Source organism: Anaerosporobacter faecicola, from assembly GCF_012070565.1.
Taxonomy (GTDB): domain Bacteria; phylum Bacillota; class Clostridia; order Lachnospirales; family Lachnospiraceae; genus Anaerosporobacter; species Anaerosporobacter faecicola.
In genome coordinates this window covers 57,672-111,038 of record NZ_JAAQRO010000044.1, presented here as the reverse complement: position 1 = coordinate 111,038, position 53,367 = coordinate 57,672, and the positions used below count along the sequence as shown (strand labels likewise).

40 protein-coding genes (1 of these 40 cut by a window edge) are annotated in these 53,367 nt (G+C 36.1%); 30 read left to right on the top strand and 10 right to left on the bottom strand.

The annotated features are described in order from the left end of the window. The first annotated feature begins 150 nt into the window (after positions 1 to 150). On the top strand, positions 151 to 1,185 hold the full coding sequence (locus tag HBB17_RS18060) for a threonine aldolase family protein (RefSeq protein WP_167958896.1): 1,035 nt from the start codon (positions 151 to 153) through the stop codon (positions 1,183 to 1,185). 159 nt (positions 1,186 to 1,344) lie between these two features. On the opposite strand, the gene HBB17_RS18055 is transcribed toward HBB17_RS18060, so the two are convergent. Then, positions 1,345 to 3,039, bottom strand: a complete 1,695-nt coding sequence (locus HBB17_RS18055; RefSeq protein WP_167958895.1) for a GH3 auxin-responsive promoter family protein — start codon at positions 3,037 to 3,039, stop codon at positions 1,345 to 1,347. Between the two features lie 599 nt (positions 3,040 to 3,638). Here HBB17_RS18055 and HBB17_RS18050 point away from each other — a divergent pair. The 3 genes from HBB17_RS18050 (at position 3,639) to fliB (ending at position 7,726) form a co-directional block, all read left to right on the top strand. Next, entirely contained in the window at positions 3,639 to 5,339 is a 1,701-nt protein-coding gene (locus HBB17_RS18050) for a methyl-accepting chemotaxis protein (RefSeq protein ID WP_167958894.1), read from the top strand. A gap of 196 nt (positions 5,340 to 5,535) precedes the next feature. After that, positions 5,536 to 6,432, top strand: a complete 897-nt coding sequence (locus HBB17_RS18045; protein WP_167958893.1) for an EamA family transporter — start codon at positions 5,536 to 5,538, stop codon at positions 6,430 to 6,432. A gap of 121 nt (positions 6,433 to 6,553) precedes the next feature. Next, on the top strand, positions 6,554 to 7,726 hold the full coding sequence (gene fliB / locus HBB17_RS18040) for a flagellin lysine-N-methylase (protein ID WP_167958892.1): 1,173 nt from the start codon (positions 6,554 to 6,556) through the stop codon (positions 7,724 to 7,726). Between the two features lie 168 nt (positions 7,727 to 7,894). On the opposite strand, the gene HBB17_RS18035 is transcribed toward fliB, so the two are convergent. Next, positions 7,895 to 10,213: a leucine-rich repeat domain-containing protein gene (locus HBB17_RS18035; RefSeq protein ID WP_167958891.1), complete on the bottom strand. Its 2,319-nt coding sequence runs from the start codon at positions 10,211 to 10,213 to the stop codon at positions 7,895 to 7,897. A gap of 270 nt (positions 10,214 to 10,483) precedes the next feature. Between HBB17_RS18035 and HBB17_RS18030 the strand changes: the two genes are divergently transcribed. From HBB17_RS18030 to HBB17_RS18015, 4 genes are all read left to right on the top strand, one after another. Then, a complete protein-coding gene (locus HBB17_RS18030; RefSeq protein WP_167958890.1) occupies positions 10,484 to 11,776 on the top strand; it encodes a C40 family peptidase in 1,293 nt (430 codons plus the stop codon). 186 nt (positions 11,777 to 11,962) lie between these two features. Further along, positions 11,963 to 12,649, top strand: coding sequence for a response regulator transcription factor (locus HBB17_RS18025; protein ID WP_167958889.1), 687 nt, complete (start codon positions 11,963 to 11,965; stop codon positions 12,647 to 12,649). A gap of 176 nt (positions 12,650 to 12,825) precedes the next feature. Then, positions 12,826 to 13,638 (top strand): lytic transglycosylase domain-containing protein, encoded by an 813-nt coding sequence (locus HBB17_RS18020; protein ID WP_167958888.1) that lies wholly within the window; start codon positions 12,826 to 12,828, stop codon positions 13,636 to 13,638. 217 nt (positions 13,639 to 13,855) lie between these two features. Continuing rightward, positions 13,856 to 14,728: a YitT family protein gene (locus HBB17_RS18015; protein ID WP_207717376.1), complete on the top strand. Its 873-nt coding sequence runs from the start codon at positions 13,856 to 13,858 to the stop codon at positions 14,726 to 14,728. A 181-nt stretch (positions 14,729 to 14,909) separates the two neighbouring features. Here HBB17_RS18015 and asnB read toward each other — a convergent pair whose 3' ends face one another. Both asnB and HBB17_RS18005 read right to left on the bottom strand, forming a co-directional pair. Further along, positions 14,910 to 16,763: an asparagine synthase (glutamine-hydrolyzing) gene (gene asnB, locus HBB17_RS18010; RefSeq protein WP_167958886.1), complete on the bottom strand. Its 1,854-nt coding sequence runs from the start codon at positions 16,761 to 16,763 to the stop codon at positions 14,910 to 14,912. Positions 16,764 to 16,906: 143 nt separating this feature from the next. Beyond that, on the bottom strand, positions 16,907 to 17,149 hold the full coding sequence (locus HBB17_RS18005) for a hypothetical protein (protein WP_167958885.1): 243 nt from the start codon (positions 17,147 to 17,149) through the stop codon (positions 16,907 to 16,909). Positions 17,150 to 17,568: 419 nt separating this feature from the next. Between HBB17_RS18005 and HBB17_RS18000 the strand changes: the two genes are divergently transcribed. The 6 genes from HBB17_RS18000 to HBB17_RS17975 are packed head-to-tail and all read left to right on the top strand — an operon-like array spanning position 17,569 to position 23,298. After that, a complete protein-coding gene (locus tag HBB17_RS18000) occupies positions 17,569 to 18,468 on the top strand; it encodes a DUF2156 domain-containing protein (protein WP_167958884.1) in 900 nt (299 codons plus the stop codon). Next, positions 18,465 to 19,352 carry a GNAT family N-acetyltransferase gene (locus HBB17_RS17995; RefSeq protein WP_167958883.1) on the top strand — a complete coding sequence of 296 codons (888 nt, stop codon included), beginning with the start codon at positions 18,465 to 18,467 and terminating at the stop codon, positions 19,350 to 19,352. Before HBB17_RS18000 ends, HBB17_RS17995 begins: the two co-directional genes overlap by 4 nt. A 59-nt stretch (positions 19,353 to 19,411) precedes the next feature. Further along, positions 19,412 to 20,866, top strand: a complete 1,455-nt coding sequence (locus HBB17_RS17990; RefSeq protein ID WP_167958882.1) for a spore germination protein — start codon at positions 19,412 to 19,414, stop codon at positions 20,864 to 20,866. 9 nt (positions 20,867 to 20,875) lie between these two features. Continuing rightward, complete coding sequence (locus HBB17_RS17985) at positions 20,876 to 21,973, top strand: Ger(x)C family spore germination protein (protein ID WP_167958881.1); 1,098 nt, start codon at positions 20,876 to 20,878, stop codon at positions 21,971 to 21,973. 3 nt (positions 21,974 to 21,976) lie between these two features. Then, positions 21,977 to 22,189, top strand: coding sequence for a hypothetical protein (locus HBB17_RS17980; RefSeq protein WP_167958880.1), 213 nt, complete (start codon positions 21,977 to 21,979; stop codon positions 22,187 to 22,189). Further along, the gene (locus HBB17_RS17975; protein ID WP_167958879.1) at positions 22,186 to 23,298 is read left to right on the top strand and encodes a GerAB/ArcD/ProY family transporter; all 1,113 of its coding nucleotides are present in this window, start codon (positions 22,186 to 22,188) and stop codon (positions 23,296 to 23,298) included. Before HBB17_RS17980 ends, HBB17_RS17975 begins: the two co-directional genes overlap by 4 nt. Before the next feature lie 58 nt (positions 23,299 to 23,356). On the opposite strand, the gene HBB17_RS17970 is transcribed toward HBB17_RS17975, so the two are convergent. Continuing rightward, entirely contained in the window at positions 23,357 to 23,548 is a 192-nt protein-coding gene (locus HBB17_RS17970; protein ID WP_167958878.1) for a ferredoxin, read from the bottom strand. Between the two features lie 183 nt (positions 23,549 to 23,731). Here HBB17_RS17970 and HBB17_RS17965 point away from each other — a divergent pair, with 183 nt between their 5' ends. Then, complete coding sequence (locus HBB17_RS17965) at positions 23,732 to 24,916, top strand: amidohydrolase (protein WP_167958877.1); 1,185 nt, start codon at positions 23,732 to 23,734, stop codon at positions 24,914 to 24,916. On the opposite strand, the gene HBB17_RS17960 is transcribed toward HBB17_RS17965, so the two are convergent. Continuing rightward, entirely contained in the window at positions 24,913 to 25,977 is a 1,065-nt protein-coding gene (locus HBB17_RS17960; RefSeq protein ID WP_167958876.1) for a DUF4474 domain-containing protein, read from the bottom strand. The genes HBB17_RS17965 and HBB17_RS17960 overlap by 4 nt on opposite strands. Positions 25,978 to 26,225: 248 nt before the next feature. Here HBB17_RS17960 and HBB17_RS17955 point away from each other — a divergent pair, with 248 nt between their 5' ends. Beyond that, a complete protein-coding gene (locus tag HBB17_RS17955; protein WP_167958875.1) occupies positions 26,226 to 29,111 on the top strand; it encodes a sugar-binding domain-containing protein in 2,886 nt (961 codons plus the stop codon). A 51-nt stretch (positions 29,112 to 29,162) separates the two neighbouring features. On the opposite strand, the gene HBB17_RS17950 is transcribed toward HBB17_RS17955, so the two are convergent. Further along, positions 29,163 to 31,307 (bottom strand): serine hydrolase domain-containing protein, encoded by a 2,145-nt coding sequence (locus HBB17_RS17950; RefSeq protein WP_167958874.1) that lies wholly within the window; start codon positions 31,305 to 31,307, stop codon positions 29,163 to 29,165. Positions 31,308 to 31,627: 320 nt separating this feature from the next. Here HBB17_RS17950 and HBB17_RS17945 point away from each other — a divergent pair, with 320 nt between their 5' ends. Together HBB17_RS17945 and HBB17_RS17940 are read left to right on the top strand one after the other, a co-directional pair. Further along, on the top strand, positions 31,628 to 33,355 hold the full coding sequence (locus tag HBB17_RS17945; RefSeq protein WP_167958873.1) for a methyl-accepting chemotaxis protein: 1,728 nt from the start codon (positions 31,628 to 31,630) through the stop codon (positions 33,353 to 33,355). 210 nt (positions 33,356 to 33,565) lie between these two features. Continuing rightward, the gene (locus HBB17_RS17940; protein ID WP_167958872.1) at positions 33,566 to 35,413 is read left to right on the top strand and encodes a glycerophosphodiester phosphodiesterase; all 1,848 of its coding nucleotides are present in this window, start codon (positions 33,566 to 33,568) and stop codon (positions 35,411 to 35,413) included. Positions 35,414 to 35,634: 221 nt separating this feature from the next. Here the strand turns inward: HBB17_RS17940 and HBB17_RS17935 are convergent, their stop codons facing one another. Beyond that, positions 35,635 to 36,513 (bottom strand): YitT family protein, encoded by an 879-nt coding sequence (locus HBB17_RS17935; RefSeq protein WP_167958871.1) that lies wholly within the window; start codon positions 36,511 to 36,513, stop codon positions 35,635 to 35,637. A 450-nt stretch (positions 36,514 to 36,963) separates the two neighbouring features. On the opposite strand from HBB17_RS17935, the gene gdhA reads away from it, so the two are divergent. Continuing rightward, positions 36,964 to 38,298 carry an NADP-specific glutamate dehydrogenase gene (gdhA, locus tag HBB17_RS17930; RefSeq protein ID WP_167958870.1) on the top strand — a complete coding sequence of 445 codons (1,335 nt, stop codon included), beginning with the start codon at positions 36,964 to 36,966 and terminating at the stop codon, positions 38,296 to 38,298. 194 nt (positions 38,299 to 38,492) lie between these two features. On the opposite strand, the gene HBB17_RS17925 is transcribed toward gdhA, so the two are convergent. Beyond that, the gene (locus HBB17_RS17925) at positions 38,493 to 38,669 is read right to left on the bottom strand and encodes a helix-turn-helix domain-containing protein (RefSeq protein ID WP_167958869.1); all 177 of its coding nucleotides are present in this window, start codon (positions 38,667 to 38,669) and stop codon (positions 38,493 to 38,495) included. A gap of 651 nt (positions 38,670 to 39,320) precedes the next feature. On the opposite strand from HBB17_RS17925, the gene HBB17_RS17920 reads away from it, so the two are divergent. The 9 genes from HBB17_RS17920 to araD all read left to right on the top strand — a co-directional run bounded on the left by HBB17_RS17920 (position 39,321) and on the right by araD (position 50,503). Continuing rightward, a complete protein-coding gene (locus HBB17_RS17920; RefSeq protein WP_167958868.1) occupies positions 39,321 to 40,130 on the top strand; it encodes a hypothetical protein in 810 nt (269 codons plus the stop codon). A gap of 104 nt (positions 40,131 to 40,234) precedes the next feature. Further along, positions 40,235 to 40,723: an amidase domain-containing protein gene (locus tag HBB17_RS17915; RefSeq protein WP_167958867.1), complete on the top strand. Its 489-nt coding sequence runs from the start codon at positions 40,235 to 40,237 to the stop codon at positions 40,721 to 40,723. 256 nt (positions 40,724 to 40,979) lie between these two features. After that, positions 40,980 to 41,537, top strand: coding sequence for a TetR/AcrR family transcriptional regulator (locus tag HBB17_RS17910; RefSeq protein WP_167958866.1), 558 nt, complete (start codon positions 40,980 to 40,982; stop codon positions 41,535 to 41,537). 299 nt (positions 41,538 to 41,836) lie between these two features. Then, positions 41,837 to 44,182: an alpha-galactosidase gene (locus HBB17_RS17905; protein ID WP_167958865.1), complete on the top strand. Its 2,346-nt coding sequence runs from the start codon at positions 41,837 to 41,839 to the stop codon at positions 44,180 to 44,182. A gap of 98 nt (positions 44,183 to 44,280) precedes the next feature. Beyond that, on the top strand, positions 44,281 to 45,750 hold the full coding sequence (locus tag HBB17_RS17900) for a DUF6937 domain-containing protein (protein WP_238483795.1): 1,470 nt from the start codon (positions 44,281 to 44,283) through the stop codon (positions 45,748 to 45,750). Between the two features lie 91 nt (positions 45,751 to 45,841). Beyond that, entirely contained in the window at positions 45,842 to 47,200 is a 1,359-nt protein-coding gene (locus HBB17_RS17895) for an MFS transporter (RefSeq protein WP_167958864.1), read from the top strand. A gap of 148 nt (positions 47,201 to 47,348) precedes the next feature. Next, the gene (locus HBB17_RS17890) at positions 47,349 to 48,290 is read left to right on the top strand and encodes an alpha/beta hydrolase (RefSeq protein ID WP_167958863.1); all 942 of its coding nucleotides are present in this window, start codon (positions 47,349 to 47,351) and stop codon (positions 48,288 to 48,290) included. Between the two features lie 241 nt (positions 48,291 to 48,531). After that, complete coding sequence (locus HBB17_RS17885) at positions 48,532 to 49,626, top strand: GntR family transcriptional regulator (RefSeq protein ID WP_167958862.1); 1,095 nt, start codon at positions 48,532 to 48,534, stop codon at positions 49,624 to 49,626. 184 nt (positions 49,627 to 49,810) lie between these two features. Continuing rightward, entirely contained in the window at positions 49,811 to 50,503 is a 693-nt protein-coding gene (gene araD, locus HBB17_RS17880) for an L-ribulose-5-phosphate 4-epimerase (protein WP_167958861.1), read from the top strand. 260 nt (positions 50,504 to 50,763) lie between these two features. Here the strand turns inward: araD and HBB17_RS17875 are convergent, their stop codons facing one another. Beyond that, positions 50,764 to 50,940 (bottom strand): YjfB family protein, encoded by a 177-nt coding sequence (locus tag HBB17_RS17875; RefSeq protein ID WP_167958860.1) that lies wholly within the window; start codon positions 50,938 to 50,940, stop codon positions 50,764 to 50,766. A gap of 244 nt (positions 50,941 to 51,184) precedes the next feature. Between HBB17_RS17875 and HBB17_RS17870 the strand changes: the two genes are divergently transcribed. Together HBB17_RS17870 and HBB17_RS17865 are read left to right on the top strand one after the other, a co-directional pair. Further along, positions 51,185 to 52,105: an ArsR/SmtB family transcription factor gene (locus HBB17_RS17870; RefSeq protein ID WP_238483794.1), complete on the top strand. Its 921-nt coding sequence runs from the start codon at positions 51,185 to 51,187 to the stop codon at positions 52,103 to 52,105. A gap of 139 nt (positions 52,106 to 52,244) precedes the next feature. Next, positions 52,245 to 53,367 carry the 5' portion of a galactokinase gene (locus tag HBB17_RS17865; RefSeq protein ID WP_167958900.1) on the top strand. The gene runs 41 nt beyond the window's last position, so the window shows 1,123 of its 1,164 coding nt (coding positions 1-1,123); it begins with the start codon at positions 52,245 to 52,247; its stop codon lies off the right edge, out of view.

Sequence of the window (53,367 nt, the reverse complement as noted above, 5' to 3'; positions counted from 1 at the left end):
TTTCGTATTTTGTTTGTTGTGGTGACTACATTATACTTCAAAAAGGGAGGTCATTGCTCTTTTTATTGCAAACTCCCATAAAATCGAGGTTTATACAATAAAAAAGGTAGTAAAATTTGACACTACCGTACAATAAAAGGAGACAGGAAAATGATACGATTTGAATGTGATTATGCAGAAGGCGCACACCCATTGATCTTGGAACGTTTCATAGCGACGAATGAGGAGCAAACCCCGGGGTATGGAATGGATGAACATTGTGAACGAGCAAGAAAATTAATTAAAGATAAATGTGAACATGAAGATATCGATGTACATTTTTTAGTTGGAGGTACACAAACCAATATGACGGTAATTGCAAGTGCCCTTCGTTCTTATCAGGGGGTTATTGCAGCTGAAAGCGGACATATCAACGGTCATGAAACAGGAGCAATAGAAGCTACAGGTCATAAAGTATTAACGATCCCTAGTACAGATGGGAAGATTCATGCAGAGCAAGTGGAACAAATTTGTGTTGCACATAAAGAAGATTCTTCCAGAGAACATGTTGTACAGCCTGCGATGGTTTATCTATCGTTTCCAACAGAAACAGGAATGATCTATAGCAAAGAGGAGTTATATGCAATCAAGAAAGTAGCGAAGGAACACGGAATCTATGTATTCATTGATGGGGCTAGACTTGGTTATGGGTTAGTTTCTTGTGAGAATGATGTTACACTAAAGGATATCACCGAATGTAGTGATGTGTTCTATATTGGTGGAACGAAAGTTGGTGCATTATTTGGGGAAGCAATTGTAATTCGCAATGATGTATTAAAGAAAGATTTTCGGTATCATATGAAACAACGAGGTGGATTATTAGCAAAAGGACGACTTCTTGGCATTCAATTTGAGACGTTGTTTGAAGAAGATTTATACATGGAAATCTCGAAAAAAGCAGTGGAATACGCAATGCAGGTAAAAGATGCTTTTCGAAAGAAAGGCGTATCTTTTCTCTATGATTCTACCACAAATCAGCAATTTCCAATCCTATCCCATGAAGCATTAGAACAATTAGGAAAGAAGTATTCCTTCACGGATTGGTGTAAAATATCGGAACATACAAGTGCTGTTCGTTTCTGTACGAGTTGGGCAACAAAAGAAGAGAATGTGAAACAATTGTTAGAAGATATTGCAATGCTTTAAGATACCTTAATGGTAGGAAGTTTGCATGTAATTGCAAGATAAATTAATATTTTCTAAAATATACTTCCCCTAGTGATATATCAATTGATCGACGATCAAGGAAAGGATATATTATTAGGGGAAGCTTTTTATAGAAGTACGCGTGCTTAATTACGATTACTACAGAGCAAAATCTTCATAGTGTGGATCAATATGGTGGTAAAAGAAATCTTTGATCTTACTACTGGATATGATGCGTACAGGTTTAATTTGTGAAATGTTCTTTCCTTCCTGTAGTAAACTTTGCTTGTAGTTTACATAAGAACCTTTCAAGAGAATATGTAATTTCAATGCACCGAGTTTTCCAGAATCTGAGAAAAATGCATAGAGAAAATTTGCTTTTCGTAAATTTTCTTCTAGTGTTTGTTCTATGGTTTCTTTTGATACAGGAAGTGTTTTTTCTGTAAATTCAATAAAAAAAACATAACGCATAGGAGCATTGGTTGTATCTGGATAAACACTAAAGTTATGAATCGAAAGGTGGTAGGAATCAGCAGTATCATAAGCTATTTTTCGTAACAAAAGTTCGGAAGTTTTTTCGCCAAAGATATTGATTGTTTGATCAATTCGATGGGAAAACAGAATCTTCGGCGTATTTTTGTAGTATCCGGTTACGGTAATCGCATCACGCATTTGGTAGCGATAGAGACCGGAGATAGTTGTAACAAGAATCTCGTAGCTTTTTCCCACTTCCAAGTCTTCTAAAGTACATGTTTTAGAATAATCCTCTTCCCCTAATGGGAGAAATTCGTAGAACCCAGTATGTGGAAGAAGAACAGCATCATTATCATTCATTGTAACAGGCATGGAGAACACACATTCAGAAGCACCAAATCCAAGCCCCATAATATTCACGGTAGGCCCTATATAGTGGCGAACAACTTTTGTACATTCAAGAAAACTGCCACTCCCAGTACTAATGATTAATTCTAATTTCGGCCACACCTTACTAGGCCAATTTTTCGGATATTGCTCGAAGATGGCACGTAGTTCATCCGCTCTTGCTTTGTTTGGTTTTATCTGTTCTGCTAATAAGGCATAATCTGCTTCAGATAATTGCAGAGAAGGATCAATCACACCTTCTTCTATTGCTTTCAGTAAATCCTCTTTATGAGCATCTACATAATGAAAGAACTCAAGGATGAAAGACATAAATGGAGAGAAGATGGAACACATATCTGGATTAGAGAGAGAGTAGAAGGCATGAAGGTACTGCGTATCTGTTAGCTTTCCCTTCTCATATGCGACCATAGGAGAAACAACGAATTGTTCGATATGTTCTTCAAAAATTCCAATAAACATCTCTGTAGAGAGAGAATTACGGTCTGCATGAGCAGAGAGTGTTCGTTCAGCCGGAACAATTAAAAGAAGTAATTTGTTGTATGTCCAATTATCACCAATGAGATCACAGATTCGAGAAAAGAGCTGTTTGGACAAGGTGTGAATGATTTCTTTTGCACCATCAGTAAGTGGAAGATATTTTGCCTTCCCTTGGGTACCAGAAGATTCCATAAAATGATGGATGGGCTCACTTGTTATTAGATTTGTTGTGCCCTCTTGAATCATTTTCGTTAGATCTGGTTCATAATCAACATAATGGGTAATAGGAACTTGTTTTTTATACTGTTCAAAATTAGAGATCGAATCAAAATTGTATCGCTTACCAAATTCTGTATCTTTGTTTTGGGTGAGGATTCGAGAGAGGAGATTCTTGTTATATTCTCCTGGATTATTTGCAATTTCATCAAAAGCATTCTTGTGAATGGTTCCTTCAGAAATAATCTGTAAATAAAGATCATGTAAAGATTCTGTCATAATATCGCACCTTTCCTAATTTATGATACATAGGTCGTAATGTTTTGGGACCCTAACATCCTTGTAATAAAAACTGAGCTGATATTCAGATCTGAATGCGAACTTGTACTTGTATCTAGTGCAAGTACATCATTAATCAATAATTTAGATTACATGGAAAATAGAGAATATTCTTCTTGCTCGCTGGCTGATGAATCAACTCCGTTTAATCGAGTAAGTCTTAATAATAGAAAAAAATGAATAAAAAGTAGTGACAAAAACTACAAAATATAATAAATTTTAACAAATTTTTGGGGAATAGTCAATCAACTTATGATAAATATGGAATAATATTTCTAAATCATCTAATTAAAGTTATTATTGCAACTATATTTACAATTTGATAAGAAAAGTATCTATAGTTCTATTAAATAAAAATATATTATAAAATGACAAAAATAATGAATAAATTACAAATAATACTTGTATAACTATTTGAGTTGAAATATAATTTACTATTATAGGATTTGTGCGTACTATAATAACTGTTCGTGTTATGTATTCCAGTTACAGATCTAAGAAACATATGAAACATTGTGAATTACAAAGGGGGTACTTATTTGAAGAAACAAAATGGTAAGAAAAGTATGAAACAATCCATACGTTTAAAGCGTAAAAAAAGAGGTATTCAGGTTGTTATTGTTGTTGGTCTATTCATGATGCTCTTGCTGATTTTACAGAGTAATGCTTTGCAGAAAAATTTTAAAAATCAGTATAAAACGGGGGAAACAATTAAGGAGTATCAAGTTGCAGTTGAAAAGATGCTGTACCAAGTTAGATGCTATGCATCTAGCCCAGATCAATCATTTTTAGATGCATATACATCGATCAATGGTGATAAAGGAGCAATTGAAACTGCTAAAAGCAAGTTGTTAAATCTAGGATTACATAAGAATGAAAAGAATATATTTGAAGAAATAGAGAATACATATGCAGTAATAGTGACAAAAAATGAGGAAATCATTCAACTTGCTGGATCAGGTGATATAGCAGGTGCAATAGCGAAGAGCAGTGATGGAGATTATACCTCCATGTGTACGAGCCTGGAAGAAAATCTTAATAAATTAGCGGATACAGTTGATCAACGCTTTTCTTCTAGAATTAAAGTATCAAACTTTTTAAATATCTGGTCAATCGCAGATGTAGTAATTGTTTTATGCATCTTGTCAATTTTAAGCAGTAAATTTGTCCGTTTCTCTGAAGAAGAATTGCTGATGCCAATTGTACAAGTAAAGACACAGATGGAGCATATTGCGGTTGGAAACTTTTCTGAGAATTTTGATATGGCAGAAGACGAAACAGAGGTCGGAGAAATGGTTGTATCAATTAATTTAATGAAGAAAAATCTTAACAATATGATCAGTGAAGTAAATGATGTTTTGAATAAAATAGCAAATCAAGATTTATCAGTTAATCTTGAAAATGACTATGTTGGTCAACTAGCTACCATAAAAGATTCAATAGAGAATATTCTAAACAATCTGAACCAGTTTATGAAACAAACCAATCTGTCAGCGGACCTTGTTGCAGGCGGTTCACAGCAAGTGGCTTCGACAGCACAAGTCATTGCAGAAGGTACAGCAGATCAAGCAAGTTCTATTGAAGAATTACAAGCCACGATTGAGAATATTTTTGAAGAAGTAGATAAAACAGCAAGTAATGCAAGCGTCGCAGAACGTTTAGCAATCGTTATGACTGAAGAACTAAATCATTCCAATCAACAGATGCAGGCAGTGGTTGCAGCTATGAATGATATCTCAGAATCTTCAAAACAGATTTCTCAGATTATACAGACCATTGAAGGGATTGCAGATGAAACAAATCTCTTGGCATTGAATGCATCAATTGAAGCAGCACGTGCTGGAGAAGCAGGAAAAGGATTTGCTGTTGTAGCTGACCAGGTAAGCAAACTTGCGGCGGAGAGTGCAACGGCAGCCAATAATTCCACAATATTTATTGATGCATCGTTAAAGGCAGTGGAATTAGGAAATATAGAAGTGGATAAGACCGCTACGAAATTGCTTGAAACCGTGCAAAAAGCAAAAGAACTTGGACAAAACATAGAAGGAATATCAGAAGCATCATCTACGCAGGCAACTGCATTAGAGGAGGTTTCAAAAGGTATTGAACAAATTTCTAAAGTAATTGAAGTACAGTCCAAAGTGTCGGAACAAAGTGCAGGTGCTTCAGAAGAGTTAACTGCACAAGCGGAAGCACTTCGCGAAATGGTAGCAAAATTCAAACTTTCTCTAAATGATTAGGAATCTGTATTTTATAATAAACAAGTAAAAACAGGAAAAGCTATTGCATATATCAATGAAAATATGATATACGCAGTAGCTTTTTTATCAGTAAGCTTTCTTTTGGTTTGGGGTTCTTTTTTACAACAATATCTTGTATAATTGGTTTTAGATTTTTTGAATCCTTGGATTCAAATATAGAAAAGAGGATAAGAACATGTGGTTTTGGTTAGCTATTATTGCATTATTATGTTGGAGTGGATCGGATCTATTCAGTAAGATTGGATCGAAACCGGATGATAAGCATAGTCATTTAAAGATGGTTATGGCAGTCGGAATTGTTATGGGTTTACATGCAATGTATGAAATCTTCATTCAAGGTACCGCTATAACAATAGGAGATTTTATTACGTATTTGCCAGTGTCCCTTTTATATATTGTTTCAATGACCATGGGGTATATTGGATTGCGGTATATTGAATTATCAATATCATCACCAATTTGTAACTCGTCGGGAGCATTGGCAGCACTGGGGTGTTTTCTATTCTTGGGACAAAGAATGAATACCCTGCAGACAATTGCAGTGCTTTTGGTATGTATCGGTGTAGTCGGTCTTGGAATTGTTGAGATGAAAGAAGATGAAGATTTACGTGCGAAGAGACAAAGCGTTGCCAATGTAAGATATACAAAGAGTTTGCTGGCTATATTACTCCCTGTATTATATTGTATTATTGATGCAGCGGGAACATTAGCAGATAGTATTGTTCTCGAAAAATTAAATGAGAATACAGCAAATGTTGCATACGAATTAACATTTTTATTCTTGGGAATCCTGTCAGGTATCTATGTGATAGGAATTAAGAAAGAACGCTTAACCATTAAACGAGAGGCTCCAAAGTTTACAGCAGCAATTTTTGAAACAGCGGGACAGTTCGCCTATATCTTCGCTGTTAGTGCCAATGCAATTGCTGCTGCACCAGTGATCTCGGCTTATTGTGTAGCATCAGTGTTATGGAGCCGTATCTTCCTAAAAGAAAAATTATCCGTAAAACATTATGCAATGATCATAATCTGTGTAATTGGTATCGTTATCCTTGGAACGATGGACGAATAATATTTTGGTAAATGCATATGGACTACTAGAAGTATGCAAATGTATATTCAGAAAATAATTGATAAATCGTGAAAAGAAGCGTATGATAGTTGCTAGTAAATTGTAAGTGGAGGAAATCAGTATGCTTTATACAGTACCAGACTATTATGAGCAATTTCAATGTATTGCTGGGAAATGTGAAGATTCTTGTTGTGCTGGTTGGGAAATTGTAATCGACCCAAAAACACTTCAAAAATATAGAGCGGTAAAAGGTGGTTTTGGAAATTGCCTTCATAATTCTATACAGTTTCATCAAAGTTGTTTTAAGCAATATGAAGGTCGTTGTGCTTTCTTAAATGATCAGAATTTGTGTGAAATCTATTCTGAACTAGGTCCAGAACTGCTATGTGAGACTTGTAAGAAATATCCCCGACATGAGGAGGAATACGAAGGTGTGAGAGATCTCTCATTGGCGTTATCTTGCCCTGAAGTGGCTAGAATCCTCTTGGGACATAAAGAACGGGTTCGTTTTATAGAAAAAGAGAACCACAAAGAGGTGGATGAGGAAGATTTTGATGAGTTTAACTTCCTTCTTTATACGAAGCTTGTAGATGCAAGAAGTTGTATGATTGGAACGATGCAAAATCGGATGCTGCCAGTTCATGTACGTGCTGCAATCTGTTTTGCGTTTAGTCATGACTTACAGAATCGAATTAAGAAGCAAGAATATGATACAATGGATCGACTGATCAATCGCTATAAGTCAGAGCGGATTGTAGCTTATCTAGTTAATAAACTCAATGCTTATAAAGGCCAGGATAAAGAGCGATTTGCTGTAATTAAAAAACAGATGGGCTTGTTGTTTCATCTGGAGGTATTGCGTGAAGACTGGAAGGATTGGATTAAGGATGCGTACCGTGAACTTTATGGGAATGGGTTGACAGCTTATGTTAGAAAACGAAAGAAGTTCTTATCCTATATGGAAAAGAATAAAGAGTTGAACAATGCATTTGAAATCCAATGGGAACAACTCTATATCTATTTTCTGTATACATATTTTTGTGGTGCAGTCTATGATGAGAATGTATATAGTAAGATGAAATTAGCAATAATGAGTCCAATCTATATACAGGAGTTGTGTCAAGCTAGATGGCAGATGAGAGGTAAAGTAACATTTGCTGATATAGTAGAGATTGCCCATCATTATGCAAGGGAAGTCGAACATTCGGATTCAAATCTAAAGAAAATGGAACGGGCTTTTCAGAAGAAACGAGAGTATTATTTTGAAAAGATGATTACCGTACTATTATCCTAAACGAGCAATCATGAAAAAGGTGCTGTTACAAAATAGGGAATCGTTAATGATTCACACTGTTTTGTACAGCACCTTTTATTAATAGAGCGGATTGCCATACGCCTTTAGCGGATGCAATGGATCTATGTTTAGGACATACCATTCGTTGTATTGGTATTGAATGTTTCTTTATTTGTCGATTAATGTGATTTTAAGATTATTATTCACAGCAAATTCGTATCCAGCAGAATCTTTTACGCAACAAATTGTTGGTGACATAAAGGAGAGTGACATACATCGTGCATCAATTGAAGTAACAGTTGCTGGTATCGTAAGTTTCTTTAGGGAGTCACAGTAACTGAATACATTGGCATTCAAACGTGTTAATTTGTTTGGTAGTGTTACTTCTTGTAATTTTTCACAAGAGCTAAATGCACCATTTCCAATGGTAGTAATGGAATTTGGAAGAGTAATCGTCTTCATAACATTACAAGATTGGAAAGCATATGAACCAATTGATTTTAATCCGGATGGAAGTTTTACAGTTGTAAGACTGGTACAGTATTGGAAGGCACGATTTCCAATGCTCTCTAAAATGGATGAAAGCTTAATGGAAGTTAAATTGGTACAATTGCGAAATGCAGATTTTCCAATTTGAGTCACGGAATCAGGAACAACAACTTTTGTTAAGTATGTATTATTATCAAATACATAAGCGGAAATTGATTTAACGCTGTCTGGAATCGTAAGGGATGATTTTGTACCAGTGTATTTGATTAGGATTCCATTATCTGTAATTACCATATTATCTTCTTCAGCAAGTTGAATCCATTTGGTGCCAGTGAATGCGCTTGAACCAATGGTTTCTACAGAATCAGCAACCGTTAATTCTGTTAATGAAGCACAATAGTAGAAGGCACGATCATCAATCTGTGTGATGCCATCTGGAATTTCAACACTTGTTAATGAACGGCAATGGTCATAGGTCCCTTCTTGGATCACTTTGATTGAAGCGGGTATCTTAATCGAAGCCAAACTTGTGCAGTTTGAAAAAGCATAAGTCCCTAGACTCTTTAACGTATTTGGTAATGTAATCTTAGTAATTCCTGTACATGAATAGAAAGCATTATCACCAATCGTTTTAACGGAATTTGGAATCGTAAGTGTTTTTAGTTGATAACAATTATAAAATGCACTTGAACCGATCGATGTAACAGAGCTAGGAATTGTCAACTCAGTAAGTGAAGTACAATTGTCTAGTAAAGCATTTGGAATGCTCTTCATATTCTCAGGAAGATTGATTGTAGTTAATTTGGAACAACCAGAAAATGCTCCAGCACCAATAGTAGTAACAGTACTAGGAATTTCTAGTGTAGGTAAAGAGGAAAGTCCAGAAAGTGAATAATCCTCTAAGGTCTTTAATTTTCCAGGTAACGTAAACTCTTTTAATTTATTACAATCGCTGAATGCATAGGCTTTAATCGTCGTAACAGTTTCTGGAAGAGCAACTGTTGTTAAAGATGTACAACCAGTGAATACATTACGATTAATCTTTGTAATTCCAGATGGAACGGTAATTTTCTTTAATGAAGAACAATAAGAAAATGCACTGTCACTAATCCCCTTCAATGTGGTAGGTAATGTGATTGATGTCAGCTTATTGTTATTATAAAAAGCACTGTCCTCAATATATTGTAATCCTTCTGGAAGATTGATGGACGTTAACTTATTACAATAAGAGAAGGCATTCGAGCCAATTCTTGTTACTGTCCCTAGGATTTTTACAGTTTTTAAACGATAGCAACTATTAAATGTAGATTTTTGAATATAGGTAACTTTGCTTGGTATTGTAATTTTACTTAGGTTAGAGCAGTACTCGAAAGAAGATTTTCCAAGAGATTCTAAGGAAGCAGGTAAAGTGATCGTTTTTAAGCTTTCGCAGAAGCGGAACGTATAACGAGAAATGGTCTTTAATTTGCTATTACTTGGAATGCTTACTGTTTGAAGCCCATAACATTCTGAAAATGCACCGATTCCTATTGTAGTAACATTGGAAGGTATCGTAATCTTCTTTAAATTCCTACAGTAATAAAAAGCATTTTCTCCTATGTAAGTTAAATTTGCAGGTAATGTAATGGAAGATAAAGAATAGCAATTATAGAACGTACGGTATGGAATTTTCTTTACATTGCTACTCATTTTAACAGTAGTAAGTTTCGTACAACCTGAAAATGCTTCTTCATCAATACTTTTTACTGTGGATGGAATAATGATCTTCTTTAATTTTGTGTTATCATAGAAGGCGCGTTTTCCGATTGATGTAACATTAGAAGGAATGGTTACTGTTGAAGCGGTTCCATTGTAATGAAGTAGAACACCATCTTCAATTGTGAAGTTTGAATTGGTTGCGGCATTGCTATGTTTCATTGGATAGATACAGGTAAACAAACATAGTGAAAGCAGCAGCAAACCAACCAAAAAGCGGTTTCGTTTTAGCATTGTTTTCATATAATATACCCCTTTCTTTAACGACATAATACGCGATAGTATTACTAGTTTATTTATAGAACAATGTATAGGTGCTGTCAAGAAGGAAAAAGGAAAAAGTAACCAAAAAGGTAAAATATAAGAATTTCGTAAGATTTACAAGGGGGAGCGCCTGTTGGTAATATCTTCATCTAGTAGCAATCACCACAATTATCCCACATTTCTGTAATACAATGTAACAAAATTGTAACATTTAAAAAGTTATTACAGTAAGTTTAATAGGAGTTAAGTATGAAAATGATTATTAAGAAAATATGGATCATTTCTGCAGCAGGTATTATTTTGAGCAATACTGCTACATATGCCAATATAGCGAAAGCTGAAGAAAATAAAACGAAATCGGTAACAGATTATTCTATAGAAGATATGGAAAAGATTGTAGAACAAGAGATTCGAGTTCAGGATATCAGTCTTACTTTTAATAATGCTACATTAGTTGAGGAAGCATTAATGTTAGAAGAAGAAGCGGATCAGGAATTAGCAGTGAGGGAAGCAAAAGTACGTGAGTTAGAGAAAAAAGAAGAAATCGTTCTAGCAAATGTGAATTACTATCTGAACGTCCGAAGCAAACCCGATGAGAATAGCAAGATTCTTGGAAAGTTATATAAAAATGGAGTTGGAACCATTCTAAAAGAAAAAAATGGCTGGTATAAAATTACTTCAGGATCAGTTACAGGTTACGTGAAAGGGGATTATGTTCTCACAGGAGAAAAAGCACGAAAAAAGGCTGATGAGGTAGGAAAACGTCTAGCGATTGTTACGACCACAACATTAAAATTGCGTGAAAAAGCTAAAGCAGATGCAGTAATACTTACATTAGTAGGAGAAGGAGAAGTCCTTTCAGTTAAGAAAGAATCTGAAAAATGGATCAAAGTTAAGACCGATGATCATACGGGTTACGTATCAGCCGACTATGTAAATGTCTATACGGAAAATGAAGAAGCAGAATCTATAGAAGAAGAACAGGCAAGATTACAAAGAGAAGAAGAGGAAAGACGTGCAGAGCAGGAAAGACAAGAAGCATTAGCGAATCAACAAGCAGCGCAGAACCAAACTACAGGACGACGCCCTTCTTCAAATGGAGCAACGTCAAGTGGAACGGCTTCAAGTGGTAGTACATCAACCAATAGCAGCAATACCACAAGTAATTCAAGTGGAACAACAGCAACGGGGAATAAATCCTTAGGGCAAAAGATTGCAAATTATGCTACACAATTCCGTGGAAATCCTTATGTATATGGAGGAACGAGCTTAACAAATGGAGCAGACTGTTCGGGTTTCGTGTTAAGTGTGTATCGAAAATTTGGAATTTCTTTACCAAGAACATCAGGAGCACAAGCTTCTGCTGGAAGAAGAGTAGCAAGCATCTCACAGGCGCAGCCAGGAGATTTGATTGCCTATTCTGGACATATAGGAATCTATATTGGGAATGGAAAACTTGTTCATGCAAGTTCACCACGGACCGGTATAATTATATCGAATGTTAATTATCGTCCAATTAAAGCCATTCGACGAATTGTATAAAATGTATAGAAAGAAGGGAAGCCTTAATACATGTAAGTGCATGTATCAAGGCTTCTTTTTTGGTGAATACGAATAGCAAAAATGGTTAGGATCATGGGCGTGTGAAAGAGTTCTCTTTTTATACAGCAATTGGCGCAATGCGTAAAGTTATCATACTTATGAAAGGACATGGGACAATAAAGAGGAATGGATAGGAAAAGGAATGAAGTTGTTTTAATTGTGGATGAATCGGGTGAGGATCGTGATAAATTACGTGTCTATTTGGAAGAAAAGGAATATAAGGTACTAGAAGCATGTGATGGGACAAGTGCATGGGAAGCACTGTGTAGAGAGAAGGTGGATCTTGTAATCTTAGAGATGGATTTACCCGATCAATCAGGAATCCTACTTTGTAAAAGAATCTATGAAAAATATTGTGTAGCCATCGTATTTTTGGCAAAGAGATGGGAGGAAGAGCAGATCATCGAGGTACTGCGAAGTGGTGCTGATGATTATATTCAAAAGCCATTTCATTGTGATTATGTAGAAGCCAAGATAGAAAGTGTATTACGAAGGACGAAACAAAGAGATAAAGGGAAAGTTTTTCTGAATGATCTAGTCTATGATGCAGAGGAGCGCAAAGTATTGGTACGAGGAAAGGAGGTACATCTCACCCCGACAGAATATAAGCTTTTTGAAACATTCGTATCTGCACCCAATCGTGTCTTTACCAGAGAACAATTGATTCATTATGCATTACAGGGAGAATTTGATGGGTTCGATCGAAGCATTGATACGTATATCAAAGGACTGCGACAGAAGATTGAAGCAGATCGCAGTAAACCAAAGCATATTATTACGGTCTATGGGGTTGGTTATCGATTTGTACCGTAATAAACAAGAGATAACGGTTCAGACCCAAAACACAGAGAGTGCTTGATTCTGAACCGTTATAAATAAGACATATTACATATTGCATTGAATTGGTGCAGTTGTTATAATGAAGTTAGCTATGAGATAAAGGAAAAAAGGTACGTAATCTTGTTAATAAATCTTACCGGAGGTATATAATGCAGGTAAATAACGTTACAACAACCAATCAAGTTGTGAATCAGTCTAGTAAAGTAAAAGCAACAAGTAAAGCTACGAAAACATCATTCGATAGCTATTTGAATTCTGAAAAAGAAGTTACACTTGAAGATATATTTCAAAAGGCAGCGGACAAGTATAATGTAAGCATTGACCTTCTTAAAGCGATTGCTAAGCAAGAATCGAATTTTAATCCCAATGCAGTATCCAAAAGTGGTGCTCAAGGGGTTATGCAGCTGATGCCTGCTACTGCAAAAGAATTAGGTGTAACGGATTCTTTTGATGCGGAGCAAAACATTATGGGTGGTGCCAAATACATATCCAAGTTATTGGATCAATACGACGGGAATACCAAGTTAGCATTGGCAGCATATAATGCAGGTAGTGGAAATGTTAGAAAATATGGTGGAATTCCGCCATTCAAAGAGACGCAGAATTATGTAGTGAAGGTAATGCAGTATTATAAGCAGAATCTAGATGCTTCGGATGTAACGGTTACAACATCAGATACAACTAGTAAGTCTACGAATGGAACACAGCCACAAACCGCTATCAATTCTACAACGGTACCAGTGAACACTACGAAACCAGTGGAGATACAGGAAAGTATCACAACTCTTGCTCAACTGGAAGAAAAGCTTGATGAGTTATTTTCAATGGACGATTATTTGAAGATGATTGAGATCATGTTTGGCGATGAGAACGATGGTACAGAACAAGAAGATGCCTCACAAAAGGCATATAGTCAATTGAGTATGTCTACTCCAGTGATGAACATGTTGAAAAGCATTTAGTTTCTGTGTGGTGGTATAAGGAATGCGTACAATTTGCAATTATTTTGTATTAGAACAGTAGGAATAAGACTACATTTCATATGAATAAAGGAAAAGAACGATTGTTTAAAGATCGTTCTTTTTTTGTGTACGAAGTACACTTTTTTCTATCCCTCGCATATTTTTCAGGCTTAGAGGGAATAGTATGTTGAGAAGTGTAGAAAATGAGGTGATTAGAATGGAGAAAAGAAAACGTGATTTGGTGATAAGCTATATCCTCGCCATTACGGGAACAGCTTTATTAACCATAGGAATCAATGTTTTTATTGTACCTCTCGGACTATATACAGGAGGATTTATTGGGATTGGTCAGATTCTTAGAACTATTTTAGTGGATTACGTAGGTATGAACTTTGGCAATTTTGATATAGCAGGTGCATTCTATTATATCCTTAATATTCCGCTTTTTATTCTTGCATATCGAAGTCTCGGGAAAGACTTCTTTATCAAAACGGTAGTCTGCGTTACGTTTCAATCTTTGTTTCTTGTCGTAATCACAGCGCCTTCCAAACCGATCATAACCGATATTATCGGTGCTTGTCTGATTGGAGGAATCATTGGTGGTTTTGGAGTGGGACTAACATTACGAGCAGGCGGTTCAGGTGGTGGACAAGATATCCTTGGTGTCTATATGGCGAAGAAATATGATGATTTTAGTGTAGGAAAACTATCCATCATTGTTAATATATTTGTATTTGGCGTATGTGCATTACTATTTGATATCAGTATTGTAATTTATTCTGTTATATTCATGGCGGTGATGTCGATTGTAATTGACAAGAGTCATTATCAGAATATCAAGACAACTGCGTTGATTATTACAAAATCTTCAAAGATTCGAACAATAATTACGAGTGAAATTGTTCGTGGAGCTACTTGTTGGAAAGGAGAAGGTGCATTTACAGGAGAAGAAACCAATATCATCTATACAGCCGTATCAAAATATGAAGTTTCAAAGCTTGTAAAACGGGTGAAAGAGATCGATGAGAATGCATTTATTGTAATTCAGGAGGATTTATCCATAGCAGGAAATTTTGAAAAACGATTATAATGCTCTACGTGGCCTTCATATCCAGTGGTGGAGTGTCTCATTTTCATAGGTAAGTTTGGAGAGATATATTATAGGAAAGTGGAAATTCTTAAGTTGGAAAAGGCTAGGAAGGAAGACCTAGCCATGAAAATTTTCCATAATATATCGTTTGCTTGTATGGAGCAGGGGGAACCCGTATTAACTAGGATAGAATCTGTATATGATATTTCTTTAGCCAATAGTTGATCTGAAGAAGATAAGCAATCATCTGTGGGCCAGCCATCAATTGCCCATACCATGGCTGTTCATAATGAAAAGGACTATTTAGAAAAATATAAACTTTGGTTTTATCAAGAAACTGCATAATCGGTGAAGTGGAATCTTCAATTACCTCAATAATTCGATGGCGAAGAAGCTGTTCATATGCAGGGTCATAGGTTTTAGGATAAGGACTTTTTTTACGAAATAGGATTTCATCTGGAAGTAATCCACGTCCTGCTTCACGGAGAAGGTTTTTCGCAATACCGTTACGGTATTTCATTGACCAAGGTACATTCCAGACGTATTCGATAATCCGGTGATCAGCAAATGGGACACGAGCCTCTAGTCCGGAATACATACTTGTACGGTCCATGCGATCCAACAGTGTTTGCATAAACCAACGAAGATTGAGGTAAGCAATTTCTCGACGTCTTGCCTCTTCTTTGGTATCTTCTGCAAGACGTGGGGTTTGTGCCAGTGAAGTTTGGTAAGCATGATTCACGTAATCATCCATATTTAATTCGGATAGGAAGGAATCGGATAGGACGGATTTTCGAATGGTGAGATCCATGGACCATGGAAATGTGTTTGCGTCAAAGCATTCCTGTTTATGGAACCATGGATATCCACCAAAAATCTCGTCTGCGCATTCCCCGGTTAAGGTGACTTTATTATGTTCTTTTACTTGGTGACAAAAGTGAAGCATAGAGGAATCAATATCAGCCATTGCAGGTAAATCTCTAGCATCTACAGAATCGTAGAGACAATCAGCCATGGTGTAGTTATCACATTCCAAATAAGTATGGTTACTTCCAAGATAATGAACCATTTGGGTAACATAAGGTTTATCACTGGCAGGCTGGTAAGGATTCGACTGAAAATACTGCTCATTATTAACAAAATCAAAGGAATATGTCTGTAGCACTTTACCTTGTTTCTGTAATTCCTTGTTACATACGGCTGATACCAGACTTGAATCAACGCCACCAGAGAGAAATGTGCAGATTGGAACATCGGAAACCATCTGTCGTTTTATAGAATCAATCACCAGACTGCGTGTCTTTTCAATGGTATCTTCGTAGCAATCGGTATGGGGAAGACTGTTTAATTTCCAATAACAGGTTTGCTTACAAGTCCCTTCTGTATAATATAAGTAATGTCCAGGAAGTAGTTCGTTCATATCCTTGAAGATACCTGAACCACTTGTCTTGGCTGGACCAATACTGAAGATTTCATTCAGTCCCTTAGAATCCAAGCAAGGAACATAACCAGGATATTGAAAAATCGCTTTCATTTCAGAACCAAAAAGAAGAACGCCTTGAAATATTGTATAGAATAAAGGTTTTACTCCACATCGATCACGATAAAGAGTAATTGACTGTTCCTTTTCGTTAACGAAGGCATAGGCAAAGATTCCATTCATCTTTTCTACAAAGGCCGGTCCATATTGAATATGACCGATCAAGATGACTTCTGTATCAGAATGGGTATAGAAATGCCAACCTTTCATAGACAATTCTCTTCTCAATTCTTCTGTATTGTATAGTTCTCCATTATAGCTGATGGCATAGGTGTATCCATCAACTGTTCGATACATTGGTTGTGTTCCTGCAGCTAGGTCAATAATGGAAAGCCTTGCATGGGCCAACCCAAAATGTTTGGATAGATAATGTCCTCTTGCATCAGGACCACGTCGGTGTAATTGGGTCGCCATTTTTTTTAAGATTTTGATGTATTTATTTTGACTGCAACTATAATTTTCATCAAAATTACAAAAACCTGCAATACCACACATGGAATTACCTCCAATAGTTTATTATAAATCATTATATGATTAGTAACAAAATTTGATTGTAATTCCGATTACTGGAGAAAAAGACTTTATAATCGAAAGTAATATAGCCAACAGTGGTAAAGAATACCCACTGTTGGCTTATATTATACAAAAAAGTGATTAATTATCGCAATCGCATCTTGAGCAGCCATTCCAATTGCGACCCCAACCCCAATCAGAACAAGAAGATCTGCCACAGCCATTCCAGAATTCATCGTCGCGACCTCTTCCACAACGACCAAAGTCATCGCAGTCAAAATTGCGACCAGAACCACACCGAGAATTTCTATTGCATCCACAGCCAAAAGAACATCCGAAACGGTTACAGGAACCACTACGACGACCACGGCAATTTGTATTATTTAATCCAAAAAAATTACTTTCATCCCAAGAGTTGCATCTGTTACATCTACACATGTTATATTCATTCCTTTATAATTGTTTACATTATATATATATGAAAATAAATGGAAAAGGTGTCATAAAAAATGAATACTTGCAATATCTTGTTTTTTGTGGGGATAAACCATAGAATTACATAAGATGGAATGAAATAAATGAAGAAAAACAAGAAATTGCAATAGAATAGTGTTGACAAAACATATGGATACTACGTATACTATGCATAGATAACTATCAATGTATAAATGAAATAGTAAACGGATATGGAAAAATTATTTTGATAAAAGTGGAAGTTTCATTATAGAATGATTCTACATTAGTTGGGAAATATATTGGATAGATAAAACAAAAGAAGGAGCACATTATGGTCGAATTTAAAAAAATAACCCTTGAGGATCGGGAATGGATTAATAAAAGAATCCAACAAGCACAGATTAGAAGCTGTGATTATTCCTTTGTTAATAATTATATATGGAGACATCCAAATCACATTGAATTTGCTGACGTAAACGGGTTTTATTGTCTGAAAAGCGGTTTAGATAAGCAACTACGTTATACGTACCCATTAGGGGAAGGGGATATTAAACCTGTTATAGAAGCATTGATGCAGGATGCAAAAGAGAGAGAGATTCCATTTCATTTACGTGGAATACCAGAACAAGAAATTGCAAGAATAGAAGAAGCTTTACCTGGTGTATTTACATTTACAGCGCCAAGGGAAGAGAGCGACTACATCTATAAGACAGAGCGACTTACTACTTTATCAGGAAAGAAGTTACATGGGAAGAGAAACCATATTGCTCGATTTAAGGATAATCCAAATTGGGTTTATGAAGACATTACAAAAGAAAACATTGCTGATTGCATGGCGATGAATGAACAGTGGTGTGCAATGTATGGTTGTGATAGTGATGAAAGTTTGCAGTTGGAAGCGTGTGCTGTATCAAGTGCCTTTCGGAATTTCTTCACACTCAATTTAATAGGTGGTTTATTGCGAAGAGATGGGAAGGTAATTGCCTATACCATTGGAGAACCATTAACCAATGATACGATGGTTGTTCATATTGAGAAAGCATTTCCAGACATTCAAGGTGCCTACCCTATGATTAACCAACAATTCGTCTTGAATAATTGTCAAGACTATGAATATGTAAATCGAGAAGAAGATATGGGAGAAGAAGGATTGCGAAAAGCAAAGTTATCCTACTATCCAGATCTATTGTTTGATAAATATACAGCAACCATAAAAGAGGGAAACGAATGATTCAATTTGCAACGAAGGCAATGATTGGACAATTAAAAAAGATATGGAGCATCTGCTTTGGAGATGAAGATTCTTATATTAATTTTTTTTTCCAGGAATATTTTTCGGAACAAACAACCCTTGTTTATCTTGAAGAGGAACAACCAGTTTCCATGCTTACGCTAATGCCTGCGTATGTATGGGAACTTATGGGGAAGAAAAAGAAAAGCTATTATGTGTATGCAGTTGCTACATTACCAGAATATCGTGGAAAACAGTATAGCTCGAAATTACTGGAATATGCAAATAGTTGGTCTGATTTTGCTACTTTTTTAGAACCGGCTACGGAGGAACTCATTTTATTCTATAAAAAAAATGGCTATGAACCATGCCTGTATAAGCAATCTTATCGAATGACAAGGGAAGAGGTTACACGTTCTATCCAAGTACAAGAAGAGTTGCAGGTAGCGCAGGTCTCTAGGAAGCAGAGCTTACAGCTAGTAGCAGATTTGTCAATTCAAGAATTAACAGAACAAGATGCAGCTTGCTATAAACGAATTCGTGACCAGGCATTGGGGCGTCCTGGCTATGTTGAATGGGGAACAGAGCTTCTTGCCTATGCCATAAAAGAAAATGCATTTACTGGGGGTAAGACATATCTTATTGATAACATGTATATTGCAATGGTAAGAGAATATGAGGGAGTTCTTTATGTTCGTGAACACACCATGCCAAGAGAACGCTTATTTGCTTGCATAGAGCAGATTTCAAAATCTCGATCTTGGGATTTTTGTCAAATTACAGAACCATTTTCTTATGAAAAAGAGGACTTACAAAAACAAGTAATCCTGTCTAATTTTAAAATTCCATATAAAGAAGGATATTTTTCCTTAGCATTTGAATAAAAAAACCGTTTTTCTGGCAAAATGAATGAAGAATAATTCATTGGAAAGGAAGAACGGTTTTGCCACAATTAATTGAATCGAAATATCTATCAGATTTATTTGCAAAAAGTGGTGATGTATTAGTTCGTGAGATAAAAACAGCGACATATCAAGTGCCTGTTCACATATTTTGCGTAGATGGTTTGGTGAATGATACCATCTTCGACCAGACGATATTACGTCCCTTTGCAGAAAACGCAACAATAAGAGAAAGTAAAAATCAACAAGAAGTGATGGAAGCCATGCTGTCTGGTATGGCTTATCATGACTTTGCGACAAAAGTAACCGATATGTCTGTGCTCATACAAGGGGTAATGAGTGGTATGGCTGGTGTGATCTTTGATGATCTGCATGTAGCCATTCTTTTTGATGCTCGTGGATTTGATAAACGTTCCATAGCAGAACCATCAGATGAGGGCGTAGTGAAAGGGGCGAAGGATTGTTTTATCGAAGTACTTCGGACCAATACAGCAATGATTCGCAGAAGGATTCGGTCCCGTTATCTTGTAATCGAACAAATGACAGTTGGACGGGTGAATCGTGCAGACATAGCCATTGCTTATCTGAGTAACATTGCTGATCTTGAGAATGTGGAACGCTTGAAGAAAGCCATTAATAAAATTGACATTGACAATACCCCAACTCCTGCTTTTATAGAAGAGTTCATTGTACAAAATAGAAGCAGCATCTTTCCACAGATCATGTATACACAACGACCCGATCGTTGTTCTTCAAACCTAACAGATGGAAGAATTGCCTTGATCATAGATGGAATGCCATTTGTCTATATCTTGCCTTGTCAGTTACCAATGTTAATGCAGTCACCTGAAGATTATGCAGAAAATTGCATTGTTGGAAGCTGTTTACGAACCATTCGTTATTTTGCTTTAATCCTTACGTTATTACTGCCAGGACTCTATATAGCCATAACGACCTTTCAACAAGAGATGTTGCCAGTGGAGTTAGCACTATCCTTGCAGAATGCCAAGCAGAATGTCCCCTTCTCCTCTGCGGTGGAAGTGTTCGGACTTCTTCTATCATTTGAAATTATAATAGAAGCGGGACTTCGATTACCGAAGACGGTAGGACAAGCAATGTCCATCGTTGGTGGACTGGTTGTAGGCCAGGCAGCAGTAGCTGCTAATCTAATCTCTCCTGGCGTTGTAATTGTAATTGCATTTACAGGAATCGCAGGGTTTACCTTACCCAATCAGGATTTGGCGAATGCAGTAAGAGTTCTACGTTTCCTCATTGCCATTGTTGCAACGTTTACAGGGTTCCTTGGAATTATGTTTTCTGTAGCTGTCCTTATACTACATTTGTGTAGTTTGGATAACTATGGCGTGGCATATCTTTCACCGTTCGTGGCTGCAGAATCAAAATCCCACAAGGATACCCTGTTTCGATATCCTGTTCGATTTTTCAAGTATCGCCCAGAAGGAATCGCGAAGAAGAATCATAGAAAGCAGAAGTAGGAGGAAGTTATGAAGAGATATTTATTAATAACCGCCCTTTTACTAATGTGTGGTATGCTTGGCGGTTGCACCCAGGACTTTAACAAGAAAGAAGTCAATGAGATTGATATGATCCGAGTCCTTGGAATTGATTATGAAGAAGAGCAATATGTATTGACTGCACTATATGGAATTGGTGGAGCTGATACGATTAATGAAGGAATAGAGACGATGGAAGCCCGTGGAAATACGTTATTTGAAGCATTCGATCAACTAAAGAAAGATGACAAAAAAGAGGTTACTTTTGCTTACACCAATTACTATCTTTTAGGGGAAGGTGCAGCGAAAAAGGGCATTGAAAATATCGTCAATTACTTGATGAATGATGAAACCATTAAGGTAAATGCTCTTTTATATGTAATTAAGGAAGATCAGGCAAAACTTGTAATGGAAGATGCCAAGGAAGCAGAGATTATGATCCAAGATGATCTAAAGGCACTAGTAGAGAAACAATTGGACCGTATTACACGAAACGAAAATACACTTCTTTGGCTTTTTGAAGAAATTGAAAATGGAAGAGAAAGTACCATTATACCTTATTTGCTATATAAAGAACAGAAATTCACTGTTGGAGGCTATACCGCATTTTTGAAAAATCGGCTCATTGCTTATCTTGATGAGGATACGAGTCTTGGAATTGATCTGATAAAAGGAATCGTAAAAAATTGTAGCATTGCTTTACCAGATGGAACGGGTATCATGATTCATGGTGTAAAGACGGAAGTAAGCCCTAGCCTTCAATCAAATTGTATTCAGGTAAGAGTAAAGCTACAATTTGATAGTGTTTTACGAAGTATTCCTTATGAACAACAAACGGTTGATGAGTCTTTGCGGCAGAAGATAAAAAAAGAACAGACCAAGTATATGCTAGAACTATTAAATCAAACGGTATTGGCAGTACAAACGATTCATGTGGATGCTTTTCGTTTGGGTGAAAAGTTGGAAAAAAATCGAACTATATGGTCAGCTCTTTCAAATCACCAGGATGATTATTTTGAATATACAAAATTTGATTTTACCATTGAATCACGTATAACAAAATCAAATATTTTGGAAGGGTGGAGATAAGGTATGTTGTATGTTTTTGTAATTATTATCATTGCTACGTTAATAACAACGGGGAAAGAGTTATTGGAAGATAAGAAGAAACTCTATCTTTTTTTGGTATTTAGTTTGGCGGCAATCATTCTAGGAATCTTATATACCGGAAATCCTTATGGAAATAGTGTGATGGAGTCCTATGTTGGTGCAGAATCCTGTTTGAAAGGTAAGGTGTGTTTATGAAAAAAGTAATCACATTTCGCCAATTGTTTTATCTGTTTTTGGTTGTGTCAATTACACCCATGTTAACCGTTATTCCCTCTGAACTTGCAGTTGGAAATGGAAGCAGTGCAATTATAAGTATTGGTTTATCTTTAATTGCGATAATTATGTTGGCGGTTTTAGTTGGAATATTCCTTTATGAATGCCCCAACAAGAATTTCTATGAGATTTTAATTGATTTGTTTGGTCGTCCTGTTGCAAAAGGAATTATACTATTCTATGGAATCTGGGCAATGACCTTATTAACTACAAAACTATGGCAGTATACGTGGAATCTACAAAACTCCATTTTAGCAAATACAAGAGTACAATTGTTGTTTATCGTTATGGGACTTTTGGTACTCTATGCATTTCAAAAAGGAATTCGAACCATATTTCGTTTTGCGGAGTTTGTGTTGGTACCAATTCTGATCATTATCCTGATTTATGTTGTCAGTTCTTTTCCTAATGTACGGTTGGATTATGTACTAGAACCAAATCAGATGAGTTTTTCTGAATTATGCATACAGGCAGGTTATGTACTTGCTGTTTCAGGTAATTTATTCTTACTTTTGTTATATGGTGATAATATTAAAGATCATAGTAAGAGTAAGAAGTTGTTTGCTCGATTTTTAGGGGCTACGGTACTTGCTTTTATCCTTGTTGTTTTATTGGTTACGATCGTGACCTTTGGATTAGTGGGAAGTCATGCAGCTGGTTCCCTAGCTACTCCATTTTATATTGCAATGAAAGGAATCTCGGTATTGAATGTTGTGGAACATTTTGAACCAATTTTGATCGTATTGATGTTTTTATCCGACTTTCTTGGTATCTGTCTCTATGCAAGTGTTTCCTTACGTTGTGTGAAATGGCTATGTTCTCTTAGAAAGATTCGATTTTTGTATGTACCGTTTGGAGTATTCATCTATTATCTGTCTTTGACTTTATGTCGTTCCCAGTTTGATGTGGAGTATCTGTATCATGTTGTGATCGTAAAGTGGAACTTAATCATGGAATTTGTTATTCCATTCGTTATATTAATTGTCTATTATGGAAAAAGGAAAATTCCACTTCGAGATGTAACCAATTAATCGTAATAAAAAGCAATCTTCAGTTCCGCTTTATTATGTGGACTGAAGATTGCTTTTTTTATTCCTCTATTGATATTACGCTGACAGGGCAACTGTCACGAGCTTCCTGTGCTGCTTCGATGCATTCTTCTGGGATATCATCTGGAATCGCTTGGGATACATCATTATCATTGAAAGAAAATACTTCTGGACATACACTCACGCATACGCCACAACTAATGCAGCCATCTTGATCGACGGTAGCTTTCATAGAATCGCCTCCTTGCTATTATGTTAATTGGCTTTTACATACCAATACGTTTGTAGTATTACCATTTTTTTTATATTCATTCTTCATATAGGTGTGGAAGTAGGCTGGAAGTGACACATTCTACATGGAAAAGAATATTACATCAAAGCAAGGAAATACTACTCATAGGAAGGAGCAATGATTATGTTATTGATTAAAAATGGAAAGATATTTACGATGGCTGGATTAACCTTAGAGAATGGGTGTATCTTGATCGAAGATGGTAAGATAAAAGATATTGGGAAAGCAATCAAGTTCGAAGATGATGGAGAGTTAGAAGTTATCGATGCAAAAGGAAACTGGGTATTGCCAGGCATCATAGAAGCACATTGCCATATAGGAATTACAGAAATGAAAAAGGGGTTTGAAGGAGATGATTGCAATGAAGTATCAAATCCAATCACACCACATCTTCGTGCGCTAGATGCCATCAATCCCATGGATGCTGCATTTGCAGAAGCGGTTCATGCTGGTATCACGGCAGTTATGGTAGGACCGGGAAGCTCTAATGTTGTTGGTGGACAATTTCTAGTAATGAAGACATATGGAAGAGTTATCGATGATACAATTGTGAAAGATCCTGCTGCAATGAAGATTGCTTTTGGAGAAAATCCGAAGACAAATTATAGCGGGCAAGGGAAATCACCACAAACGAGAATGGCAATTGCAGCTATGCTTCGAGAAGAATTGACGAAAGCAAAGCAATATATACAGAAAAAGAAAAAAGCAGAAGAGGATGACGAGGAATTCGAAGAAAATTTTCGATATGAATGTTGGATACCAGTATTTGAAAAAAAGATTCCAATGAAAGCGCATGTTCATCGAACGGATGATATCATGACTGCTATTCGGATTGCAAAAGAATTCGATCTTGACCTTACACTGGATCATTGCAGTGAAGGACATCTAATTGCAAAAGAGATTGTTAAATCAGGTTTTCCAGCAATCGTTGGCCCGGATTTGGCATCTAGAAATAAGATTGAAGTACAAAATTGTGCATTTAAAACAGTGGGAATTTTAAACCGAGAAGGTGTTTTGGCTGCCATAACTACTGATCACCCTGTTACGTTGATTCAGTCCTTACCAATCTGTGCAGGTCTTGCAGTTCGATTTGGTCTTGATTTTGAAGAAGGACTTAAGGCAATCACCATCAATGCCGCCAAGATCTGTCGAGTAGAGGATCGAATTGGCAGCATTGAGATTGGTAAAGATGCGGATATTGCCATTTTTAATGGAAATCCACTGGAGGTATTTACAAGAACGTTATATACCATTATTAATGGAGAAGTAGTTTATGATGCCCAAAGAGATGAAAATCCGAATTATTAAGGAGTTTGCGTAAGATCAGTACTAGTATTATTTGTAGGATTTTTCAACTTTTTTTGATATTCTGTTAGTTGCATGTAATCTTCAAACATTTCTTCCGGTGTGCCTATTTTAATGATTTCTTGATACATCTCAGGGAAATAATTCTTTAGATAGGAAAGTTTCCCGAAGGTATCACAATAGTCCTGTGTGATATACGAATAAGCAGTAATATAAGAAAAATTGTTCTTTTGCATTATATACGTAGTTAGAATGTTACGTGTTAAAGGTTGGGGAGATCTTGGTGTGTCAAAGATAAAGTACAAAGTATTTTGCCTTACTGTGATCTCTTCAGCTGTATAACCTAATGTAAGCAATGCCTTATAGCAGGCGTGGCACATGGACTGGAAAGGAAAGGTGATTCGAATGTGCATAGTCAATGCCTCGGGTTCGGAAAAACTGCCTAATCGAAAACTGTTCAAACACCAAGTACTTCCTTTGTTTGTTAGGAAGACATCTTTTTCTCGCATGATGGAATAGGAAAGCAAAAGTTCCTCATCATCGGTATTCGAATCATAGAATGTACCATGAAAATATCCTGGAATAAAAAGTGAGGGGGACTTTGTTTGATAGACACTGATCTCTCCACCACAGGATAGACCATACTGCCCCTTTTGTAGCTGTATAAGCCAATGTTTATCGTTGTAATCGAAATAAATCGTCTCCAAATCAATAATGATACCCATTGGAGCAGCACATTCATCATAGAGTCGACAAGCACCATATTCTCGACGTTTACAATTCTTAATGGTTGTAAAATAATCGTATTTTTCGTTGTAGAGAAATCCTTTGTTCAATAAATCCTCTGGTAATCCTTTGCGAATGGTATTGAGATCAATAGTAGGTAATTCCTTTTCTTTGGAATCACTTGCTGTAAGGGATTCTTTTATGGGAGTAATGGAATATTTCCGTGCTTTATTTGCTAAGTACTGTATGAGTAACAGGATTAGAAGGCAACCAATTGTAATGATTAGATTAAGGACGAGAATCTTATTATTTAGTAGGGAAGCGTAAAGTATATACATAAGAACACTCCTATTCATTCCGTCTACTAGTATCTTATTCGGGAAGGGAAGTCAGTGTTATTACTTTTTGTGAAAATGCAAGATTCCTTTTGTTATATTGATTCTATTAGGTTGTATTACTAGGAATATCTAATAAATACATGACGTACATCTAGTTTCCATAGTATCATATCCAAGAGAGGTTTGTTATAATGAACTTAAAATTTTGCGGGTTCATCAGGCGTATACGAAACTATCGGAGGGATAACATGATAAAAGAATACGATTTAAGCGGTGTCTGGGCATTTGCTTTAGATGCAGAGAAAAAAGGAATAGAAGACTCTTTTTTTCAAAAAAAATTAGCAGATACGATTACTCTACCTTCTACAACTGCGATGAGCAAAAAAGGAGAGGTGAATACCAAGAAGGAGGAAGGATGTCTAACTGTTGTTAATCCATTTGAAGGTTATGCGTGGTTTCGTAAAGAGATAACCATACAACCAGAGGATCTGGGGAAAAAATTGATCTTGTTCTTAGAAAGAACTCGATTAACGAAAGTCTGGGTTGACGGAATATATGTAGGGGAAGGGGACAGTTTAACTACTCCACATTATTACGATCTATCCAAGTACGTTACAAAAGAAAACTTTGCATTGACAGTTATGGTAAGTAATACGGATTATCCTACGAAAGGTGGTCATCTTACTTCTCCAGATACACAGACAAATTGGAATGGTATTACTGGAAGAATGGAATTACAGGTGTTCCAAGAAATCTACATTCATAAAGTGCAAACTTTTTCAGATATTGATAAAAAAGCCTTTCAGATTCGCATGTTGATAGAAAATGAAACAAAGAATACTCTTCAAACAAAATATGAGATTTTGGCAGAGGAACGATATCTTACAGAGGAGAATAAGATAAAGAAGGGGTCTCACCATGTGTTACATAGTTATGCAGTTACAGTACAACCGGGTGAAAATAAAGTAACGCTTGAATTTTCATTAGGAGAGGAAGCAAAATTATGGAGCGAATTCAATCCTACTTGTTATGAGATAACAATAAAAAATCTTGAGAATGGTGAAACAAAGAAAATTTTAACGGGTCTACGTATATTTGGTACGGATGGTTATCATTTTACAATCAATGGAGAAAAGACCTTTCTTCGAGGAAAACATGATGGTTTAATCTTCCCACTTACAGGAGCTGCGCCTACTACGGTTGAGGAATGGATTCGTGTTTTACGTATTTCACAGAGTTATGGCATCAATCATTATCGTTTTCATACATGCTGTCCACCAGAAGCAGCATTCACAGCAGCAGATCTTTTGGGAATGTATTTCCAACCAGAGTTACCATTCTGGGGAACATTAACCGATGAATCGTATGAGAATCATAATGAGATAGAACAACAGTATCTCATTCATGAAGGGGATCGAATGCTTGACCAGTATGGAAATCATGCATCTTATGTTATGATGTCTTTAGGAAATGAACTATGGGGTAGTAAGGAAAAGATGGGTGAAATCCTTCGTAGATATAAAGCAAAAGATCCAAGACCACTGTATACCCAAGGTTCAAACAACTTCCAGCATGCGCCTGTAATCCTTCCAGAAGATGATTTCTTTTCTGGTGTACGTTTTAGTAAAACCCGTTTGTTTCGGGGTTCATATGGTATGTGTGATGCACCATTGGGACATGTGCAAACAACAATGCCCGGTACGTACAAAGATTATGATGATGTGATCTTACCTAAGCAAGTTGAAGGTAACAAGGAAATATCGGAAAAGAAGACCATTGAGATTCAATATGGTACTGGTACGAAAACGGTGGAAATGGAGGAAGAGAGTGAAGAATTGATTTCACAGATTCCAGTCATTTCTCATGAAATTGGTCAATATGCAATGTACCCAAATTTTGAAGAAAGAAAGAAATATACAGGTGTTGTACGAGCAGAGAATTTTACTATATTTAAAGAACGTTTAGAAGAAAAGGGACTAGGAGATTTGGCTGGGAAGTACTTTGAAGCAACAGGAAAGTTTGCGGTTGCCTGTTATAAGGAAGAATTAGAAGCAGCTTTTGCTACCCATAATTTGGCTGGATTTCAGTTACTTGATCTGCAAGATTTCTCAGGGCAGGGAACGGCACTTGTGGGAATCTTAGATGCATTTATGGATTCCAAAGGAATGGTTACAACGAAAGAATGGAGAAGTTTCTGTAATGATGAGGTTTTACTAGCTCGAATTCCTACCTATATATATAAGGCTACAGAAGAAGTATGTGCAGAGATTGCGATTAGTTACTATAAGAATACGACGTTCCAAGGAAAAGCGGTGGAATGGGAATTGCTTGCAAATCAACAAGTTGTAACAAAAGGTACGCTTGCAATTAATGTTAAAGTAGAAGGCGTTACGAAACTTGGTACGATTACGATGCATATGCCAATGGTGAGACATGTCCAAAAGATGCAGTTACATCTCTATGTGGAACATACAAATTTGGATAAGAGTTATGATCTGTGGTGTTATCCTATCCAAGAGAATCCATTGGTTCATAGGGAAGACCTGCTTACGGATTCTTGTATTACCTGTGGAGATAAAAAGGTTTGGATTACAAGAAATTATGAACGAATGTCTTCTTTATTAGAAGAAGGGGCCAATGTATTGTATCTTCCAGAAAAAGTTGTAAAGAGTATTGAAGGATTTTATTGTGCAGACTTTTGGTGCTATCCAATGTTTCGTTCCATCTCCCAGTGGATGAAGAAACCAGAACCAATTGGAACAATGGGATTGCTTAATGAACAGAAACATAAAGCATTAGAGATGTTCCCTTGTGAATTATATTCAACACCACAATGGTATCATATTATCAGTCACGCAGATCTGGCAATTCTAGATGATACGGCACATGATTATCGTCCAATTGTTCAAATGATTGATAACATTGAACGAAATCATAAACTGGGATTATTATTTGAAGCAAATGTAAACAAGGGTAAGGTTATGATCTGTACAAGTAGACTGTATGAAATATTTGAACATATAGAAGTACAGCAATTTACAGAGAGTCTTTTGCACTATATGTTCTCAGAACAATTTATACCAGATAAAGAATTAACCCAAGACGAACTTTATTCTATTTTCTTTTCTGAATAAGTAAAAACAACCTTTGAATGGCAATCAAAGGTTGTTTTTTTATATGCTATCTTATTTATAATTTACTTGGAATGTTACGCCTGCATCTCCGGCAAATACGATAGATCCACCTTCTGGTAAAGTAACGGTTTGATTTGCTGAAATTGTTGAAAGGAATACTAACATTCCTTGGCTGTCATATACGGCATATCCAGCATGATCTGGAATGGTAACTTTGATCTTCTTATCAGCAAGGGAAGAAGGAATCTTATACCAAGTTGCATAACCTGTATCGGCAATGGTTACTTTGAAGGATTTCTTTGAAGAGAGATTCTTAACAGCATCTGCAGATACATATAGAGCAGAATTTACCTTCATATATTCTGTATTATTTTCTCTGTACATCTTAATGTCAGTAAGATCACGACCATAATTCATTGGAATCTCTAAACGTTGTTCAAGTGTATCTTCATTCACCATTGTAAAATTAATAAAATATCCTTCTTTTAACGTATCATAGTAGAAAGTCTGGCTTAATTCAGAAAGATAAAGTTGTGAAGTGTACTTTTCGCTGAGCGCATAATATTTCTTTCCATCACGGTTTTTCCATGCATTCTTAACACTATCGGATACCGGGTTATCCTCTAATTTCTGTGCATAAAGAATATCTTGAGCAATTGCAGGAAAACCAGGAATAGAAGCAATCGTCTTAAGATTTAGGTATGTCTTCTGGTTGGAAAGTTTTTTGAAGGTCATTTCCGTTGTACCAGTTGCATCTTTGAATATTCCATTACCAACGTAGAAGAATTCAGTTCCTGAAGTAGTATCTTCACTATAGCACATCTTGAAAGAATTAGAATCCGTGAAAATGATGTTGAATGCTTCTTGAACGTTTGCATAGTAACCGCTGTAATTTTTATATGATTCTGGCATAGTAACGGTTACAGGTTTTGTTGCTTCTGGTTCTTCAATTAGTTCTGTTATTACATTATTCTCTTGTAAGCAATTCATTAATATAGAATTACACATTAGTTGATCAAGAGAACTAGAGCCACTAGAAGATAATACTGCTACGCCGAGATCATACTCTGGAATCATTACAACATTACCATGATATGTGTATGTATCGCCACCTTTTGATAGTGCTTGAATACCATATTTATTGAATGGGTAAAGCTTAATACTGTCCCATCCAAGACCATAATTCAATACATTATCCCCATCATTACCCCATAATCCACGGAGATATTCAGGTTGTTCCATTGCAGTTACAGATTCTTCACTAAGAACATCGTTCTTTGTCATAAAGATATCAAGAAAATGACAAAGGTCTTCTGCTGTTGAGTAGAGACCACCAGCACCAATAAAATTGGAGTAATCAGCAGGTAATGCATCTACATCATAGTAGGTTTTCGCCATTTGCTGTCTAGAGAATCCACTTTGTGGCGTTTTCGTATTCGTAAGTCCAATTGGTTTACTGATATGCTCATAGATATAGTCGGTAAAGGTAGATTTACTAACACGTTCAATTAATAATTCGGCTAAAGTAAAACCATCGTTAGAATAGACACTAAAACTACCTGGATCAGCTTTTAATCGTTGGGTACTTAAATATTCAAGAATATGATCTGTATTCGTACTATCTGGATCATAGAAAAGTAAAGTATTGTTGATTAGATTTCCCATTAATCCAGAAGAGTGATTGATTAGCATACGTACTGTAATTTGTTTGTAACGTTCATCTGCCATTTTGAAATCTGGAATGTAGTTTACGACAGGTGCATCTAGTTCAAGAACGCCATCCTCCACAAGTTGTAGGATTGCTACTGTGGTGAAAATTTTGCTGATTGAACCAATTCCATAGATGGAGTCTTTGGTTGGAGCTTTCTTTTTTTCTCTATTAGCGTAACCACTATGCCCAGATACCACAATTTCACCATTGTGGATTAATGCATACTGTACACTTGTATTACCATAAAGAGAGGTGAGTTGTTTGGCTTTTGCTGCAGCGGATTTTGCGGTAGCCTCAAAATCCCAAGTTGATTGACGATCCTCCGACTGTGCAGTAGCTTCAATTGCAAGTGTACCGTCTGTTGTTTGTTTTGCCTGTGCCAGAAAACTTGGTGAGATGCTTAAGACACAAACTAAAGACAAAGATAATGTTCTCTTTGCCAGATTACGTAACCCCTTTGTTTGAAACATAATCTTATGATTCATATGTATTGTACTCCTTTCAGCCATACATGATTCAGAATGAATCGAATGGACTTTCAATATAGATGGGCGACCAAGCATTAATAAATGCAGGACGAACCTTATAGGTATTATATCATAAACTATGGTAAATATGATTTCTTAATGAAATATTAATATGAAATTAATAAAAAAGAGTAGAATTCTTTCTAAATATACTTTACCATAACGTAGAGCATTAAAAATTTGGTGTAAATGGTAAATATATACTAGAAAATACACATAAAAGTTTGTATAATGCTTATGACAGCACAGCTTACTATTTGAAGGGAGAAAATAATATTATGAGTGGAAAGAAAAAACGGGTTAAACTAAGTGTAATTTTAACACTAATGGTTGCGATTCCATCTATAATAACGGGAATTGTATCAGTGAATATCATGGTTGGATTGATTACCAATTATTCAGAAGATCAGGTAAAGAAAGAATTACATGCAACAGGAATTGCAGGATTACAAGCATATGATTTTGCAGATGCTGGAGACTATGTGGAATTGGCAGATGGTAAAGTAAGCAAAGGTACTTTATTAGTCTCAGAAAATTATGATATGATGGATTCATTCAAGAAGAATACGGGACTTGAAGCGACTTTCTTTTATGGAAATGAAAGAGTATCTACGACACTGAGTGATGAAGCTGGAAATCGGCTAATTGGAACTAGCGCAGATCAGAAAATCGTTGATCAGGTAATAGGAAAAGGGGAAGACTATTACTCATCAAATGTAATAATAAATGAGAAACGTTATTGTGGTTATTATTTGCCTGTAAAACAAACAAGTACGGGTGAAACAATAGGTATGTATTTTGTTGGTAAAAATTATGAGGATGTAATGAATGAACTTGATAAGGAAGCAGATGACAGAAAACTTATTCCAATAATAATTGTTATTGTAGTCTGTACAGGTGTTACAATTATTTTTGCATTCTATATCACCAATCGAATTAAACAATGTGTAAGAGCATTAAACCGAATTGCAAATGGAAAATTGACCCATGTCACTGCAGAAAAGTTACAAAATGATGTAACAGAGATCGGTGAACTTGGACGAGCAACAGAACAATTACGGAATTCTCTTCAAGAAATTATTCATGGAATTAAGAAAACAGACCAAGTTATATCCGCTTCCATCGCACAATCCGAACAGAATGCAAATGCAATCTCAGATGTAACAAAGGATGTTGAACATGCAATGGATCAAATCGCAGAAGGAAGTTCTTCTCAAGCAAAGAGTACAGAAGATGCTGCGATGGCAGTCAGTCATATGGGTGATTTAGTGGAAGCGAATACGAAACAAACAGAGATATTGCTAAAGAATAGCAGAACCATGGATCAAGTACAGAAAGAGGTTGTTGTATCACTTGAAAATCTTCAACATGTGAATGAAAAATCGAAAGAAGCGATTCGTGAAATTAATAAGCAGACCAATCAGACGAATCAATCCGTTCAGGAAATCAAGAAAGCTGCGAATTTTATTACTGATATTGCGGAAGAGACAAACCTTCTCTCACTGAATGCAACCATTGAAGCGGCAAGAGCAGGAGAACACGGAAAAGGATTTGCCGTTGTAGCGGCACAGATTCAGAAGTTGGCAGAACAATCCAATGAATCAGCAAAACAAATTACAGAAGTCATTAGTCATTTGATTATGGATTCAGAAAAGTCATTGGAATCAATGAATGAAGTCACAAAGGTCATGGAGGAACAAAGCAGTAATGTGGAAAGTACGAAAAATATGTTCCGTGGAGTAGTTTCTTCTATTAAAGAGAATGACCAATTAAGTGAAGCAATCCATCAGAGTATGGAGCAAATGAATACATATAGAAACACGATTATAGAGTTAGTATCGAATCTATCCGCATTGTCACAGGAGAATGCAGCAAGTACGGAAGAAACAGCAAGTGCTTGTGAAAATCTAAAAGAAATTGCGAGAGAATCCTTAGAAGAGATGAAGAAGATGCAAGAAATGTCTGATGAATTAACAGGGCAGATTCGCACTTTTCAGCTTTCGTGATTGTTTCATGAAATCGTACTAGGAATATAAGGTTTGTATCAAACGTGGAATGCTTGATAGGAAAACTTTACAACACCACCTCTTCTACAAATGAATTTTGTTTGTGGAAGAGGTTTTATTTCGAGAATGATTGTGGTAAAATATATCAAGTGTGCATAGGAAGTATAAGTCCTATGATTAAATGGAGTAATGAAGATGCAAATATTGAAGATGAATTGGAAAGATCGGATTCGGGAGTTTTCCCCTATTGGAATCATGAAAGCCGCAATCCGCTTAATAAAACTAAATAGTAAGAGTTTGTTATTCTTTACGTTCCTATATAAGATCGTGATGATTTTTATCATGCTTCCATTACTAAGTTTATGTTTTAACTTTGTATTAAGTAAATCAGGATATAGTTATATCACAGCAGAAAATATGTTGTCTGTCATTAAGAATCCACTAACTACTGTATTTGTTTTGTTGTTATTGTTATTGTTTGTTTTGTTCTCTACTGTAGAAGTTGGAGCTTTAATCGCGTGTTTTCAGTCAAGTAGGGAAGAAAAGAAGATAACTGCAAGACATATGTTAGTATCGGGAATTGTTAACACCGTTCATCTGTTTACATTAAAGAAAGCAACTTACTTATTGTATGCCTTATTTATGGTGCCAACTGCAAATTGTTTGCTGATTGCCCTTTGCGTTAAATTTGCCAGTATACCAAGTTATATTGTTGCAACGCTCTATAAATTGAAGTATTTTCGACCAATTGCGATACTACTGATTGGTATTTTGTTTTTGGTAACGATTCTACTCATATTTGTTTCTCATTTTTGCATTGGGGAACATAAAGGGATGAAACCATCCATACGCAACAGTCTACGTTTATTGAAGAAACGGAAGTTGCGTACCGTGTGGTATTTGGTTATATGGAATGCACTGGTTTTTGGATCTTTATTTTTAATATACCTACTTATTATGGCAATCGTTGCCATCGGCGTTGTTTTATTTGTAAAAAACTCCTTGGTTTTAGCAATGTTTTTATCAATCTTAGGGAAGATTAATATGTTGTTCCTACTGTTACTTGCCATATTCGGTTTAGCTGTGAATCTTGCCATGATTTCGGCTATGTATTATCGTTACAAGAAGGAAAATGGGGAAGATGTTCGCATTAGAAGTTTAAGGACGAAAGAGGATAAGGAGAAAAATAAAACCAAACGTTTTATTGGAGCTGTGATTTCCATTGTATTGGTTGTAAATATATTTTATTTCTATAATTTATTCTATAACGGTATGTTTGGAGTAGAAGATGCCCTATCACCAATTAAGATTACATCGCATCGTGGGAATTCCATATCTGCACCAGAGAATACGCTGGAATCTATTGAGAGTGCAGTGTCAGAGTTAGCAGATTATGCAGAAATTGATGTACAGGAAACAAAAGATGGGGAAGTAATTCTTCTACATGATTCAAGTTTGAAACGAACCACTGGAGTAAACAAATACATCTGGGAACTTACGTATGAGGAATTACAACAACTAGATGCAGGCAGCTGGTTTTCAGAGGAGTTTGTTGGTGTTAGAATTCCAACGTTAGAAGAGATTCTTCAGTATTGCAAAGGAAAAATCAATCTGAATATTGAGTTAAAACTAAATGGTCATAGCCAAGACCTAGAGACAAAAGTTGTCAATCTAATTGAACAATATGGATTTGAGAGACAATGTGTATTAACTTCAGCAAATTATGAAAGCTTAGTCAATGTTAAGAAGTTAAATCCAGATTTGAAGACAGGCTACATCATGTCCGTGGTTGTAGGTAATTTTTATGATAAAGAATACATTGATTTCTTTAGTATGAAATCTAGTTTTGTAACACAAAGAGTGGTAAAAGAAGCACATAGTCGTGGTAAAGAAATTCATGCGTGGACGGTCAATACGAAGAATGAGATGTTTCGATTAAAGAATATGGGTGTGGATAATATCATCACAGATAAACCAGTCAAAGCGCGAGAAGTTTTATATAGCAAAGTTGCAAACCTAACGATCCAAGGATTAATCAAACGTGTTGTAAATCAATAAGGGGAGCGTGATAAATGTCTATAGGATTATCCTGTCGGATTCATTCATAATCGTTAATGAAGACATTTGTCGGACTGCTTATAAAGATAATAGTACAAGAGAAAAATATGAATTTTATACGAATCAACAGAGCGTGTTATAATACTGATATAAAATGAGACTTTATATAGAAAGGAAAAAATAGCAGGTCACTTAATAAAATTAAGTAGCCTGCTATTTTTCTAAAGTTTTTTAATGAAGTGACCATCAATGGAAGTGTTTTCACTTAAGATTGTAAAGGCATGAGGGTCAAATTCATGCACCAATTTCTTTAATGTGGATACTTCGTATTTGGAAACGGCGGTGACCAAGACATAGGTTGATTCATTGGTATATGCCCCGCTACCAGACCAATAGGTAACACCACGATTTAGGTTCGTCATAATCTCTTGCTGTAAGCCTTCCATTTTGGTGAAGATCATCACACTGACCATGATGTTCTGGTAATGAACACGGTCGATAACTAACGAAGAAAATGTGGCATAGATAACAGAATAGATAAATACATGAATATCAAATAAAATAGCGCAAATACTATATACTACAAAGTTTACGGTCATGGAAACTCGTCCGACTTTGAAATTGGTATATTTCTTAGAAAGGTAAACGCCTACAATATCATGTCCTCCAGTTGAACCACCTGCTCGCAAAGCAAGACCGATACCGTAACCAGAAGCAATTCCACCAATCAAGCAAGCAGCTAATGTATCATCGATGATTGGTACCTCTGGTGAAGGAATCAACGTAAGAAACGTAGTTTGGGATATTACAGCAATCAAAGTCTTTATAAAAAAACTTTTACCTACGCCTTTGTAAGCAAGAAAGAGGAGCGGGACATTAATAATAAAGTAGATGATACCAGCTAGATCAATCTTCTTCAGAACGCTAATATGGGCATAATCAATCAGTACTGTACGAATGATCTGAGAAAGACCAACAGAACCACCGTTGTATAGACCCAATGGGACAATAAGCAGTTTTACTGCTATTGCGAAAATGCAAGTACCGGCAAATGCCTGAAAATACTTGAAGAGTTTGGAATGTGTAAGTGTTTGACTCATGAAAGCCTCCGTTAAGTGTACTTGAACAGGATTCTACCTGTTTTATTCGAATTGCATAAGAACTTTATTTAAATGAGCAATACAAAAAAAGACAAATTAATACGTTCTATATGCATGACTTATTATACCACTCAATGTAAGAAACTTGAATAGTATAATTGGAGGTTTTTTTAGATATAAATGATTGTTATAGAAAGTACGCACCCTCACTTAATTTTCTTAAGACTTACTCCATTTCATAGAAAAATAGGTTGTAATTCTTAAATATGCATTATATAATAAAAAAGCAATTAAACTTAGGGACAAGGTACATAGGATTAGGGCCCTGTGTATGGACAGTAAAAAATTTTTATCATAACCGCTTTAATAAAGTGATGTGATAAAACATCTTACTGCAAACGAGTTACCTTTGTATAATACATGAAAGATTATGAAAAAGGAGAATGAAGAATGGGTTACGTTGATGAAGTTATCGAATCAGTTATTGCTAAAAATCCAAGCCAACCAGAATTCCATCAAGCAGTGAAAGAGGTATTAGAATCTCTTAGACCTGTTATTGAAGAAAATGAAGAAAAATATCGTAAAGATGCGATTCTAGAAAGAATCGTAGAACCAGACCGTCAATTAATGTTCCGTGTTCCTTGGGTTGATGATAAGGGTCAAGTACAAGTAAACAGAGGTTTCCGTGTACAATTCAACAATGCAATTGGACCATACAAGGGTGGTTTACGTTTACACCCATCTGTAAATCTTGGTATTATTAAATTCTTAGGATTTGAACAAATCTTTAAGAACTCACTTACTGGACTTCCTATTGGTGGTGGTAAAGGTGGTTCTGATTTCGATCCTAAAGGAAAATCAGATAGAGAGATTATGGCATTCTGCCAAAGCTTTATGACTGAATTGTGCAAGTACATAGGAGCAGATACAGATGTTCCTGCAGGAGATATCGGTACTGGCGCAAGAGAAATCGGTTATATGTTCGGCCAATATAAGAGAATCAGAGGATTATATGAAGGTGTTCTTACTGGTAAAGGATTATCATATGGTGGATCTTTAGCAAGAACAGAAGCTACTGGATATGGTCTTTTATACTTAACAGAAGAAATGTTAAAATGCAATGGTATGGATATCAAAGGAAAAGTTGTTGCTATCTCAGGTTCTGGTAATGTTGCAACATATGCTTGTCAAAAAGCACAACAATTAGGTGCAAAAGTTGTTACAGTAAGTGATTCAACTGGTTGGGTTTATGATCCAGAAGGAATCGATGTGGCTGCACTAAAAGAAATTAAAGAAGTAAAACGTGCTAGACTTACAGAATACAAAAACTACAGACCAAACGCAGAATACCATGAAGGACGTGGTGTATGGACTGTTAAATGTGATATCGCACTTCCATGTGCTACACAAAATGAATTGTTACTTGAAGATGCAAAAGCTTTAGTTGCAAATGGTTGTAAAGCTGTAGCGGAAGGTGCTAACATGCCTACAACATTAGAAGCAACAGAATACTTACAAGCAAACAATGTTTTATTTGCTCCAGGTAAGGCTGCTAATGCAGGTGGTGTTGCTACTTCTGCACTTGAAATGTCACAAAACAGCGAAAGATTAAGCTGGACATTTGAAGAAGTTGATGCAAAATTACAAACAATCATGGTTAACATTTTCCACAATCTTGATGATGCTGCAAAACGTTACAACAAAGCAGGCAACTACGTAGTAGGTGCTAACATCGCTGGATTTGAAAAAGTTGTAGATGCTATGACTGCTCAAGGCGTTTGCTAATTAATAAAGATGATCCCGTAAGTATTGTGCTTACGGGATTTTTTATTGTCTGAATATTCACATCACGGAAGATAATAGAGGTTAAAATAAAGTTATTGGTTACAAGTAGTATACAAGAAGGTTACACGTGGGCTACAAGAATAATCAAGGTATAATAAAACAAGTCCCCAGTTTTTGTACCTGGGGATTGTTTTTTACCTACATAATTGATCTAATGTAACGCCTAAGGCATCTGTAAGCTTAATAGCTGTAGAAACCTTGCATTCATTTTTTCGTTCAATATCCTCAATAGTGCGTTGAGGTACATCACTTAATTCTGAAAGAGCTTTAAGGGTTAGATTTTTTTCTTTTCTTACTTGTTTTAGATTCATTTTCGTACACTCCTATAAATAGTTAGTATTACATCAATAGCAAGCAAAGCTAGTAAAATAATATCTAAAATACCAAGGTTTGAAAAGTTAACTAGCTTAAGAACAATAAACACGATTAGTAGAGTTGTAAGATTATTACTAAAATCTTTCATAGTTACGAATGCTATGATATAATAAAGATACCTTTTTAAGGTAGGGGAATTTTCATTCCCCTTTTGGATACTTACTTTTATCTTTGTTATGTGGGTCAATCAGTTTCGACGCTATCTGAACCTAACTAGATAATAGTAAGTATCTTTGTTGTATCATCTAACATTCTTTCCACCTCCTTTCTAAATACATTATACCACGTTATAACGTGTGAGCCAACATAAAAGAGGAATAATAGAAATAAATAACAGTTAAATACATATATAAAATCCCTAAAGATGATCCCGTAAGCATTGTGCTTACGGGATTTTTATAGATGTTTGAGGGATGATGTTTGAGGACGGAGGACGAGAAGAATTCGACTCAAACGACAAAAAATAGAAAAATATCATAAAAAATGTAAAATATACTTGAATGGGACAAAAGTACCATATATAATATAATACATACAGTAATTGCATGTTAATTATTGTAATAATATAGGGAAAAGGAGTCGTTTACATGAAAAAAATTTGGAACAAAAAAGTAGTATCATGTCTATTGGTTATGGTATTAGTCATTGGAGGAGTTTTTGGAATTACTGGAACCAAGGCATCCGCAGCATCAAAGAAGAAGCAGACAATAAGTGTGGAAGAAAACTATTACGTTAAGACGATTGGGGATAAGTCATTTAACTTAAATGCAAAAGCAAAGACAACATTAACGTACAAGTCAAGTGACCGTAATGTTGTAACGGTGTCGAAGAAAGGAAAAGTTACATTAAAAAATGCTGGAGAAGCAACCATTACCATTAAGGCAGCCAGCAGTAAGAAATACAAGAGTGCTACAGTTAAAGTGGATATTTATATTAAGAGTAAAGGCTCCACGAAGAACATGGTAGCGATCAAATTGAATGATGGTACGATCATCAATGCAGGAGATGATACCGTAATTCCATTATCCAAACTAAAAGAGTCTTCTTTTGAAATTGTAAATAGGGAAAAAGGAATGTCTTATGAGTATGCTAGTCTCGTTTCTGTTAATGAGTATTTTGTTTCAGAAGATCCACAACCAAACTGGGCATACGAAGGTATTGCGTTAGATCGAACCAATAAAAAGCTGGTTGAATCCTGGGAGAATAGATATGATTCATATTTTCATGTTGTAGATGTTGAAAAACCAATTGATTTGAACTGGGAATTCTTCGAATATGCATTTGGTGAATATGAGGAATACAACGATATTTGCATCTTTTTGCAGGAAGTAAACGCAGATGGAACCGAAGGCAACTATTACTACGAAAATAATTTCAAGATTGATCGTACGAAGTAACAAAAAGGTAGTGTAGAAAAAGGAAAAAGAATTACATAAAATATATAATTGATAGGCAATAAAAATAGGTTTTTTAATATAATAAAAAGAAAAGAGTTTTTTATATGTTAAAAGAAATTGGCTATCATCGGGAAGCAACATTACTTTATGCAAAACGTTGGGCTTTAAGTAGAAATCCTCATTATTTTGATTTTGAACATTTAGGAGGAGACTGTACGAACTTTGCCTCCCAGTGTATCTATGCAGGAAGTAATGTTATGAATTACACACCTACTATGGGTTGGTATTATAACAGCATTCGAGACCGTACTCCAAGTTGGACAGGAGTACAGTATCTCTATAACTTCTTAGTAAAGAATAAATCAGTTGGACCATATGCGGTTGAGACGGATCAGGAGCATATTCAACCAGGGGATATTGTACAGTTGGGAAATAGTCAGGAGTATTACCATAGCCCTGTAATTGTTGCTATAGAAGGTGGACGCATATATTTGGCAGCACATACGATTGATGCGTATATGCGTCCTTTAGATACTTACGTCTATGAACGTGCACGTTTTCTTCACATAGAAGGTGTTCGCAAGTGGCAATAGTATGAAAATAGATATTTAGGGTCTAATGATTGTTTTCTAGACGAATTTATTAATCGCGTAAAAAACTCCCATCTTCTCTTAAGAAAGTAAGAGAAGAAAGGGAGTTTTTCTGCGGTGAGTTTGCTATTCTCTAAATCCTGTTTCACACCAACCAACAGGTCTCTTTTTATAGAACTTGCTATTCATTGGATTTTATGTTAATGTAAAACTTATAAAAATATAGAAGTTTTGTATATATCACTTAGGAGGGATTGGCATGGATTTGCTCGACAGAATATTTTACGGAGCCATGGAAGAGTTAAGGGATTATGGAACAAAATTCACGATGGATTCATTGGCAGCAAGGTTGGGTATAAGTAAGCGTACGCTTTATGAGAATGTTCCATCAAAGCATGCTGTGATTGAATTAGTGATCGACCAAACATTTGCGGATATTAAAGAGCAGCAGAGAGCTGTATTGGAAAATAAGAGATTAACTACTTTAGAAAAACTAAAGAAGATGTTTACGATCATACCTCAATTTTCTGAAAATATAGATTATCGTCGTGTTACGGAATTAAAGAAGGGATATATGGATCTATATCAAAAGATTGAAACTGAATTGGAAAGTGATTGGGAACCTGCACTGGATCTTCTGAATAAGGGGATGGAAGAGGGTGTGATTAAGAAAAAAAACCTTACGTTATTACGTATATTACTAACAGATATATTTGAAAAATTAATTGATGGCAATATGCTGATTAAGAATGGAATAACGTATGATGTTGCTATGAATGAATTGATCTCGATCATATTCGAAGGGATTGCCAATTAACACATAAAAAAAACAAGTGCGGATTTGTTGGGCAATTTCCCGCAAGGTTATGGCAATCATCTGAATTGTGTATAATTTCTATGTGTGACGTATACGGAAAGAAAGTTATAATGAGAAAAATAATGAAAAGTAGTAAAATCTTATAAAATAAAATTTATATATATGGAAAATAGTCGCTGATGCTTGTGCATAATGTACAAAATATACAGGGACTATTTTTCTTGACATATACATAATGTATGATATAATAAAACTAAATAAACGAAAAGAGTTTTGTCATAATCGAAAAAGGAGGGCATATGATTCATTTTGCACAACAAGTATTCCATTTAGCAACGAATAATACATCTTATTTGATTGGCATTCGTAATAACAAGTACATAGAGAATTTGTATTATGGGAACAAGATTAAAGTAACAGAGAATTATGAGGCACTACAGGAAAGATTCGGTACAGGATATGGGAATAGTGTAGGAACTCCTGATGATGCGATGTTGACACTAGATAATCTATGTTTGGAATATTCTTTTGGTGGTAATGGAGATTACCGTCATTCACCATTTGAAATTCGTATGCCTGATTATAGTTACTCCAATCGTTTCTATTATCAATCTCATGAAATCTATGAAGGTACATTTCGCGAAAATGAAGAAACGAAACTACCATATGCAAGATATGGAGAAGATGCCACCACTTTGGAAATCGTGCTTCATGACCAAAAAGAAAAGATGGATTTGATTTTAGTCTATACGGTTTTTCCTTCCTGTGATGTGATAACAAGAAGAACCATTCTAAAAAATAACACCGATTCGGTTGTTCGAGTAGAGCGTATGATGAGTTTGCAGCTGGATCTTCCAGAAGCGGATTATGATATGGAAACCTTTGATGGTAGTTGGACGAGAGAACGTCATGCTACAAGAAAACATCTAGAATCAGGGGTTTATGTGAATGAATCAACAACAGGTTCTAGTTCTAATCGTCACAATCCTCTGATCCTTGTGGAGAAGAGAGAATGTACGGAGATGACAGGTGCTTGTATTGGAGTGAATCTTTTATATTCTGGTAATCATTATGAGGCTGTGGAGGTTACACCTTATGGAAAAATTCGTATACTAACAGGAATTCATCCACATCGTTTTGAGTGGTTTATAAAACCAGAGGAAACATTCTATACTCCAGAGGCCGTTTTAACGTATTCCAGCAAGGGAAGACATGGTGTAACAGCACAGTTTGGTACATTTGTAAATCAACATATAATTCCGAAACAATGGCAGAAGAGAGAACGTCCTGTATTAATTAACAACTGGGAAGCAACGTATTTTGATTTTACAGAGCGGAAATTATTAAAGCTTGCAAAAGAAGCAGCGAATCTAGGAATCGAACTGTTTGTTCTTGATGATGGTTGGTTTGGAAAAAGAGAAGATGATAGCAGTTCACTAGGAGACTGGTTCGTAAACGAGAAGAAACTAGGTGGTTCACTTCGACAACTATCAAACAAGATTCATGATTTAGGTTTGCAGTTTGGAATCTGGATGGAACCAGAGATGATTAGTGAGAACAGTGAATTATATAGAGAACACCCAGACTGGGCAGTACGAATACCTAATCGAGATTGTTATGTGGGAAGAAATCAGTACGTACTAGACCTTACTAGACAAGAAGTAAGAGCTGAAGTTGTAGGTCGAATCACAGAGATATTAAGAAATGGCAATGTACAATATGTGAAATGGGATATGAATCGACATTTATCCGATGCCTATTCTGCTTCACTAGGAGAAAGGCAAGGAGAGTTTTATCATCGCTATATATTAGGTGTTTATGAGATGATGAAACAGATTACAGAAGAATTTCCAGATATCTTATTTGAAAGTTGTTCCGCAGGTGGAAATCGGTTTGATTTAGGAATGCTCTATTACATGCCACAGATTTGGACATCTGATGATACGGATGCCAATGAACGTGTTGCCATACAGGAAGGAACTTCCTGTGGCTATCCATTATCAACAATGGGTGCGCATGTAAGTGCTGTACCAAATCACCAGACCTTACGAAGTATTTCGATAGAAAGTCGTTTCAATGTTGCATGTTTTGGCGTACTGGGGTATGAACTTGATCTTACGAAGTTAAGTATGTCAAGTAAGAAGATTGTGAAAGAACAGATTGCCTTTTATAAAAAATATCGAGCATTATTCCAGTTTGGCTCTTTTACAAAGTCACGTATGCACAATGGCAATATAATTTGGCAAGTTGTTTCAGAGGATAAACAACAAGCAATTGCGATGTGCTATCAGCAATTACAGAAACCCAATACATCATCGGACATTTTAAAAGTAATCGGACTTGATCCAGAACAGTTGTATCATGTTGAAGCAAGAAAACAAGCGATTTCCATAAAGCAATTTGGTGATCTCGTAAACCAAGCTTCCCCTGTACCAATTAAGGAGGAAGGAATTCTTCAAACAATCGTAAATCAGGTGTATACATTGGAAAGTGAATCGGAATCTTATGATGTATATGGCGATTTATTAGAATTAGCAGGAATTAAGCTTAAACAACAATTCGTTAGCACCGGTTATAATGAAGAAACCAGAGTAATGGGGGATTTTTCAAGCAGAATCTATCTGATATCAAGTAAAGCATTGTAATATGGTGTAGCAAGTTAATAAATTATACAATACGATCGAAAAGTTCGTGTAGATGAGTAGATGTTTGGTAAGAAAAAGGAAGCAGCAGGAGAGACAGAATGCAGAAGGGAGCATATATGAATCGTTCAGAGATGATCTTTGGCAATACAATGTCAAAGAAAGTAGTAAAGAAAGCAGAAAAGCAAAAGAAGAAATTCATTCGCAAATTTGGAGATGATCAGAATAAAATCTATCCAATGGTAATTGAGAAGAATCCTTGTATTGGTGATTCACTTGGCGTGTATAATCTGTCCATTCAAGAGGGAAAGAAGACAAGTGCATTTGATACAGAAAAAGGTGTAATCGTAGGTAATATTCGTATGGGATTTGGACATTATCGAATCTCCATGGCAATTGCATCCGCTGCACATGCAATGGGATATACACCATATTGGATGGACTTGAATTCCTATCAACAAACTACTTGCGGAAAGGTAATCAATTATCAAAATAATCTGTACTCAATGGGTTCTCGTCTGTCACAAAAGAGCAAATTATTCAACCACTTTGTCTGGGAACCAATGAATTCTGAAGGATTTAGAAAATTGTCATATAATGCGGCAGATCAGAAAAATGCAGAATTGATGGCTCCTACTTTTGGGGAGATACCAAAAGAAATCCCTGTGATTGCGACGCATGTATGGCCAGCTCAAGCCGCACTTCATGCAGGAATGAAAACTGTCGTAAATGCAATTCCAGATAACTGGCCAATGGCTTTGCATTTAGCGGAAGGCAGTATTCATACTATTCAAACACATTTTGCATACCAAGGGTATCGTACCTTAAATGGAATGGCAGGCAAGAAAGTACTTCATCCAATGAAGCGGAAAGATCTTGTCTATACAGGTCATTATATTGACCATGAATTAGTTTCCAATATTGATCTTGATTGCATGAATCGTAAAAATAGGATCAAAGAGAAAAAACCAATGCGTTTCTTATTGACAATTGGTGGGGCAGGGGCACAGAAAGAAATCTTTGCAGCGATTATTAGAAAATTGTTACCATATGTGAAGAATAATCGTGCAGCTCTGTTTGTAAATGTAGGGGATTACAAGAATGTATGGGATGAATTGGTGAAAGAAATTCCAGAACTTCGCACAGCAACAGAACATTTTGATCAATGGAAAGAATCTTGTAATTTTGCCCAACATGCCATTGATGGAGAGGTGAAAGGAATCCATGGATTCTATCATTCCAATATATTTGAAGCGGTGTACATTACAAATCTCCTTATGAGGGGGACCGATGTGTTGGTTACAAAACCAAGTGAATTAGCCTTTTATCCAGTACCGAAACTATTCATCAAACGTGTTGGAGGACATGAGATGTGGGGCGCAATTCATTCTGCTGAGATTGGAGATGGAACATTGGAATGCGAGGATATACCACATATTCTTCAGATGCTACAACTGTTCTTAGAAGATGGAACGATATTAGAAGATATGTGTGATCATATTGTACAGAACAACAAGTTAGGTATCTATAATGGGGCGTACAAAGTTGTTGAACTGGCAATGAAAAAATAAAGGAGGCGAGTTCGTGTGAAAGAAATTCTTTTACACGGCGATTAGTGCCTTACGCATAGTCGTTTGATATGGAAAGGACAGGGTGATTAGTATGAAAAAATTATCAACAAGCAAAATGATTTTATTTGCAATCGGTCAATTTGGTTGGGCATTATTATCTGGTTTGATTTCAAACTGGTTAGTATACTTCTATCAACCAGATGCCGTTGCACAGAAAGCAGGACATACGGTATTCATTCCACAAGGGCGAGTGATCATTGGAATATTTACCATACTTGGTGGAATTACAGCACTAGGGAGAGTGTTTGATGCAGTGACAGATCCATGGATCGCATCTTTATCCGATCGCTGTAAGTCAAAGAATGGACGCCGAATCCCTTTTCTAAAATTCGCTGCGATACCATTAGCAGTATCAACGATATTGGTGTTCTGTGCACCAATTAATGAAAATAGTTGGTTAAATGCAGCTTGGGTATTTGTTTTTGTAATGGTTTATTATTTGGCATTAACTACATATTGCACACCATATACCGCTTTATTGCCAGAACTTGGACATAGCCAAGAGGAGAGAATCAATATCTCAACAACGATTTCTTTGACGTTTATCGTAGGTACCGCAGTTGCTTATGCTGCACCAGTTGTATGGGGAAGTTTAGAGGGAAGTATGGGGCGAATCCCTGCGATGCGCCTTACCTTTGTTATCTTCGCAGTAATTGCCCTAATCGCTTTGTTTATTCCTGTATTTGCAATCAAAGAGAAAGACTATGTTGAGGCAAAACCTGTTGAAGGAACAGCATTTTCTTCATTAGTAAAGACATTTCGTAATAAGAGCTTCCGAATCTTTGTTGGCTCTGATATCCTGTATTTTATTGCACTTACGATGTTCCAAACAGGATTACCATTTTTCGTTACCTCATTACTTAAACTACCAGAGAACATGTCGACGGTTTACTTTGTGGCAATGACAGCGCTTTCTTTAGTATTCTATGCACCAATTAATATAGTAGCAAAGAAGATTGGGAAGAAGAAGCTTGTGTTAATTGCATTTGGTATGTTCAGTTTGGCTTATCTGTATACTGCATTTTTTGGAGAAAATCTTGGAATCAATACGACTGTACAAGGATATATCTTGGTAGTGATCGCAGCAATGCCTATGGCAATCTTCGGAATCCTTCCACAGGCAATGTTGGCTGATATCTCAGAGAGTGATGCAGTAACAACGGGAGAAAATCGAGAGGGAATGTTCTATGCAGCCAGAACATTTGCATTCAAGATGGGACAAAGCCTTGCTATGTTGATTTTCACGGCGATTGCTACTGTTGGAACTTCAGGAACAGGCTATCGTATTGCAGCAGGAATCGCAGCGGCATTCTGTATCATGGGAGGCGTTGTATTATTCTTCTATAATGAAAAAAATGTAAATGCTATTATAAAACAATCAAACAAATAATGCTCTGTTACATGATGGAATCTCCTCATACAAGCTACTTTATATTTTGTATTGTAAAACATGGATTTGTTAAGAATAATGGGGTATCATGTAAATAACATATACTATTTAGAACAATAATGGAAGGCTGGGAATAAAATTGTCAGAAATGGAAAAGAAATATAGCAAGGTTCCTTCCACAGATGGAATTCATGATCTACATGTGATTCTATGGAAACCGAAGGATGATTCGAGTATAAAGGCTGTATTGCAGATTTCACATGGTATGGTGGAATTCATGGAACGATATGATTCATTTGCAACCTCTCTTGTAGAGAATGGGTATGTAGTTATCGGGCATGATCATTTAGGCCATGGTAAATCTGTAAAAGATACCTCTGAATGGGGGTACTTTGTTAAAAAAGATGCAAGTCGCGTGGTAGTAGATGATGTTCATAAAATCCACTGCTACAGTAAGAAGATGTATCCGAACGCGAAACAGATTTTATTAGGACATAGTATGGGATCTTTTGTTGCACGTAGATATCTAATCACCTATGGCAATGATCTAGATGGTGCCATTATTATGGGAACTGGTAGCCAGCCTGCAGCAGCACTGATAGCAGGAAAAGGAGTTATAAATCTTCAAAAAATGATCTTTGGTGATAAACATAAAAGTGATTTGATTGAGAATATTATGTTTGGTGCGTATAATCATCGTTTTAGTGATGACAAACATGGCAAACATTGGCTTACAAAAGATGAAAAAATCGTAAGTTGGTATTGTAATGAACCGGGATGCAGTTTTACATTTACGCTTAATGGATATAAGATGATATTGGATACAATAACCTATATTCAGAAGAAAAAGAATTTGGATAAGATGCCAAAGGAATTACCAATGTTATTGGTTTCAGGAGAAGATGACCCGGTTGGTAATTATGGAAAGGGCGTAAAACAAGCCTACCACAAATATAGAAAAGCTGGTATTCAAAATATAGCAATGCATCTGTATCCAAATGATCGGCATGAAATTCTAAATGAACTGGATCGTCAGAAAGTATACAAAGATTTACAGACTTGGTTGGATAAGATATCACTTTCTCTGTAAGAAATGTTACGAAATATGTATGGACAATAAAAAAATCATCAGCAAGCTATGGTCAAGTGGATTGATTACTAGTTTACTGGTGATTTTTTATTTAATTGGGAAGTCTTTCGCTTTCCTATTAAACAAACCCTCCGGGGGATGCGCACTCGCACATAAGGTATAATGCAACAAATACAACTTGTAAATATGTACGTACAAGTTGTAAAATGATACTAGAATACGAAAGAACGGAGGAAATGGCTTGACAGATGAAAAAGGGAGAGCAAAATATTACAGCTTAATGGAAGACCTTAAGAAGAACATCTTAAGTGGAAATATTAAGCCGGGTGATCGAATCGCTTCGGAAAATCAACTATCGGAAACGTATCATGTAAGCAGGCATACCGTTCGAAAAGCATTGTCCATACTGGAGAATGAAGGATTTGTCGTTGCAGAGCATGGACGTGGAACCTTTTGTATGGGACGAATCAAACAAAATACCAAAACCAACAATATAGCGGTAATTACCACTTATATTAATGATTACATATTTCCAAGGTTGATACAGGGAATTGATTCTGTTCTAACAAAAGAAGGGTATAGTATTATTTTGAAAAATACGGGCAATCTGCAAAAGATGGAGGCAAAATGTTTGGAAGATATCCTTACGAAGAATGTGGATGGATTAATTATTGAACCAAGCAGAAGTGAAGTATATTGCAAGCATTATAATCTGTATCGCATGTTAGATGATTTAGAGATCCCCTATGTATTTGTACAGGGAATTTATCCACAGTTTATGAATAAACCACATGTACTAATGGATGATGTAAAAGGAGGGTATTTGTTAGCCAAATATCTCATAGACCTGGGACATAAAGAAATTGTGGGTATCTTCAAAGTAGATGATTACCAGGGAAAAGCAAGACATAAGGGGTATGTGAAAGCTTTGCAGGAAGCTGGAATTGCCTACGATCCGGATCGGGTCATCTGGTTTCAGACGGAGGACAAAGAAACGAAACCACTACTGGGAATCAAACAGATGCTTCGAATGAATATCCATTTTGATGCAATTCTTTGTTATAATGATCAGATTGCTTGTAAACTGATGTTGTATTTGAAACGGTTGGGAATACAGGTACCACAGGAAGTCTCCATAACTGGATATGACAATTCAGTTTTGGCGGAGAGCTCACCAGTTCCATTGACGACCATCGCCCATCCAAAAGAGCGATTTGGCGAACTAGCAGCTAAACTGCTATTGGAAAAAATGGCAGGCATTGGGGATGAAGATAGTAAGGTGGAGCGGCTGATTGAACCAGAATTGATCATTCGGCAGTCTTGTATCAAGCGTTAAGACGTTTGCTGTTATTGCATTGACAGGTACCAAAATACAAGAAGCAACGAAAATATAAGAGCAACGAAAATATAAGGGCGACAAAGATATAAGAATAACAAAGATGTAAGAGCAACAAAGATGTAAGAGACAAAGGAAACAAAGAAAACTTGTGAAATAAAGGAATCATGAAAGGGAGAAAGATATGTTAGAACAATTAAAAGAACAGGTATACAAAGCAAATATGGAATTACCAAAAAGAAATCTCGTAACCTATACATGGGGAAATGTTAGTGGAATTGATCGTGAAAAAGGATTATTTGTAATCAAACCAAGTGGAGTAAATTATGAAGAATTAAAACCAGAAGATATGGTTGTAATTGACATGGAAGGAAACCGTGTAGAGGGAAGATACAATCCTTCAACAGATACCGCAACACATCTGGAATTATATAAAGCATTTCCTGAGATTGGTGGTGTGGTACATACCCATTCTTCATGGGCTACGGTTTGGGCACAGGCAGGAAGAAGTATTCCAAGTTATGGAACAACGCATGCAGATTATTTCTATGGAGATATTCCTTGTGCGAGAAGTCTGACACAAGAAGAAATTGATGAAGCATATGAAAAAAATACAGGAAAAGTGATTATTGAAGCATTTGCGAATCGAAATCCAATGTATGTACCGGGTGTTTTATGTACCAATCATGGGCCATTTACATGGGGAAAAGATGCGGCACAAGCAGTTTATAACGCAGTTGTATTGGAGGAAGTAGCAAAGATGGCGCATTATACCGAGAGCATCAATCCAAATGTAAAACCAATCCCACAAGCACTGATGGATAAACATTTCTTAAGAAAACATGGTGCCAATGCGTACTATGGACAGGATAAATAATTTATTCTCAAGGGCGAGAACGTGTTTTCTCATAACAATCACATACTCGTTCGACACACTCAAGTGCAAAGTTTGAAATATATGTATATGTGCGAGGTCTACTTGTATCGTTATCATGAAATTTGTCTGAATGATCTGATAGACTATCAATAAAACAAAAAAAGAGCCAATACATAAGTGAATCCTCCTTGTAGGGGAGTTATCCAACAAGGAGGTCCACAAGATGTGTTGACTCTTTTTCTAACGCAATTAACTATAATCTAGATGGAAATATCAATATTTCCACCCAAATTAGGGTTTACGGAAGCTTCCATCATCTTTGTCATGCCTTCCATGGACTGCTCAACAGTATCCATTGACATCTTAAGAATAGAAGCGCTTACCTGTGTCATTAGATTGGTTTGGCTTAAACTTGGAGATAAGGCTGTAAGATCCATACGCATCCTCCTTTATAAAGTCATTGTTATGTTCATTGATGTAGACAGATTGTCACATCGTTTTATTTGATACGACATTATTATACCATAGGAACGAATATTAGGCAAAGAAAAGAAGAACTCTTCTATTGTCAGAAAAGTGTGTTCTATGGTATACTGTTTGCAACAAGATTTTTGTTGTAAATCAAAGTTTGGCTTAGGTTGATAGAACCATTGCCACTAACGTATCATGGAGGTAAGGATCGTGCAAAAAACAAGGAAACTGAATTTGGCAGATGCAAAACAAGTAACACTTGTTGGTAAGGCGTTGTCATCAGAAGTTCGATTAGATATCATTCGCTTGCTTCAAAAACAAGAGTATAACATTAATGAAATTGCAGAAACATTAAAATTAGCACCTTCTTCAGCAGCTTCTCATATCCGTGTTTTAGAAGAGGCAGGAATCATACGAACGACGTTGCTACCTGGTATTCGTGGATCAATGAAATTGTGTTCTCTACAGGTAGGAGAAGTATATGTTAATTTGGGGAATGAAGAAGGAAAAGAAGAACAGGTGGAGATTATTCATATGCCAATCGGTAATTATGTAGATTATCGTGTGACACCTACCTGTGGTTTGGTAAGTTTAGAAGGACCAATTGACGAGGAAGATGAACCAAGATGTTTCTATAATCCAGATCGTGTTCATGCCAAATTACTCTGGCTTGGTGACGGGTATGTGGAGTACCGCTTCCCTAATAATAGTATTAAGTCCAAAGAACCAAAACGAATTGAAATTTCGGCAGAATTGTGTTCAGAAGATCATGATTTTAACATGGATTATCCTTCAGATATCACATTATGGATTAATGGCATTGAAGCCGCAACTTGGGAATGCCCTAGTGATTTTGGCGGCAGACGTGGACGATTAAATCCAGAATGGTGGCCAGATAAGAATACCCAGTATGGTATGTTGAAGACATGGGAGATTACGTCGGAAGGCGTATCATTAGATGGAGAGAAGATTTCTTCTAAACGGATTGGGGAGTTTGGACTTACAGCAAGAGAATATATTGCAGTACGGTTTGGTGTAAAAGAGGAGACAAAACATAAAGGAGGAATGAATCTATTTGGTAATGGATTTGGTGATTATGAACAAGATATCATCATGAAAATCTACAAATAAAACATAGAAATGTATTTACATCAGAGCAGGAAGGGTGTAAAATACAATTAACAACAGAAAAATTGTTCTAAAACACAAAATCTGATTTATAACATACCATTTGGATTTTAATTAAGAAAGGAGATTCGTGATGCAAAAGATCAAAGAAGATTTATTAGCAAAATTCACGGCTGTATTTGGGCCAGGGGGTCAGGTTACACCATATTTCGCACCAGGTAGAGTAAACTTGATTGGAGAACATACGGATTACAATGGAGGTCATGTATTCCCATGTGCCTTAACAATTGGTACTTATGCAATTGCAAGAAAGAATACCAGTCGTAATCTTCGTCTGTATTCTGTAAACTTTGATAAACTGGGGATCATCAGTGTATCTTTAGATGATTTAAACTATGCTAAGGAAGATGACTGGGCAAACTATCCGAAAGGTGTTGTTTGGGCATTTGAACAAAAAGGGATGAAGATTGACGCTGGTCTTGATATCTTATATTTTGGCAATATTCCAAATAGTTCAGGATTATCATCATCAGCAAGTATTGAAGTTGTAACGGGTTACATACTTTCACAAACATTTGGATTTAACACCTCTTTTGTAGATCTAGCTTTGATCAGCCAATTCGCTGAGAACAAGTTCATTGGTGTTAACTGTGGGATCATGGATCAGTTCGCAATTGCAATGGGAAAAAAAGATCATGCGATTTTCCTAGATACGAGCAATCTTCAATATGAATATGCACCAATACAATTAACGGGTTCTAAGATTGTTATTGCCTGCAGTAATAAGAAACGTGGTCTTGGAGATTCAAAATACAACGAAAGAAGAACAGAATGTGAAACAGCTTGTGAAGAATTAAAGAAAGTTGTTGCAATACAAACGTTGGGAGACTTAACAGAAGAACAATTTGAACAATACAAAGATGCCATCAAAGATGATGTAAGAAGAAAACGAGCAAAACATGCGGTTTATGAAAACCAAAGAACGATCAAAGCAGTACAGGCTTTAAAAGAGAATGATTTGACGACCTTTGGAAAATTAATGAATGATTCTCATGTATCTCTTAGAGATGATTATGAAGTTACTGGTATTGAATTAGATACCCTTGTTGAAACATCGTGGGAACAAGAAGGCGTAATCGGTTCAAGAATGACAGGTGCTGGTTTTGGTGGATGTACAGTTAGTATAGTGAAAGAAGACGCGGTAGATGCATTTATCGAGAACGTTGGAAGAGTATACGAAGAGAAGATTGGATACAAAGCTGATT

Coding starts and splice junctions, on each gene's coding strand:
- HBB17_RS18060 (WP_167958896.1), top strand. CDS start 151: ATGATACGATTTGAATGTGATTATGCAGAAGGCGCACACCCATTGATC.
- HBB17_RS18055 (WP_167958895.1), bottom strand. CDS start 3,039: ATGACAGAATCTTTACATGATCTTTATTTACAGATTATTTCTGAAGGA.
- HBB17_RS18045 (WP_167958893.1), top strand. CDS start 5,536: ATGTGGTTTTGGTTAGCTATTATTGCATTATTATGTTGGAGTGGATCG.
- fliB (WP_167958892.1), top strand. CDS start 6,554: ATGCTTTATACAGTACCAGACTATTATGAGCAATTTCAATGTATTGCT.
- HBB17_RS18035 (WP_167958891.1), bottom strand. CDS start 10,213: ATGAAAACAATGCTAAAACGAAACCGCTTTTTGGTTGGTTTGCTGCTG.
- HBB17_RS18030 (WP_167958890.1), top strand. CDS start 10,484: ATGAAAATGATTATTAAGAAAATATGGATCATTTCTGCAGCAGGTATT.
- HBB17_RS18025 (WP_167958889.1), top strand. CDS start 11,963: ATGGATAGGAAAAGGAATGAAGTTGTTTTAATTGTGGATGAATCGGGT.
- HBB17_RS18020 (WP_167958888.1), top strand. CDS start 12,826: ATGCAGGTAAATAACGTTACAACAACCAATCAAGTTGTGAATCAGTCT.
- HBB17_RS18015 (WP_207717376.1), top strand. CDS start 13,856: ATGGAGAAAAGAAAACGTGATTTGGTGATAAGCTATATCCTCGCCATT.
- asnB (WP_167958886.1), bottom strand. CDS start 16,763: ATGTGTGGTATTGCAGGTTTTTGTAATTTTGATGAAAATTATAGTTGC.
- HBB17_RS18000 (WP_167958884.1), top strand. CDS start 17,569: ATGGTCGAATTTAAAAAAATAACCCTTGAGGATCGGGAATGGATTAAT.
- HBB17_RS17995 (WP_167958883.1), top strand. CDS start 18,465: ATGATTCAATTTGCAACGAAGGCAATGATTGGACAATTAAAAAAGATA.
- HBB17_RS17985 (WP_167958881.1), top strand. CDS start 20,876: ATGAAGAGATATTTATTAATAACCGCCCTTTTACTAATGTGTGGTATG.
- HBB17_RS17980 (WP_167958880.1), top strand. CDS start 21,977: ATGTTGTATGTTTTTGTAATTATTATCATTGCTACGTTAATAACAACG.
- HBB17_RS17975 (WP_167958879.1), top strand. CDS start 22,186: ATGAAAAAAGTAATCACATTTCGCCAATTGTTTTATCTGTTTTTGGTT.
- HBB17_RS17970 (WP_167958878.1), bottom strand. CDS start 23,548: ATGAAAGCTACCGTCGATCAAGATGGCTGCATTAGTTGTGGCGTATGC.
- HBB17_RS17965 (WP_167958877.1), top strand. CDS start 23,732: ATGTTATTGATTAAAAATGGAAAGATATTTACGATGGCTGGATTAACC.
- HBB17_RS17960 (WP_167958876.1), bottom strand. CDS start 25,977: ATGTATATACTTTACGCTTCCCTACTAAATAATAAGATTCTCGTCCTT.
- HBB17_RS17955 (WP_167958875.1), top strand. CDS start 26,226: ATGATAAAAGAATACGATTTAAGCGGTGTCTGGGCATTTGCTTTAGAT.
- HBB17_RS17950 (WP_167958874.1), bottom strand. CDS start 31,307: ATGAATCATAAGATTATGTTTCAAACAAAGGGGTTACGTAATCTGGCA.
- HBB17_RS17945 (WP_167958873.1), top strand. CDS start 31,628: ATGAGTGGAAAGAAAAAACGGGTTAAACTAAGTGTAATTTTAACACTA.
- HBB17_RS17940 (WP_167958872.1), top strand. CDS start 33,566: ATGAATTGGAAAGATCGGATTCGGGAGTTTTCCCCTATTGGAATCATG.
- HBB17_RS17935 (WP_167958871.1), bottom strand. CDS start 36,513: ATGAGTCAAACACTTACACATTCCAAACTCTTCAAGTATTTTCAGGCA.
- gdhA (WP_167958870.1), top strand. CDS start 36,964: ATGGGTTACGTTGATGAAGTTATCGAATCAGTTATTGCTAAAAATCCA.
- HBB17_RS17925 (WP_167958869.1), bottom strand. CDS start 38,669: ATGAATCTAAAACAAGTAAGAAAAGAAAAAAATCTAACCCTTAAAGCT.
- HBB17_RS17920 (WP_167958868.1), top strand. CDS start 39,321: ATGAAAAAAATTTGGAACAAAAAAGTAGTATCATGTCTATTGGTTATG.
- HBB17_RS17915 (WP_167958867.1), top strand. CDS start 40,235: ATGTTAAAAGAAATTGGCTATCATCGGGAAGCAACATTACTTTATGCA.
- HBB17_RS17910 (WP_167958866.1), top strand. CDS start 40,980: ATGGATTTGCTCGACAGAATATTTTACGGAGCCATGGAAGAGTTAAGG.
- HBB17_RS17905 (WP_167958865.1), top strand. CDS start 41,837: ATGATTCATTTTGCACAACAAGTATTCCATTTAGCAACGAATAATACA.
- HBB17_RS17900 (WP_238483795.1), top strand. CDS start 44,281: ATGCAGAAGGGAGCATATATGAATCGTTCAGAGATGATCTTTGGCAAT.
- HBB17_RS17895 (WP_167958864.1), top strand. CDS start 45,842: ATGAAAAAATTATCAACAAGCAAAATGATTTTATTTGCAATCGGTCAA.
- HBB17_RS17890 (WP_167958863.1), top strand. CDS start 47,349: ATGGAAAAGAAATATAGCAAGGTTCCTTCCACAGATGGAATTCATGAT.
- araD (WP_167958861.1), top strand. CDS start 49,811: ATGTTAGAACAATTAAAAGAACAGGTATACAAAGCAAATATGGAATTA.
- HBB17_RS17875 (WP_167958860.1), bottom strand. CDS start 50,940: ATGGATCTTACAGCCTTATCTCCAAGTTTAAGCCAAACCAATCTAATG.